Raw genomic sequence first — 57,671 nt, forward strand, 5'->3', positions numbered from 1 at the left:
TTCTTTGACATATTGTAACCAAGTCTTGTTTTTATAACAATCATTACGTACAAGTTGTGATTTGCTTTCAAATTTTTTCTTTGACATATTGTAACCAAGAATCTCAAACATGTCGTCTTACTGCAATCTGTTGTGATTTGCTTTCAAATTTTTTCTTTGACATATTGTAACCAAGGTAGGTAAAATTAACTCATTGATATCAAATGAGTTACGGGAATTTTAGAAACAAAAAATTCCCGATTTGTAATCTTTGTGTTTCTCCCTCTCTTAAATAAATAGAGAGGGAGAATTAAAACAATTCTAATTGATGAGGTTCCACGAAACCGCTTTCTTTCTTCTTACCGTAAAATATTTCCATCATACTAAATTGCTTGTCTGTAATTTTAAGTATTCCGACATGACCTTTTTCAGGCAATATGCGTTTTACTCTTTCAACATGAACATTCATGTTTTCCCTGCTTGAACAATGCCGAATATAAATAGAAAATTGAAACATTGTAAAGCCATCCTTCATTAATTCCTTTCTGAATTTTGCATATACCTTTTTCTCCTTAGCAGTTTCTGTGGGCAAATCGAAGAAAACTAATATCCACATAATTCTGTACTCACTAAATCTCATAATTCACAGCTTTATTTCTCTAATAAATTTTAGTAAAAAAATTATGGGAGTTCAGGATAAAGAATTTTTCTTGCTTCTCGTGTAAAACATTTTACTAAAGATGCAGAAGTTCTTTGAGTTGCAACCAATAACGGACTTCTCTTTCCTTCTAATATCACATCTACAGTTGAAATTTCTAATAACTGTTTTTTGATTGAGGTATTTAGTTCATAAAAATCTTCACCATTTGAAACATTTGAATAAACAATTTTATCAACAAAAGGTCTGTAAGGCTCCATTATATCATCCGCAAGACAATACGCATTATACTTATTAGAATGATGTATTCCAAGAACAGGTAATAGTCCCGACCCAACAAGCGACCTTGCTACAATCGCTCGTAAAATTGCATAACCATAGTTAAAAAGATTATTGGGAGGGTCGCCATATCTATCACGAATAAAATTCGGAATCATCGGGAAAAAGTTTTTCCAGTAATAAGCTGCAGATCTTCCTTCAAAATTATCTGGGTCGCCTGAACGAACTTTTCTTGCCCATAGAATCATATTATTAATATTAACTTTTCTATTCCTTAATAATGCTGCCTGGTTTCTAATTTTTGCAGAAACAGTCTGAGCCCACAAATACTTTCTCAAAGGTAATGATGATTCTAATTGTGCCTTTAATATTTGAGATTGTTCATTATTTGCTGTCAAAGGTAAAAACAAACCACAAGGCATATGTGATTTATTACATGTTATTACAGCTACATTATTTTCTAATAAAGAATCAATCAATCCATGTGTTAAAGTTATTTGGTGATTATCCAAAACAATTATCCCTATGTCTTCTATAGGAATAGAATTTAATGCTTCTTTGTAAATATTTTCTCTTTTTTCCAGCCAGTTATTATTGTTTTTTTCTTTTACTGGCAATTTGCTTTCATCATTTAATTTATTGTTTTCTTCATTAACATATTTGATTATTAATTGTTCGTTTTTCTTTGATAAATATGCCGGATTACTAAAATATAATGTTCTTTTAATCATAATTATTTAATATACTTTTTCGATGAATCCCAGACGATTGATTTTTATTTTAACACAATAATTTTTTATTGGATATTTTTTTTCAATATCATCAATACTGTATTCACTTTTGTTCTGACTCTCAAACTCACCAATTTTATTTTCTTGTTTATAAGGTAAAATTACATCTGCAATATTGTATTTCAGAAAATAACAAGATTTACCTGTAAAGCTTTTAACCTGATATATTCTTTCTAATTTTTCTTTTGATAAATTTTTTAATATTTCACGAAATATTATTCCTTTCTTTTTATGCGCTTCAATTTCATCTGCCGTCGGCATATAAACCAAATCTCCTGGAGAAAGAACAATTCTTTTATAGCCTTCTTTATTCGGGGCTATTTCATCTATTTTATTTCTTTTTTCTATGGCTTTTAACGCAGAAATTGATGGTGTGGGTTTTAAGAATTCTCTTTCTTTTGTTTCTAAATTTTCATACATAATGAAATAAACATTGGCTCCTTTATCAGTTTCATAAAATGCCCCTTTAAATAAATTTTCTTCTTTAACTTCTCCATCTAATCTTGATATAGATTTAATTGGTTTACCGATTTTTTCAATTGCTTTTTCATTAAGTTTATTTAAACCTTCAGCACTAAAAGCTTCTTTAGGGTTATTATTATATTCAAGAATATGTTCTAATAATATTCGATTAACAGGACTGTTCTTTTTATTATTATCTAACTCAAATCCATCTTCCAGCAGTTGATTTTCTATTTCAGGATATTTACTTATCAAATCTTTTTCAAGTACAAAGTAAGGGAAATCTTCTTTCATTTTTTGAAGATTTAGTCCATTAGTGTATTCTTTGTTTTCCAATGACATTCTTTTTGTTTTGTATAATGTAAATACTGCAACTGGTATTTCTTTGTAAGTGATTCCATCTAAAAGATAAACAGTACTTGTTTTTTTATTACCGTTGTCGTCTGTTCCTGTAATATTATTTTTTAGTGAAATGCTCTTTATCCATTTCCTGATTTCATTTTTCCTGCTATCAAAATTATCAGTAGTCAACCCAAGCTGTTCTACTACTGACTCAAGATATTTTCGAGCATAATCATCATAAATATAAGGGGTAGTCTTTTTACTCAATTTGTCATTTTTTACTTCATTCCATTTTACTTGAATTTTTAAGGCTTGTTCAATATTAACTTGTTTGACTTCTTTTAACCAAATTGTTCCTAATGGTTCTTTAAATAAATTTCTTCTAACGGCTAACCATCTGCCATTTCCATTTTTTTCTTGTTTCGTATATTCTTTTTTTATTTTATTATTTTCAATAATCCACTTTTTATATTTATTAAAAGGTTTAGTAATAACAGGTTTCGATTCTTTGTAAGATATGCTGCATGATAAAATTGATTCTTTTACCTCTTTAACAAAAGAGGGCCAGGGTAATTTGAAATCTCTTATTTTTTCTTTGCAAAGAGTTAATTTATAACGCCTTATATCTTCATCAGAATCTGCTGCTGAAAGAGTATTAAAAAATCGAATATGTTCTCTTGTGGTTGCTGCAACAATAATGGCATCTAATGCATGATGTCGATAGTCTAATCTTTTTAGTCCTTTTTTCTCTAAGTTTTCATTAATAGACAAATCAAAATGATACTTATTTGGTTCCTGTTTATCCTGATAAATAAATTTTTTGTTGATGATTTTTTCTAACCGCTCAAAGCGCGGTCTAAGTATATCTTTCCATACTTCATTTAAGCACCAATTATTCTTAAGTTCATTAGTAATAGAACCTATTGTAAAAATAATATTATTATGATTGGTTAATACTGGTCTAAGCAGTTCATTTAGTTTCCTTCCGATATAACGAGTATCATTAATTTGTCTTTCAACAAAATCATCTGGGACTTCCATAGATAAAAGATTTTTCCTTTTAGCACGATTATCGCGAAATACATCATCAACAAAAGATTTGTATTCATCATAAGAAAATAATTCAATCTTTTTCCCTTCATATTCACATATACCGTTACTCCTTTGAATAAAATTGGCAGCAAGTTCATTATCCTTAGCTTTATTTACTGCTCTTTCCACTACTACAAGATTATTCATTGAATCGTTTTTAAGTTTTGAACGAGGAATAATATGGTCAATTTCATATTCATTACCATCGAATAATCTGCTCAAAGGAATTATTTTACCAGTATATGGTGAACGACAATTTTGAGTCAACCATAGGATATATTTTTTTATTTGTACTTCTGTTGGAATAGTATTTTTATCAATTATCTTATTTATTTCTTTTTCTAATTCATACAATTCTTTATTGTATTTAACTTGATTTTTCCACAATCTAAATCTCTCAATATCTCTTTGATTTGCTGGATTAGGTTTAATAGTAAATCTCTCATTAATTGTGGTGATTATTTTATTATTGTTAGAATCGATATTTTCAATTGGCTGTTCAAAAACATCGTAGTTTAATAATTCATTCAATAACTTTTTAATTCTTTGTTTTTCTTTAAAATTATCATTTTGTTCATCACTTATTTTCTTTCTTTCTATTGCATTATGCTTTAGTTCTCTTGCTAATTCAATATGTATTTCATCTATATTTCCGAATTCTTTCCACACATCTTTTACTAATAAACAGGTTTCTCTCACTACAGACTCAACCACCGGATTTCTTAAACTGCCAGGCTTTAATAATTTTTGAATAATTTTTTGGTATTCTTCGGGTGAAGATGCCTTTTCTATTTCCTGCTCAGAATGCTTTCCATATAATAAATATGCTGCTTGATATGTATTTAACCCTTTGATAAATTCTTCCTGTCCTTTTCTATTTAGAAAACTTTTTAATATTTGCTGTGGAACTTCGTCATCAGAAATTTCATTTATTTTGTCTTGATTATAGTTTATTTCTTCTAATCTAATTCTTGTCGTTTCTGCTATATCCATAGCTTTTTGAAATGAATTAATAATTCGCTCTATTTCTCTTTTTGTTTTCTTTGTAACTCCATTCTTAATTTTTTCTTCATACTCTTTTATAATATCCTGAGGATGTTTCCAAAATTTTCCTGTCCGCATAAAAACTAATAATTTACGAATGGCAAGTGCAGAAAAAGACCCGTATTTTTTATTAAGAGGTTCCAATTTAGATATTGCTTCTGCAATTAATTTTGCGGTAGGAAATTCCAATTTGAAAAAATTCCATGTTTTTACATTTTTTTCTTTTTCTGATTTCCACCCAAGAGCACTTAGAATACCTTTCATAGTTTTTTCTTGATTTCCTGAATCATGGGAATAATCCGCATGCCATAGCCTGAACAACAATTCTGGATTTTCCAATATATAACTCCCATCAAAATTAATTTCTTTGAAAACTTTATAATATCTGTATTTAGTTTGATTACCCTCTAACTTTTCTCTATTTCTAAAAAGATTTATTCGATGTGAATTATCTTCATTTCTGGAGGAAATTTTAATTGGACTATTATCCCATTGCGAGTTTATTACCTGAAGAATTTCTTTTTCGCTTATATCTGCTTTATTATCAAAAAGTTCAAGTAACTTTTCTTTGACAGAATCATTTATATAAAGCTTAGTTTCATCTATGTCCAGATATTTTTTGCCATTTATTTCTGCTTCTTTTCTGATTAGTTTAATATTATGAATGTACTGCCATATTCTAAATTCTTGAAACAGCGGAGAAGAAATCGGGATACATTTCAATCCATAAATTTCACCATCTTTTCCTTTTCTTTTTTCATAACGGCATTCACCTATTAAACTTTTTTGTGATTTCAAATCTCTTTGATAATAAATAATATCGTTGAAGATTATATGAAATAAATCATTATTTAAAAATTCTTTCAGTTTTGGTCCATTAAACTTTGATTGTGTTGGATAAAATTTTTCTGCCAGTTTTTTTAGTAATTCTTTGTCGTTATTTATATTTCTTAATTCATTATTTAACTCACATTGTTTTTTCCATATAGCTTTTAACTCTTCTTTATAACGCGATCTATAAACTGCATATTGACGTATCTTAAAGTTTTTGTTTGATTTATAAGCTTTCACCAATTCATCAAAAAAATATTCACCAGGATATTTATCAGCCATTTTGTTATCCAATTCAACAGTGCTAAGCTGCCAGTCATCTTTATCCAGTTTTTGAGATGTGTTCTGTTTAAATCCTCCCTTATTAATTTTTTGTGTAACAAGAAGAGTAAATTCTTTTCCTTCCCAATCTGGTTTTTCTTTCCTTTCTTCGATATAAGGTTTTACTCGAATGTCTTCCAAAAATATTTTGAACTTCTTTTTTTCATTATTATTATCACCAATAATCTCTTTAATCTTTTTAACTTTTGTTATAGAAACAAATTTTGTTTCATAAGAATCATTAATCCCTTCCTTAACCTTAAATATAACATCGTCATCTGTTACCTGTATGTCAATCATTTTTCTAAACTCATCATATCTTACAACTTGAGTATTGTTTTCTTTTAAATCTTTTCTGCTGGATTCAAACCCTCTTCTCTGGTTAAATAAATACAAAACTCTGATAAGCTCCTTGTATGTTAATTTTTCTGAAAGTGCTTTTTTGCGCAAGTAATAAACAACCCAATCTTCCGGCAGCAGTTTAATTGCTTCGTTTTTCTTTTTACCTCCGCTATTTCTTCTGTATTTAATTTCTTCAATAATTTCATCTATAGAATTATCATCATATCCAAATTGTCTATAAAACTCTTTATAACTTTCATCAGAAATATCTATATAATCACTAATTCTAAAATTAAATTTCCCATTCATCGAGATAATCTCTTTGATTCTTTTGGGATTATCTAAGGGGAAATCATCGGGTAACCATTCTAAAATTTTAAAGAGTTGAATTAGCTTTGTCCTTCTTAATTTATATCTGTGTTTTAATCTTCTGCTAGCTCTTTTAATTCTTCTTGCTGCTGCCTTTGTTTCTGCTTTTTCACCCGACTCATATTTTTGAAGGTAATCTTCTTCAATTGGAACAATACGACTCGTACACCATATTATTTTTCCTACTTTTGAATAATCCGTAAAGTCTTTTGGTAATTCTAATAATGATGCCCCAATTGAGTTTGTTCCAATATCAAGGCCAAGAACTTTTTTTAGTTCCATTTAATTCCCTTTGAATATTGAGTTAAAAAAACTTTTTACTTATAATTGTATCGAAGCAAATCACAATAAGGATGATTCCGTAGTGAGGATTTGCCTCAACAAGTATGCCTCGCACTAAGCGGGGCTTTTTATTATATTTTTATTACTTTTAAATTTTCTTCGGCACCGACCTCAAAAATGTTCCAAACATCTTTTGTTCCTCTAACCGGCATGACCAAACAAGGTCATCATTCCAAACTGTTATATCAGGACATCCATCGCACATGCTTTGTCTTCCATCCTGCATAAAATCAACCGGCTGAATGAACATGATTGTTTGCATGTGTGCTTTCTTAAAAATTCTAAATGGATTCTTTAACATATTTGCTGCTGCTTTTCTTAATCCTTTATCAAAGGGCCACAAAAGCAGCATTGCAGCTCTTCCCATTTTTGTTGTCTTTGGTGATGCATAAGAAAGGTATGTCCCTTTGAAAAAGTGGTGTGCAATCATTACAAGTTCCAAAAATTTTGGACCTGCATAACCATAGATTTTTTTCTTAGTTCCGATTCTTTCTGTTAACAGCCACTTAAAAGAATCAACTTTTTCTGTTCCATTTAAATATGCACATGGGGTAAAATCTGGATAATATTCTCTCACAACTTTTAAAACATCAGTAGAAAGTATATCAACTTTTCTATCTGTATCCGAATGATAGGAAATACTCTGCCAGTCAATTTTTTGTCCGCCAGCATACCAATCAAATGGAAGCGAAGGAACAACATGACGAAAACAGATAAATACCATTGTGTGAACAATATCAATATTTTCAGCAGCCCATTTAATTAACTCTGGTGTATATTGTAATGTATCTTCATAAACTGTTGAATTGAAAGAGCAGGCAATTCCTCCAACATCAGCAAGCATCTTTGCATAATGATAACGAAGCTCATTTAATTCAACTTCATTTTTCCCTTTCCATTTTCCACCGCGTCCCTGCTTGCTGTCCACATGAAAAGTAAAACCAAAAACACCTGCTTTTTTTAAATCTTTTAATAAGTCTTTAGTTAATGCAGCGCCATTTGTGTTTACAATTGGTTTTAATCCTCTTTTTTTAATTTCTGCAACAATTTCAACAATTTGAGGATGTAAGAGCGGATCACCACCTGCAATTGAGATGCAATCAGAATTTCTTTTTTGTTGAAATACATCAAGTTCATGTTTAATTAAATCAAGCGGTTTGTGAGAATTTTTTTCATTTTCACGGTAACATCCGTCGCACGCAAGATTACACATTGAAGTTGGCTCAAGCCATGAAATTGCATTGTCAGGAAGTGTCCATGGTAATCGATATAATTGACGATGATTAAGAATTGAATCTGCCATAGTTCCCCTCAATTTATTTGAAAGATTGATTATTCCCCTTTGCGAAATCAATTCAATGATGGCAGAAACTAAACAATAATTTTTATCAATAAAAATGTAATAAAAAGATTAATTAATGAGAAAAATATTTCTGAAAAATTATTCATTAATACAAATGAATTAAAGACACAATGCAGCAATGCATTTATGTGTAAATTCAATTATATATTCTTTTTTTTAGAATTGAATTATTATTTGAGAAAATAAAAAAAGCCGCACGGTAAAGCGGCGGCTTGAAAAAGCAATATTATATTTATGAAGAATTACTTCATCAAAATAAATTTTTTAACCTGAGTAAAATTATTTGCTTCTAATCGATAAAAATAAACACCTGAAGAAATTCTCTTAGTTGCATTCGATAAATTTTCTGCTGAAAAGTTCACTGTATAAATACCTGCATTCTGATACTCATCAACAATTACTGCCACTTCGCTGCCAAGAATGTCGTAAACTTTTAATGTAACATGTGCATCTTCGGGAATTTCATACTTTATGGTTGTGGTTGGATTAAAAGGATTAGGATAATTTTGATACAAAGCATAATTAACAGGGATTAAATTCTTTTCTTCTTTTTTAACATCTGTTAAAGGTTGTCCAGGATATCTGCTTGATATTTTAATTGCATAACTTCCATAACCCAAATATTTCCATGCTTTTATATAATAAGTATTTGCAAGAGCATTTTTATAAGACATAATTTCCTTTGTTCCCCATTCGCCAGCTACAGAAATTTGCGTTCCATTTGCATCATATAATGCAAGATCAATTTCAAGTGTGGAATCAGAGTCGGTTCTAATATAAAGTGAATCCCAATTTGTTGACAAATTTAATTTGTAATAATCGCTTTCATCAGTTATTCCATTTGAATAATAACCAAGATGACCAGTGTAAACAATCTCTGGATTAATTAAAATTGCTTCTGCAAGATTATTATTTGGCTCATTATCATTTTCATATTTTGCTTTTATAAATTCTGCTGTAATTTTATAAGAACCATAACCGCTGTATTTCAGAGTTCGAACAAAATATTTACCTGGAGCTAAATTATTAAAATGAGTCTGTTCATTAATACCTGTGCTAATATCATAACTTGCTATTTGAGTTTTTCCATCAACATCATACAAAGATAAATCAATATCAAGAGTTTCGTTTGATAATGTTTTTACATTTAATGCTCCATCAGCTTTTACATCTACACTCCACCAATCGACTTCATCTGTATATTTATTTGAGTAATAACCCAAATGACCATAATTAAATGAATTTCCACTCAAAGGAAATACACCCAAATTCTGTGCTTTCTCATAAGAATCATTATCCTCAATATCGTTTGTGGTTATACCTTCGATGGATGTTTGAACATAAGTGCTGATAATTTTATAGCCCCCATGTTTGCTGTAGAGAGATGCTTTGATATAATATGTTCCCGGCATAAGATTATTAAAATGGGTTTCTTCAATTAAGCCTGTAGAAATATCATAAGATGCAATTGAGTTTATTCCATCAACATCGTAAATAGATAAATCAATATCAGCAGAATCTGATTCTGTTCTAATCTTTAAACTGCCATCATGTGGAATAACAACTTTCCACCAATCAACATTATCAACAACTAAAGCTTGGTAGTAACCAATATGACCTGTAGATTCTGAATTGAGATTTAAAAGCAGAGCATTTTCAAATGAATCATTTGGTTCCGAATCATTCAAATAGGGGGCTTGCGTAAATCGATTGAATATAGTATAGCTGCCGGAGCCTCTGTATCTTACAGCTTTTATAAAATATTTGCCAGCTTTTAATGCATTATGATGTGATGATTCTTTTTGTCCAACAGAAATATCATAAGAAGCTATTGATGTTGTGCCATCTATATCATAAATGTATAAATCAATATCCAAGTCATTTGTAGAATTTACTTCTACATAAAGACTTCCATCTTGAGGTAATACTACAAACCACCAATCTTCGTTGTCATAATTTTGTCCATCTGTGTAAAAAAGGTTGCCGTTATCACTTGAATTAAGCTGAAGTGGATTTGCCTGAAGATAACTATTGTTTGGTTCACCTTCTGCATTCAGCTTAATACTTAACAGCAGCAATGAGATAAAGAAAAATGTTTTTTTCATAACTTTCTCCCTGTTTTCTATTGATATATTTATTCATGTTAATAATTTTTATTTTGATACTTAACAAAGAGAAAGTTACTTGTGGATGCTGTTAAGTATTAAAAAACATTTTTAATTAACTCCATAACCAAGTTACTGAATAAAAAATAAATAAAAAATCCTAAGCTGGCATTTTGTGATATAGAATAAGAGTGATGATTCCATAACTTTCTGATTAAAAAAACCGTGGCTAGTAAAATTTTTATCCTAACTTTTTGTGGAATCTTTTCGAGCTCAAAAAGAGAATTGTTAATCCCATAAGAAAAAGAATAATCAATTCTTTCCACAATTCATAAAATCCATTGCCTTTAAGAATTACTCCTCTAATTATTATTAAAAAATATTTTAGCGGGATTATGTACGTAATAAATTGAATTATGCGAGGCATGTTTTCAATTGGGAAGACAAAGCCTGAGAAGTAAATCATTGGCAGCATTACACCAAAAACTGTTACCATCATTGCTTGTTGTTGAGTCTTAGATATTGTTGACACAAATAATCCCAAGCCAAGAGTTGTAAGTGTAAAAACTAAGGATGCCAAAAAGAATAAAAAAACATTCCCACGAATTGAAATGCCAAACCAAAAAACCATCACAGAATTTACAAGCAGAATGATTACGAAACTAATTATAATGAACGGCAATATTTTACCGAGTATCAACTGCCATGGTTTAACTGGTGTTACGATTAATTGTTCTAAGGTTCCAACTTCTTTTTCTTTAACAATTGCAAGTGAAGTTAAAAGCATTGTCATAATCATTAACAATAAAGCAGTTATAGCTGGGACCATAAATACTCTTGTTTTCAATTCTGGATTATACCAGATTCTAACTGCAGGCTGAATTGTTCTTGTAACAACAGCAATTCCTCTTTTGGCTGCAAAATCTTTAATTATGTTTTGTATAAATTCAGAAGTTATTGCTTGAACATACCCTGCGGAAATTGAGCCTTTAGTTCCATCAGAGCCATCGATTAACAATTGGATTTTTGATGTTAATCCACTGTAAATATTTTTTTCAAAATCAACAGGGATTACAATGCCGACTGTTGCTTTCCCGCTTAAAATATATTTCTCTATTTCTTTATAATCTTCTGTGTATTGTTTCAATGTAAAGTAACCGGATTGCACAAGTTTTTCTAAATATTTTTTACTCAATTGAGATTTATCCTGATTGAAAACAATCATATCAATAGTATTTACATCAAATGTTGCTGCATATCCCAAAAGCAAAGTTTGTAATACAGGAGCGATTAAAACAATTAAAAACATTTTTGGGTCGCGTTTCAACTGCTGAAGTTCTTTTTTGATAAAGTAAATCAAAGTTCTCATTATTAATCAGCTGATTTTTTTCAAATATGCTCTTGCTGCAATAGATACGCTTATAATAGAAAATAAAATCATATAAAGTAATTGCTGCCAGTAATTTTCTATTCCAGCACCTTTCAATAAAATTGCTCTAAGACATGCTATATAAAATTTTGTAGGAGTAATATTTGTAATTATTTGAATAACAACCGGCATACTTTCAATTGGGAAAATAAATCCAGACAATAATAATGATGGCAGCAACGAAATTAATGTGCCTATTTGAAAAGCAACCTGAAGTGAATCTGCAACTACGGATACAATTATACCCATTCCCAGAGATGCAGTAAGAAAAATAAGTGTGCATATCATCAACCAGAGGAAACTTCCTTTAACCACAATATCAAAAAATAAATAACCTGTCAGAAGCACTATTCCTGCATTTATAAATGCAATTATAATGTAAGGAATAATTTTCCCGAGAAGAAGTTCAATTACAGAAAGGGATGAAACATTCAGCTGTTCAATTGTTCCTTTTTCTTTTTCTCTGACAATTGAAAGAGAGATTGTAACTACTGCAACAAGAATCAATATCATTCCAATTAGACCAGGCAACAAAAATCGAGTTGAATTTAATTCGGGATTAAACCAGAATCTTGGTTCAAGCTGGATTGGAATAAATAACTTAGCTCCCATTCTTCCTAAAAACTCTGCTGTAATTTTTCTTGATAAATCTGCTGTTGCAATGTTAACATAATTCATTATTAAAGTTGCAGTGTTCCCCTGAACTCCATCAATCAAATATTGAATTTTTGCATTTCGATTAGAATTAATATCTCTCGAAAAACTTTCTGGTATAACTATTACACACTGTGCTAAATTTTCATTTAGTATTCTTTTAATCTGATTATCATTTTCAATATAGCCAACCAAGTCAAAATATTCGCTGCTTATTAGAGATTGGACATAAGATTTGCTTAGAGTTGATTTATCTAAATCATAAACTGCAATTTTTACATGACGAACATCGAAATTAATAGCATAACCAAAAACAATCAAAAGAAATATTGGAAACAAAAAAATAACACCAAGCATGCGAACATCGCGCATGAGCTGTTTGATTTCTTTTTTAGAAATTGCTTTTATTCTTAACAATCTTTCTTTAAGATGATGCTTTTTCATTTTCCTTTCTTTTTTCTAAAAGATGAATAAAAACATCTTCGAGTGTAGGAACAATCGATTTAATTCTTTTTGGTGCAATATTTTGTTTAATCAACAGTGAATTAATCTGACTTACATCTTCAAAATTATTATTTGTAATTACATGAAGATTATTTCCAAATATTGATACTTCACTTACAAAATTCTGCTTCTCAAGAATTTCAAGTGCTTCAATTGTATTGCTGCTTTCTATTTCAAAAATTGGGTTTTCGATGTAATTGGATTTAAGCTGCTTTGGATTTCCCTGTGCAATAATTTTTCCTGAATCAATTAAAATAATATCATTACAATATTCTGCTTCTTCAAGATAATGAGTTGTTACAAGAACTGTAGTTCCTTCATTAGAAAGTTCATTGATTAAATCCCAAAAGTTTCTTCTGTAAATTGGGTCAACTCCGCTTGTTGGTTCATCAAGAAAAACAATTTTAGGATTATGAATTACTGCTATTCCAAGTGCAAGTCGTTGTTTAATTCCTCCAGGCAGTGAACCTGTTAATAATTTTTCATTTCCTTTCAAGTAAGAAATCTTTAAGACCCAATTTTTCTTTTCTTTCAAAATTTTTCCGTGTAATCCGTAAATGCCTCCAAAAAATTCAATATTCTCTTCAACTGTTAAATCATTATAAAGAGAAAATCTTTGAGACATGTAACCAATATTCAATTTTACCTTATCTGGATTTTCAACAACACTAAATCCTCCCACAATTGCATCTCCGGATGTTGGCTCAAGAATTCCACACAACATTCTAATTGTTGTAGATTTTCCTGCACCATTTGCTCCAAGAAATCCAAAAATTTCTCCTTCTTTCACATTGAATGAAATATTATCAACAGCTGTAAAGGAATCAAATTTTTTGGTAAGATTTTTTACCTCGATGCTGTACATATTTTTACACTCAAAATACAATAATAAAATTAACACAATTATTTTATTTATTGAACTAATTGAAGAAAATATTGTTCTTTGTGTAAACAGGAGGGGTTATGAAAAAACTAATTACAACTACTGTTATTGCTCTATTTCTTTTTTCTATCTCTGTGACAATTTCAAGAAGTTTTCGAGTCGAAAAAATCCCAAACGGAAATAAATTTTCCTGTGCAAATTGTCATATCAGCCCTTCTGGCGGAGGACCACGCAATAGTTTTGGTAAAGCTGTAGAATCAAGAGTAACACCTGGCGGTTTTCAAGACTTCTGGGATTCAGATTTAGCTTCACTTGATTCTGATGGCGATGGATTTTCAAACGGTGTTGAACTTCAAGACCCAAATGGTACTTGGCGACCAGGACAACCAAATCCAGGTAATTCAAATCAGGTATCAAATCCTGGAGATCCAAATAGTAAACCTTCAATTACCTTAGTTGAAACAACTGATTATCCCTACCAATACAAATTATTTGATAACTATCCCAACCCCTTCAATCCAGAGACAATAATTCGTTATCAATTGCCTGTTGCAGGAAAAGTTATTCTAAAAGTTTATGATATTCTTGGAAATGAAATTGCATCACTCTTAAATGAATATAAAGAAGCCGGCAATTATGAAATAACTTTTTCTGCTGACAAATACAATCTTCAAAGCGGAGTTTATTTATACAGATTGCAATCGGGACATTTTTCAGAAACCAAAAAAATGTTATTAATAAAATAAATTTGATTATGAAACTAAGATTAATATTTATTATCTCTTTTGCATTCATTATTAATGTTGAATCACTGCCTCGTTTTGCAATCAGAATGGGAGATAAATGCAGCGATTGTCATGTTAATCCAACCGGCGGCATGATAAGAAATGAAAACGGATATTTTTTTGGAAAAGATGTTATAAGCTTAATTTCTCCTCACAATAAAAATTTTCCTACATCACAAAAAATTTCTGATAATGTTTCTTTTGGACTTGATTATCGCTCACAATTGCTTTATTCGGATGAAAAAAAGAGAGCTGATTTTCAGGATATGTCGGGTTCTGTTTATTTAAATGTAAGTGCATCTGAAAAAATTGATATTGCTGCTCGATATGATTTTCTTCAATCAATCTGGGAAGCTTTTGCAGTTGCAAAAATTTTCCCAAATAACAGCTACATAAAAGTTGGTTCTTTTATTCCATATTTTGGAATTAGAATTGACGACCATACAGCTTACACGCGCGGCGGAGATTTCGGACTTTTATTTTCAACTGGTGCTGTTCAGGGACTGATTTATAATCCATTCTACACAGAAACTGGAATTGAACTTGGAATTTATTTAAGTAATTTTTTATTTATCACATCAAGCATAGGAAAAAGTAATTTCAATTATTCTTTAACTTCCGACCCAGCATTTACCTCAAGAATTGAATTTACTCCTTCTTTTGAAAATTTCAATTTACTAATTGGAAGTTCTTTTGCTGCTGTTAAAACAAAAAACACCGGCATTACAATGAATACAAATCTTTACAGCATCTTTGGTGAAATAGGAACAAAATATTTTTCTTTAACAAGTGAATATGATATTGCAAAAAATTATTTGTCGAACAATTACAATTCTTCTGCTTTAATGATTGAAGCAGCACTTCAACTTATGGTTGGACTTGATGCAATAGTCCGTTATGATAATTTTAATCCCAATACTATTAAAAAAAATGACGAGCATTCCCGCATAATCTTAGGTGTAGAATTCTTTCCTTTCAGCTTTGTTGAGTTAAGACCACAATACAGAATTCAACTTGAAAATCCAGAGGCAAGAAATAATTCATTTGTGCTACAATTTCATTTCTGGTATTGATTAATCAAGCCATTCCTTAAAAATATCTTCAAAGTCTGTTAGGTCATTATATTCAAGACTGCTTGAAATAAATTGTGCAAAATTATCGAGTGCAACAATAGCATTAATGCTTGCATCTTTGTTTTCGAGGCTTGCTACTTTTTCAGAAAGTGTTCTGTTTATTTTCAAAATATCTTCATAAATCTTTTTCAGTTTCTTCATTTCCCAATCTGGTTCGCCTCCTCTTTGCATAATCATATACTGCACAAACAAATACATTCCAATTACTCTAAATTCAGTTTCTTCAATCGAAGCAAAAGGAAGATGAAATCTTGTAAGAGGTTTCAATTTTGCAAGAACAGGACAACCACTTGTTGGCATTATTATTCCAATTAAACTGCTTATTCCTTTTTGAACCGATGTTTCTTTGTAATATGTTCTTTCATCAACTTCAGCATAAATTTTTACTGTTTCATAAGAATTAATATCACTAAAAAATTTTATAATGTTATCAATATTAACTGCTATTGGACAATAATCTTTATGCAATGTGTTGCAAAATTCATTTGCACATTTGAATTGGTCTCTTCGTGCCCATTCAACAATTTCTTTTTGTTCGTTTGAAATTATATTTAATGTTCTTCTGTCAAGAAGTATTTCAAATTTCTTTTCTGTTCCATCATTAAATACAAATGTATATACATATTTTAAGATATTTTCTGAATGACTCATAATAAATCTCCATTTGATTTACTTATTAAAAACATTTTATGCAAGACTATCAGTTTTACTTCTTCAATATCATAAAATAATTTTAGATTTTCTATGATACATTTTTACTAATTTGATAAACGATGCCTTATTAATTAAATTGAGAATGTAAAAAAAAGGAAGTAATTATTGAGAGCAGTAATACCTGCAGCGGGATTTGGAACAAGATTAAAACCTCATACATATTCACTTCCAAAAGTTTTGTTGAATGTCGGAGGCAAACCGATTCTTGGTCATATTGTTGACAAAATTATTTCTGAAAATATTACTAAAGCTACTTTCATAATTGGTTACATGGGGGAAAAAATAATTGAATACATTAATAAAAATTACAAACAGTTAGATGCTAAATTTGTTGAGCAAGAAGAACTCCTGGGCCTTGGTCATGCAATTTATATTGCGGCTCCAACTTTTGATGATGAAGATATTTTAATAATTCTCGGTGATACAATTTTTGATGTTGATTTAAAAAATGTTCTTAAACAAAAAGTTACTTCACTCGGAGTTAAAATTGTTGACGACCCTTCAAGATTTGGTGTTGCTGTTTGTGAAAACAATCGAATTATAAAATTAATTGAGAAACCCCAGGTGCCTGTTTCTAACCTTGCACTTGTTGGACTTTATTACATCGCCAATTCAAAATTATTGAAAGATTGTTTGGACGAAATAATCAATAAAGATATAAGAACCCGCGGAGAATATCAGTTAACAGATGCATTGCAGTTAATGCTTGAACGTGGTGAAACAATTACTACATTTCCAGTAGATGGATGGTACGACTGCGGTAAACCGGAAACACTTTTGTCAACAAATCAATTTTTGCTTACAAAAAATCATTCTGCAAAAACATTTGATGATGTTGTAATCAATCAACCAGTGTTTATTTCTGATAGTGCATTAATAAAAAATTCTGTAATTGGTCCATATACAACAATATCGGAAGATTGCATTATAACCGATTCGATTATTAAAAATTCGATAATAAGTTCAGGGGCAAAAATTGATAAAGCCATGTTGGAAAATTCAATCATTGGAAGCAATGCAGTTATCAAAGGGAATTTCAAAAAATTAAATGCAGGTGATTCATCAGAAATAGAATTTTTTTAATAAATAGTTGAGGTATAAATGCCATACTTATTCACATCAGAATCAGTATCGGAAGGACATCCAGATAAAATTTGTGATGCAATTTCAGATGCAGTTTTAGATGCAGTATTAAAGCAGGACCCCGAAGGAAGAGTAGCCTGCGAAACCTTTGTAACAACTGGTTTGGTTGTAGTAGGCGGGGAAATTTCTACAAATGCTTATCTTGATATTGAACAAATTGTAAGAACCACCATTAGAAATATTGGTTACACAAAAGCAGAATATAAATTTGATGCCGAGTCCTGCGGTGTAATAAATTCAATTCATGCTCAGTCACCTGATATTGCAATGGGAGTTGATAAAGGCGGCGCAGGCGACCAGGGATTAATGTTCGGCTATGCTTGCGACCAGACTCCAGAATATATGCCAATGCCAATTATATTTGCTCATAAACTTGTCAAAAGACTTGCTGATATCAGAAAAAATTCACCCGAGGAGATGCCTTATCTCAGACCTGATGCAAAATCTCAGGTTACAATTGAATTTGATGACAACAATAATCCAATTCGTGTTGATTCAATTGTGGTTTCAACACAGCATGACCCAAATGTTACTCAAAAAAGAATTAAAGAAGATGTTATAGAAAATGTAATTAAAAAAGTAATACCCGAAAATTTTCTTGATAAGAAAACAAAATTTTTTGTAAATCCAACCGGAAGATTTGAAATTGGTGGTCCGCATGGTGACAGCGGTTTGACAGGAAGAAAAATCATAGTTGATACATATGGCGGCTGGGCTCCACACGGCGGCGGTGCATTTTCCGGAAAAGACCCTTCGAAAGTTGATAGAAGCGCAACTTATGCTGCACGTCATATTGCAAAAAATATTGTTGCTGCAGGTCTGGCTAAAGAATGTCTCGTTCAGCTTGCTTATGCAATTGGAGTTGCTCAACCAGTCTCAGTTTTCATTAATACAAAAGGAACCGGAGTTATTCCTGATATTGAACTTGCTAAAATTATCAGAAAAGAAATTGATTTAACACCACGCGGAATAATTGAAAGATTAAAACTGCGCAGACCAATTTATCATAAAACATCTGCTTATGGTCACTTCGGAAGAAATGACAAAGATTTTACATGGGAAAAATTAGACCTCGTTTCAACTTTCAAAAAAATAATTCGTTAAAGGAGTATTACTATTATGGATTTCAAAGAAGGTAAATACAAAGTTAGAGATTTAAAATTAGCAGCAGAAGGAAGAAAGAAAATTCAATGGGCAGAATCCCGCATGCCTGTTCTGATGGCTTTAAGAGAAAAATATTCTAAAACAAAACCATTAAAAGGATATAAAATTGCTGGTTGTCTTCATGTAACAAAAGAAACTGCTGTTTTAATTGAAACACTAAAGGCTGCTGGTGCACAAGTCAGCTGGAGCGGATGCAATCCACTTTCAACTCAGGATGAAATTGCTGCTGCTCTAGCAAAAAATGGAATTGAAATTTATGCATGGCACGGTCAAAATGTTAAAGAATTCTACTGGTCAATTGAACAAACTCTTAAAATGAAACCAAACTTAACTTTGGATGATGGTGCCGATTTAATTTTTACAGTTCACAATAAATATCCTGAACTTGCAAAAAATATAATTGGCGGAACAGAAGAAACTACAACTGGTGTTCATCGACTTCGAGCAATGGCAGCAGCAAAAAAATTATTATATCCAGTCATTGCAGTAAATGATGCAGAAACCAAATGGGATTTTGATAATGTTTATGGCACCGGTCAATCATCAATTGACGGCATTTTAAGAGCTACTTCTGTTCTACTTGCAGGCAAAAATTTTGTTGTAGCCGGCTATGGTCATTGCGGCCGTGGTGTGGCAATGCGCGCTGCAGGAATGGGCGCAAATGTGATTGTAACAGAAGTAAAACCAACAGCCGCTCTCAAAGCTGCTCTCGATGGCCATCGTGTTATGCCTATGGATGAAGCAGCTAAGATTGGTGACATTTTTATTACTGCAACAGGAGTTAAAGATGTTATTACATCAAGACATTTTAAGGTTATGAAAGATGGTGCAATTGTCTGCAATACAGGTCATTATGATTGCGAAATAAATATTCCTCATCTTGAACAACTTAGTAAATCAAAAAGAACTGTAAGACCAAACAATGAAGAATACATCTTAAAAGATGGAAGAAGAATTTATTTGCTTGCACAGGGAAGACTTGTAAATCTTGCAGCTGCTGAAGGTCATCCATCAGAAGTGATGGATATGTCTTTTGCAAATCAATTTATGTCTCAATTAAGATTAGTTCAATACCAACAAAAAGGAATTAAATTAGAACCAGAAGTTCTTGAAATTCCAGAAGAACAGGATCAGGAAATTGCAGAGATTAAATTGAAAACAATGGGATACAAAATAGATAAGCTTACTAAAGAACAAATTAAATATATCAACGATTATAGCGCAGGAACATAATTTTTATCTGGGAGACCAATATTTAGTTAATTTGGTCTCCCAAAAAATTTTTTTAAGCCTCCGAAAATGAAATATTTCCTAATTCTTTATTTGTAAAGGATTCATCCTTTTTATTTAATAATTTAAAAAGTGTATCGAGTAAAATTCTAATATCAGTAGGTTTACTCAGATACATATCGCAGCCTGATTCAAGCGCATTAATTCTATCTTGATGATATGCATATCCAGTGTAGCAAAGAATTGGAATATGAGCATAATCTTTATGGCTTTTTAATTCTTTTGCCAATTCCAATCCATTTTTTCTTCCGCGCAAAGCAATTTCTAAAATTATTAAATCAAATTTCTCTTTTTGTAAATGTGAATAAACCGATTCAGCAGAATCACATGCTACAACTAGAAAAAATTTGCCCAAAAATTTTTTCAAAAATTTTCGATTGTCTTCATCCCCTTCTGATATCAAAATTTTTGGTTTTTCATTTTCTAAGATTTCCATCTTAATCCCTCCTTAAAAGTAATTGTAAAAACCGAACCTCTGTTGGGCTCGCTTTTTACTTTTATTTCTGCTTTATTTATATCGAGAAAATGTTTGACTAATGCAAGACCCAGACCCGTTCCCTCATATAGTCTTGTGTATGACATGTTAGCCTGTGTAAAAGGTGTAAATAATTTTTCTAAGTAATCCTCCGAAATTCCAATTCCTGTATCAGAAACTTCTATAATTAAATTGCCATCTTTTCTATCCAGCATAACCTCAACTTTACCATATTCTGTGTATTTGATTGCATTGTCCACAAGATTTATTAATGCCTGTGTTATTGAATAATGGTCTGCGGTAATTATTGCATCATCAACTTTGCTTGTAATAATAAATTTTAATTTCTTTTCTTCAGCATGACTTTCAAACTCATTCTGAATTGTTTTTAACACAGCATTTAAGTCAACTTTTTCAAATCGTGGTTGATATTGATGAGTTTGAACCTGTGACATATTTATCAACAAATCAAAAGTGCGGTATAATCTTTTACTGTTATTTATCATAGCGAGATAGGCATGTTTTTTTTCATCATCAATATCTTTATCATTAGAAAATAAATCTGCATAACCAATAATAACATTAAGCGGCGAACGGATTTCGTGCGATATTTGAGAAAGAAAATATTCTTTTAGCCTGCGGGATTCATCAGCTTTTTCAAGAGCAATTTTTAATTCATGTTCAGTTTTCTTAAGCTCACTAATATCTCTTCCATAAACCTGGCAAACATTTAATCTGGAAATCCCAGCAATTAAAAATTGATATTGATTGCCTGCAATTGAAGATGTACAGGTAATAGTCTTATCATTTTTAATAATGTCTTCAATATTATAGTCTTTCATAAAAGTAAGAACGGTATCAATCCGTTCGCCGAGAAGCATTCTATGAGGAATAATTTGATGAGCAGAATTATTAGCCAGAACAATTTTGCCTTTATCATCAAAACGAATAATCGGGTCGGGTGCAAGTTCAGCAAACAAAGCCATAAGTTCTGTCTGCTGAAGTTTCAATCTCTCCTGTTCCTCGATATGTCTCTTATGCATAGGCACAATAACATAGCGCAAAAAGACATAGGAGACCGAAAGGACTACAACTATCAATATTAGAGAAAGTAAAACCGGATTATCCACGCTTAAGAGCGATACGGGTTTTATCTTCTCTAAAGATTGAAAAGAAGAGTCCAAAGGCGATTTGAAAGATACTTGTAATAATAAAAAATGCCGTGGCATCAGAGAAACCTAAAAGTACATTTAACATTTTAAAAACTATTGTGAATTCGTATAAAATTAGCAATGTATAAAATAAACTAAAGTAATAATTATTTACTAACCCAACAATAAATTCTTTTAAGAAATATAAAATAATTATCCAATGAAATATGATATACAAAAAATAATGTATACTGAAATTAATAAAAGAACCAAATAAAACTATTAAAGCAATTACACCTAGTATATAATATCTGTACTTTATTAAAGATTCTTTTTGTGCAATTGACAACAATAACAACAAAAAAATTATTGTATAATATGTGGGTATATAGTTATTAAGTTTTAATGATTGCAAAAACAAAGAAAGCGGATCACTCATAGCTAATATCAAAAAATAAAAAAATAACTTATTCTTTTTTTGCCTTAACGGAGGCAATAACCAAACAAAAACACTAACAAAAAACAAATATTTTGATAAAAGTATAAACATATTAGAGACATATTGGGGGACATATTAAAGAAGCTTCTAATGTATAAATACCATCACTAACCGAAAATACAGTATTCGCTCCATATGCAGCAGATGTAACTTTTTGATTTGCTTCTGCAGATGATATTCCGCGAATTTCAAAATATATAACAGGGCTTTTGCTGCTGCTTAAGAACTCTTCTACAACTTCTTTGCTGAATACAAAAGCTCGTTCCCCGTTATTTAATGCAAAATTATCGCCCAGCAAAGAAATTCTCCTAGTATCTAAAATTAATGGCAATTTGCCTTTAATTGTCAGAAGAACATATTTATCAGCTTTTGCAATTGCGGCTTTAAGCAAATCTTTTCTTATTGGAATTGAAATAACTGGATTACCGAATAATTGATTTGCTTCTTCTTTTGCAAATATTTTACCAATTTTTAAATGCTTATCTTGTGCTTCTGCTGTTGATGTAAAAATCAACGCAATCAGTAAAACTAAAAGGCAGGAACCAATTACTTTTTTCATACATACCCCCGTTTTATTATGTTTTTATTTAATCAACAAAAGAGAGGAAAAGTTTTTGTTAATATATTTATAATCACGAAAAAATACACTAAAATTTTTGCCCTTCTGTGAATTTTTTTATTGCTAGTATTACTCAAATCTTCCTTCAATCACATTGCCGCAATAAATGCATTTACCCTCTTTAATTTTATATTTCAATATTGAATGCCAATCGCGAACAATTAATTCTTTCTTGCAATTTGGACAATAAGTTGTCTGTCCATCAATATCATGAATATTTCCTGTGTAACAATACTTTATTCCTTCGTTCAAAGCTATATTTCTTGCCATTCTCAATGTTGAAGGCGGAGTTCTTTCTTTATCTCTCATTTTAAAATCTGGATGAAATGCTGTAAAATGTAAAGGAACACTATCGCCAAGATTTTTCAATATCCATTCACACATACTTTTGATTTCATCCGGGGAATCATTTTCCTGAGGAATAAGAAGAGTAGTTATTTCAAACCAAACATCAGTTTCGTGCTTAAGCCATTTTAATGTATCAAGCACAGGTTCAAGATGCGAAAAAGTTAATTTATGATAAAATGTTTCTGAAAATGCTTTGAGGTCAACATTTGCAGCATCGATGTATTGATAAACTTCTTTTCGTGCTTCTTTATCGATATATCCTGCAGTTACCATAACAGTTTTAATTCCTTCTTCTCTTGCAAGTTTAGATATATCAATTACATATTCACCAAAAATTACGGGGTCGTTGTAAGTAAATGCAATTGAAGGGACATGATATTTTTTTGCGAGAGCCACAACATCTTCGGGCGTAGCTTCGAGTGAATTTATATTATCCAATCTTGCTTTACTGATTGACCAGTTCTGGCAGAACTTGCAGCCAAGATTGCATCCCGCAGTTCCAAAACTTAAAATTTGTGTGCCCGGATAAAAATGGTTGAGAGGTTTTTTCTCAATCGGGTCAATTGCAAATCCTGTTGGTCTGCCATATCCAATTGAATATAATTTACCTCCGATATTTTGTCGTATGAAACAAAATCCTGCTTGACCTTCTCCAATAGTGCAGTAGCGGGGACACAAAGTGCAAAGGATTTTATTATTCTTAGCTGGCTGCCACCATTTTGCTAATTTTAGATTTTCAGTTTGTGCAATCATAATCAAATCCTAAACAAATTAAATCATTCATATTAACATCTAAGAACATAATTAGAAATTTATAAAGAACTCAAATTTTCATTATTCCATTATTTTTTCAAACAACTATAAATCTCATCCAAGTTCTTCTACCTTTATCTTTCATTGGTTCGCCTGCAGTAAAAATAATTACATCTCCATCTTTAATCAAATTTTTTTCTTTTAACAATCTTTTTGAATTTGCTATTGCAGCTTCTTCATTATAAATCTGGTCAAGGAAAAATGGTTTAATTCCCCAGTGAAGATTTAAGGTATTGAGAGTCTCAAACTTATCAGAGATTGCAAACAAAGATGCTTCGGGTCTAAATTTTGAAACAATACTTGCTTTAATTCCAAGATGTGTAAAGATTACAATTGCCGAAGCTTTCACTTGTTCGGCAGCTCTTACAACTGCAGCTCCGCTTGCATCGATCATGTTTTCAAAAATATTTTCTGGAATATGATAATTTATATTTTTTCTGTTTCCAGCTTCGGCTTCGGTTGTAAGCAATATTTGGTTCATTACTTTTACTGCTTCAACTGGGAAATTACCCACAGATGTTTCGCCGCTTAACATAACAACATCAGTTCCATCCCAAACAGCATTTGCGATGTCAGAAACTTCGGCTCTTGTTGGAACTGGATTGTTAATCATAGATTCGAGCATTTGTGTTGCGGTAATTACAAGTTTCCCAACTTCATTACATCTTCTAATAATTTTTTTCTGAATAACAGGAACCTGCTGAACTCCAATTTCTACACCTAAATCTCCGCGTGCAATCATAATTCCATCAGAAACTTCAAGAATTTTTTCGAAGTTATTCACTGCTTCTTCTTTTTCAATTTTTGCAATTAATGGAATTTTAAAACTTCTCTCTTCAAGCCATGTTCTTAAATTAACAATGTCTTCTGGTTTTCTCACAAAGGATAATGCAATAAAATCGACACGATGTTTAAGAGCAAATTCCAGATTCTCAAAATCTTTTTCTGTTACTGAGGGAGTGCTTAATTTCATTCCTGGCAGATTCATTCCTTTTTTTGGTTTTAGAATTCCGCCTTCAATTATTCTGCAAATTATTGAATCATTTTTCTTTTCTTCTATTATAAGTTTTATTAAGCCGTCATCAATTAAAATTGTTTCGCCAATTTGAGAATCATTAATCAATTGCGAATAACTTGTAGAAATTTTTTCTTTTGTTCCTTTAATGTTTTGAGTGGTGATTTCAAGTATATCACCAGATTTAATTTCAATTTCTGGCTGTATTAATTCACCTATTCTAATTTTGGGTCCCTGAAGGTCAACTAAGATTGGAATCGGCAAAGATTTTTCGACACAAATTTCATTTATAAGATTAAATACTTTCTCAAAATATTCATAATTCCCGTGTGAAAAATTCAGACGAAAGCCGTCTGCCCCAGCATCGATTAATGCTTCTAATTTTTCTTTTGTATCTGATGCAGGACCGATTGTAATCAGAATTTTTGTTTTTGCAAATTGATTATTCACTTTTTCTTCTTTCCTTCACTTGATTTAGAATTACTTTCTTTCTGGTTTGAATTTGTTTTCTTCGAAGGTTCTGGTTTCAATCTTTTTTTCATTGCGATTAATTCTTTTTCAACAAGACCAAAAACAGTGTTTGGTTCATGTTTGCCGTTCTTCAAAACTTTTCCAGCTTTAATGCCAGTTAAGATTTCGATAGCCTCATCAACAGTAGATACTGGATAGATATGAAATTTTCCTTCTTTAACTGCATTAATAACTTCATCTTTGAGCATAAGGTCTTTTACATTCTGAATTGGAATTACCACTCCATGTTTACCATTTAATCCTTTCTTTTTGCATACATCAAAAAAGCCTTCGATTTTTTCATTAACGCCGCCTATAGGTTGAATTTCTCCTTTTTGATTAACCGAGCCAGTAATTGCAATTGATTGTTTGATTGGAATCCCGGATAAAGCAGAAAGGAGAGCACAAATTTCCGTAATTGAAGCGCTATCGCCGTCAATAAATCCATAACCTTGTTCAAATACAAGATTGGCATTAAACGAAAGAGGAATTCTTTTTCCAAATTTTTCTCTGAAGTAACCTGAAATAATTAAAACGCCTTTGTTGTGAGTGCTACCGCTCAATCCAGCTTCGCGCTCAACATTTATAATGTTTCCGCTTCCGAGTGAAACAGCTGCAGTTATTCTTGATGGTCTGCCAAATGAGTAAGTTCCGCTTTGATAAACAACGAGAGCATTAATTGTTCCTACACGTTCTCCTTCTGTGTCAATTAAAATTGTTCCTTCATGAATCATTTGAGAAAGTTTTGATTCATAAAGACCATGTCTTTCTTTTGAAGCTTCGTAAGCTTGAGTGACATGATAATCTGTAACCATTTTATCTCCATTATCACGCGCCCAAAAGCTGGATTCACGTACTAAATCTGCAATGTAAGCAAATCTTGTAGTTAATTTATTTTTTTCTCCTGCATATCTTGCACCATACTCAATAATTTTAGCAATTGCAGATTTATCGAACTCAAGAAGTTTTTCTGTTTGAATTAATTTTTTTATTACTCTTGCATATTCAGTCAATGCTTTATCGGTTCGAACCATTTCATAATCAAAATCAGCTTTTATTTTGAAAATCTTATTAAAGTCGTCTTCGTATGCCGATAGGATTGAATAAATATAATTATTTCCAATCAGAATAACTTTTGTGTCAATTTGAATTGGTTCTGGTTTTAAAATGCTTGGAGCAATTTGATAAAGATTTGCAAGGTCTTGAATTTCCAATTTACCATAAAGAAGGACGCGTTTTAGTGATTTCCATACCCCGGGTTCACTGAATGCATCAAGAGCATTAATTACAAGGAATCCGCCGTTTGCTCTTAAGAGAGAACCGGCTTTTATTCTTGTAAAATCTGCATACCAGCCGCCGTGTCCATCACTAATTCTTTCTATTGTTCCAAAAAGATTTGTATAAGTTGGGCTTGTTTCAATTACGACTGGACATTCCTTAGTGTGAGAATTATCCAGAATGATATTTACTTCATATTCTTTTAAGTAATCAACAATAATTCCGCTTTCTGTTTCTTCTCGAACAGGTTTTTGTCCTTTGAATATGTCGAGATTCAAAATTATATTTTCACTTACCTGGTCAAGATAGTATCTGACTTTCTTGAATTTATATTTTTTCTTTAAATCATCAATTGTAACCTGAACTATAACTCTTACAGCTTCAGTTTCAAGTTGAATAATTTTTTCCTGAAAATCTTGAGTAAGCTTTAAGCTGTCCTTAAAGACTTGTTGAAGTTCTTCCTGATAAGAAGTGTATTTATTAAAAATTTCCTGTGCCTGATCTTGAGATAATTTATTTTCATTAATTAAATCCTGAAGCTGAGTTATAAAAAAAGGTTGATTATCAATTACAGCAAGAATTTCTGGGCGAACCATTTCCCCCATTTTAACTTCGCCAAGCGTGAAATTATCTTTCCTCAGTTTGTCTTCAAAGTTTAACATTATTGCTCTTTGCTGTTTTGTGTAATCAGATAAAATTTGTTTTTTCTTGCTGACAAATGGTTCTGTTGATAAAACTTGAGGAATTCTTTCCTGTAAAAATTTAATTGCTCTGTTTAAATCTCTCTTAAATTTTTTTGCCATTCCTGCAGGAAATTGAAGCAATAAAGGTCTGTCTTCATCTTTGAAATTATTCACATAGGCATAATCATAAAGTTGATTTTCACAATTTGGGGCAATTGATTCAAGCATCTTTTTGATTGAAGTTAATTTGCCTGTGCCTGATAATCCTGTAACAAAAATATTATATCCTTGACTTTTCAGTTCAACACCAATCTTTAATGCTTTTAATGCACGTTCCTGACCAACTATTCCTTCAATTGGTTCTAATTTTTCTGTGCTTTCAAATTCAAAAATCTTTGGGTCGCATGTCCATTTCAGTTCATCTTCAGTTAACTCACGATGTTTTGCCGCTTTTTTTAGAGACATAATTAAATTCCTTTTTGAAGTCATTCTTAATTCAAAAATAAAAATTAAAGTGATGTTTATCTAATCTAAAATTTAGATTCCATAATTGAACAAAATCAGTTGAATTTAGTTTGTTATATCATCAATGTTATCGAATCATACTTTTGGTTTATTACTCTATGATTACTAAATTTGCTTGTAATAAGTTAATTCAAATTGAGGATAAGATTGATTTACTGGGATGTAAATCCCGAAATTTTAAAACTTGGACCATTTACAATAAGATGGTATGGTTTACTATTTGCACTTGGCTTTCTTATTGGTTATCAAATCATGTTATTTATTTTCAAAAGAGAAAAAAAGAAGGAAGCTGATTTGAATGATTTACTCTGGTACATAATTTTAGGAACCGTTATAGGTGCAAGATTAGGACATTGCTTGTTTTATAATCCAGTTTATTATTTATCCCATCCATTAGAAATTATTCAGATATGGAAAGGTGGATTGGCAAGTCACGGCGGAGCAATTGGAATTCTTATTGCAATTTATTATTTCGTCAAAAAGAAAAATCAATATTCATATTTGTGGCTGCTTGATAGAATTGCAATTCCAACTGCACTTGGCGGCTCTTTCATTCGACTTGGTAATCTCTTCAATTCCGAAATTATTGGAAAACCTACAAATGCTTCGTGGGGATTTATTTTTGCTGCTGTTGATAACGTTCCGCGATATCCCGCACAACTTTACGAATCAATCGCATATCTATTAATATTTATTTTTTTATTTGCTTATTACTTCCGTTCAAATGCAAAATTTAAAAATGGTTTTTTGCTTGGATTATTTCTTGTTCTTGTTTTCACTTTCAGGTTTTTTGTTGAATTCATAAAAGAAGACCAGACTTACTTCGAACAATATCTACCTCTTAATATGGGACAAATTTTAAGCATTCCTTTCATCATTGCTGGCATTTATCTTTTATTTCGTGAAGATAAAAAAACCATCATCATCAAATAACAAAACAGAAAGAAATTTCATGAACAATAAATTATTTTTTGCAGCAATTCTAATCGTTGTTATTTTTTCATTTGATTCTGTTTTTCAAAAATCCGAAAACATTCAGAAATATGACCCTGCAAAAGATTCTCTAAGATTTGAAGGAGAAAAACATTTAAGAAATATTCGTCAACTTACATTTGGCGGAAATAATGCCGAAGCTTACTGGAGTTTTGACAACAGAAAATTAATATTTCAAAGTGATTGGGAAAAAATTAATCCTCATGGATGCGACCAAATTTTTATAATGAATGCCGATGGAAGCCTATTAGAAAATCAAAATAAATATAAATTAGTTTCTACAGGAAAAGGAAGAACAACATGCAGTTATTTTTTACCTGATGGAAGAATAATTTATTCATCCACTCATGCTGCAGATGAAAGATGTCCGGAATCAAAAATGTTTTCAAATGGAAGATATGTTTGGCCACTTTACAAAACTTATGATATCTATATTGCAAATTCAGATGGCTCAGAACCAAAAGTATTAATCGGCGGCGATGGTTACGATGCAGAAGCTACAGTTTCTCCCGATGGAAAATATATTGTATTTACATCAACAAGGTCGGGCGACCTTGAATTATGGAGATATGAAATTGCAACTGGTAAATTATTGCAGCTTACAAATACATTAGGTTATGACGGCGGTGCATTTTTTTCACGCGATTCAAAACATATTGTCTGGCGAGCAAGCCGTCCAAAAGGTGAAGATGCAGAAATCTATAAAAAACTACTTGAAGAAGGATATGTTGAACCAAAAGAATTAAATATTTTCATTGCCGATATTGACGGCAAAAATGTTCGTCAGGTAACAAATTTACCCGGTGCTAATTGGGCTCCTTTCTTTCATCCTGATGGAAAGAAAATTTTATTTTGTTCCAATCATCATTCATTAAAAGAAGGAGGAAGACGTTTCGACATTTTTATGATTAATCTTGATGGAAGCGGCTTAGAACAAATTACCAACTCCGGAAATTTTGATGCTTTCCCAATGTTCTCTTATGACGGCAAAAAATTAGTTTTTTGTTCCAATCGAAATAAAGAAAGAAAATTTACAAGAGATACAAATGTATTTGTTGCAGATTGGATTGAATATCCTGAAGATGTTGACAACAATTTTAAATCGATAAAATAATTTTTAGCAAAAACTGTTTCTCTTCATTTTTAAAATAAAAAACCCCCGTCAATGCGGGGGTTCAAAGTTAATGGTCTATTACTTTATTACTTTAACTTCAGAGGCTTGCAAACCTTTCTGACCTTTTGTAATTGTAAATTCAACTTTATCATTTTCGGATAATGACCTGTATCCATCTCCAATGATTGATTGAAAATGTACAAACACATCTTCTCCGTTTGCCTGTTGAATAAATCCATAACCTTTTGAACTGTTAAACCATTTAACAGATCCTTGTCTTCGCTCTGCCATGACAGATGCTCCTTTTTAATTGATTTGTAAATTGACAGGGCTTTAAAAATTGTGGGAAGGTTTACTTCTACATCTACTTCTAAAACTGCTGCCTTTCTAAAACAAACATAGGCATAATTAATTTAATATCCTAATTTTTTGTAAAAATAATTTTAGAAATAGAAATCATTGAATGATATCAAAAAAGTATCTTAGAAATTCACAAAAAGAAATTTTATTTTACACTAAATATTATTCAGGAGATGTTATGAAAAAAACTGCATTATTAATTTTTCTTTTTTCAATTATACTTTCTGCACAAATTAAAATACCATACGAAAGATATGTATTACCAAATGGTCTTAATGTAATTTTGCACGAAGACCACACAACTCCAACAGTATCTGTAAACACATGGTATCATGTTGGTTCGAGTTACGAAAAGCCAGGCAGAACAGGTTTTGCACATCTTTTTGAGCACTTGATGTTTGAAGGTTCAAAACATGTTCCTGAAGGTGATTTTGACAAATTACTCGAAGCAGCAGGAGGGGAAAATAACGGCTCAACTACAGAAGACCGAACAAATTACTTTGAAGATGTTCCTTCAAATGCTCTGGAACTTGCTTTATATCTTGATTCAGATAGAATGGGATTTCTGCTTGATGCAATGACTCCAGAAAAAGTTGATGGTCAACGCGAAGTAGTAAAAAATGAAAGACGCCAGAGTTACGAAAATCGTCCATATGGATTAGCATGGGAAACTATTTATAAAAATTTATATCCAGCAGGTCATCCTTACAGCTGGCCTGTAATTGGTTCAATGGAAGATTTAAATTCTGCAAGCTATGAAGATGTAGTTGAATTTTATAAAACTTATTATGTGCCAAATAATGCATCACTTGTAATTGCAGGAGATATTAATCCAAAAGAAACAATTAAACTTGTTGAAAAGTGGTATGGAAATATACCAGCAGGAAAACCTGTTCCACCACAAAATCCTGCAGCAGCAAATTTACATGAAGAAAAAATTGTTGTTCTTGAAGATAAAGTTCAGCTGCCAAGAATTTATATGACATGGATAACTCCGCCTAAATTCGCACCCGGCGATGCTGAAATGGATATTCTTGCTAATATTTTAAGTGGAGGAAAAAATTCAAGACTTTATCAAAGATTAGTTTATGAACTTCAAATTGCACAGGATGTAAATGCTTTTCAAAATTCAAGTAAACTTTCTTCTCAATTTTTTATAATAGCTACTGCGCGTGCCGGACATAATTTAACCGAAATAAAAAATGTTATTCAGGAAGAAATAGACAAATTAAAAAAAGAGCCTCCAAAAGAAAGAGAACTTCAAAGAGCAGTAAATCAAATTGAAGCTTCATTTCTTGATGCACTTGAGAAAGTTGGCGGATTCAACGGAAAAGCAGATTTATTAAATTCATATTTCTATTATGCAAAAAATCCCGATTATGCCAATGAAGATTTAGCACGATACAAAGCAATAAGTACAGATGATATTCGTTCAGCTGCACAAACATATTTATCTGATAATGCAAGAGTAATTTTAAGCATTGTTCCAAAAGGAAAAACCGATTTAGCTGTAAAACCAAATGCGGAGGAAAAATAAAATGAAAAATTTTCGTAAACTTTTTTTGTTAATATCTTTCACTCTTACATTCGTTGTAAATGCACAGGAAGTTGACAGAACAAAACCGCCGGCATTACCTCCGCCAAAATCATTGACACTTCCTCAGCTTGAAAGATTTGAACTTTCAAACGGTTTAAAAGTAATTTTAATGGAAAAACATAATGTCCCATTAATTCAATTAAATGTAATTATAAAAGCTGGAACAATTGATGACCCGCAGCAAAAAGAGGGTCTGGCTAATCTCACATTTGATATGCTTGATGAAGGAAATGCAGGAAAAACTACTCTTGAAATTGCAGATGCAATTGATTTCCTCGGAGCAAAAATTTCTACAAGAGCTGGTCAACATTTTTCTGGAATTTATCTTCACACCCCTGTTTCAAAATTTGATGAAGCATTAAAAATAATGGGGGATATAATTCTTAAACCTGATTTTCCAGAAAATGAACTTAAAAGAAAAAAGAAAGAATATTTAACCACAATTTCTCAATGGCACGACCAGCCAACATCAATTGCCGGCATTGCATTCAACAAATTATTGTTTGGAGAAAATCATCCCTATGGAAAGCCATCTATTGGAAATGAAAATTCAATCAAAAATTTTTCAACTGATGATTTGAAAAAATTCTATTCGAAATATTTTAAAGCCAACAATGCTTTTGTTGTTGCAGTTGGTGATATCAACAAAAACGAATTAAAGAACAAACTCGAAAAAATTTTTGGAAGATGGAAAAAAGGAGAAATTAAAGAAACAAAAATATCCGAACCCAAACAGGTCGAAAAAAGAATTGTTTATTTAATTGACAAACCAAATTCTGCACAATCCGTAATTTATATTGGAAGAGTTGGACCAAAAAGATTAACCGAAGATTATAATTCAATAATTGTTATGAATACAATTTTAGGCGGTTCTTTTACATCAAGATTAAATAATAATTTGAGAGAAGAGCATGGCTATACTTATGGTGCAGGCTCAAGATTTATTTTCAGACCTGTTGCCGGAAGTTTTGTTGCTTATTCATCAGTTCAAACAGAAGTTACTGACAAAGCACTCATTGAATTTTTCAAAGAATTAAATGGAATTAGAGAACCTATTCCTGATGATGAATTAAACAGAGCAAAAAATCTTGTAGCTTTAAGTTATCCACAAAATTTTCAGTCGGTTGAAGAAATTGCATCTCAAATTGAAGAACTAATAGAATATAATCTTCCAGAAAATTTCTTTAATGATTATGTAAAAAATATGCTTACAGTAAAAAGTGAAGAAGTTAATGCAGCAGCAAAAAAATATATTCAGCCTGATGAAATGATTGTTATTATAGTTGGTGATAAATCTAAAATTGAAAATGGGATTAAAGAACTAAACCTTGGCGAATTAAAAAGTCTAAGTGTTGAAGATATTCTTGGAAAAGTGCCTGCTATAGAAAACTGATTTATAAAAAATAGAGACGTCGATGTGGCGTCTCTATTTTTCTTTTTCAAGTGCCTCAAAATATTTTCTTATCAAATCTTCATAATCTTTTTTATAACCTTGATTCATTGCTTTCTGTAATTCATCACGAATTTTATTTTTTCTTTCTTCATTGGATAAAATCAAATCAGGAGGTGAATTTCTGTTTACATTTTTTCCCGTTGTCGATTTTCTTTCTTTCTCATAATCTCTTTCATTTATTGAACGCTGTGCATCGAGCAGACGTGATAAAATTCTTTCCTGCTGTTTCACCAATTCATCATCTAATTTCTCTGTTTCTAAATTGGTTACTACTTCTTTCATTTCATCAAGAATTTTTTGAAGATTTGCTGCAAGACTTTTGGATTTTCCTGCTTCCTGTGCTTCTTTGTTTAATTGTTCCAATGATTTTCTGATTGTTTCCTGTTCAGCTGCAAGTCTTTGCAATTGTGCCATCATTTCTTGAGTGAGCTTTCCTTGATTTAGCATTTGTGTTAATTGATTAAGATTCATTTGCTGTTGAGTTATTTGCTGCAGCTGCTGAAACAAAGACATCATTCCTCCACCTTGACCTCCATTCATCATCTGTTCCATTCCCCCTTTTAATAAACTTGCAGCTTCATTCAAAAATTCCATCGCTCTGCTTTGATATTGAGATGCAACAGCACCATTTCGATTTTGAAGTGCTCCAATTGATTTTTGCATTTCCGAAAATGATTTTCCAAGTGCTTTTCCCATTTCTGGTGTAATTGCAAAAGTTTTTTGTGAAAGCTCTGTCATCTTGTTGAGAATTTTATTCAAATTATTTTGAAGTTCGTTTTGCTTTCTTGAATTTTTTGTAAACTCTGATGAATTATAATTCAGCTTTGATGTTTCATTCCTTAATTTTTCCTGCATATCAGACAATGTCAACAAATCATCCAGTATCTTCATCATTTCATAATAAGTTTTTAATTGATTCATTTGCTGCATAGCAGATTGTAAAGCTTTGAATTCATTATTCATGATTGACATATTCGAAGAAAGCTGCTTTTGATTTTCAAGTGCATTCATCTTTTGCATGTTTTGCAGCTCTTTCATTGCTTCTTTCGACAATTCCTGATTATTCTGTTCATCAAATTTTTCCATTGCCTTTTGTAATTGCTCAAGGGGCAAATCTTTGAGGTCTTCCATTTTTTCTTTCAGCTTTTTCATTTCTTCTTCAAGATTATTTAATTCATCAGTTATGCTTTCCTGTCGTTTGGATAATTCCTCTCTTGTTGCGTTATTCGATAGATTGCTTTGTTCTGTTCTGTTTTTTAATTCATCAATTTTCTTTGTTAATTCTTCGGTACGTTTTAAGAGCTCGTCAATTTTTTGTTCTACTTGAATTCTTTTCAATAAGTTAATTGTTCTCTCAATACTCTTTTTAAAATATTCTTCATTTGCTTTCAGTTCTTCAAGAGACATTTGAACATTATCCCTCATCAAGCTCTGCAAAGTTTCCTGAAGTTTCTTAAATGCTTCTTTCAATTCGTCGCTTGTCATTTCATCAAGAATTTTTTGAAGCTCATTATACTTTTGCAAAGTTTCTTCTGAAAGCAAGTTGTTCTGCAAAAGATTACTCTGCATCTCTGCAAGTTTTTGAGATATTTCTTCTGCTTTCTGCATCAAGTTTTTAAATTTTTCTGCAGCTTTTTCTACTCTTTCCTTTTCTTCCCATGTTATATCTTTTCTGTTTTGCTTTAAATCGCTACTAAGCTTTTGCATTTCTTCTTTTAATTCTTCGGCTTCTTTAAGTGTTTTATTTAAATCATCTACTGCACTTTGTTGAGATTGTTCTGCTTCTGCAAATAATTCATCAATTGAAGGAACTTGAATTGATAATACTTTTGTTCGTGCAGATTTTGGTCCGCTTACATTATCATTATCAAAAATTTCAAGATAGTAAGAAACTACATCTCCTTCAGTTAAAACAAGAGAAGATAAATCCCATGTGTAATAAACTTCGTCTTCCTTTTTATCTTTATTAATTGGAATTGTAGCTGAAGAGAAATTTTCATCAGCTTTTCTGTATTTTGAAAAAGTAATTCTGTAGTTAAGATTCAATTTTGTAAAGCCAAAATCATCTTTAATACTTGACACAAGAGAAATTTTATCATTGTTTGTTTTGATATTATCTGCAGGAGAAATCATTTCAATTGACGGCGGTTCATCATTCATTACTTTTATAGAATAAACAATTGGATTATCATTTGAAACAGACTTTTCATCATAAATCATGATTTTATATTGTGAATCTTTCCAGATATTAAATTCAAGAAATGCATTGTTTTCTTTTATCGACATCTGCTTTACTGTTGAATCATCAAACACAATTTCAGCTTTCGATAAATTTTGTGATGAACTCACTGCTAATTTAATCTTGCTTCCTTTTAATGCATTTATATTGCCATTATCTTTTTGCACAATCTGAGAGATTTTTGAATATGAAGGCGGGATTACGGTTATTTCAATACTTTTAATCTGCGGTCTATTGACTGCAGTAATTTTGAATACATCACTTTTTATTTTACCCGAGAATGCATAGTATTCATAAGAATTTTTTACAACTGGAATTTCATAGCTGCTGTTGTGTGTTGAATCAGGAATTAATTTTTTACTAACAAATTCAGTTTCATCTTCTGATTTCAATGCCAGATAAATTTCTTTTGGATGTTTGCCAATGGTTTTAATGTTAATTGTAAGACTTTCCCCTTTTGTAACTTCTTTGTTTCCAGGTGATATTTCAAAATAAAATTCTAAGGGTGGCGAAAAATTTTTATTGTAGTTAATCAGCCGATTTAAAGCTAAGTTTAATTGAGGAATCAAAGATGAAGCAAGCAATACAACAGCAATAATTGTTAATGCTGACTTTAATAATTTCTTAGTAGAAGAAAAATCAACAATAGAATTAAAATTAAGTTCTTTTGTTTTTCTATAAACATTGTCAAATGCTGCATCAATTAATTGTTGTGAGTAGTTATTATTTTTTTCTTCTAAGAGCTGAATTGCATTTGTAAGTTCGTCTTTAATATTCTCAAAATAATTACCAATTCTTCCAGCAACTTCAGCATAATTTATTCTTTTGATTGACAGAAGACTTTTTACAAAAGCAATTATAAAAATCAAAAATGAAATCAAAACTGTTGCAATGAATAAATAAAATAAAATTGTTCTTACAGAAGAATTAAAATTACCCGCAGCTTCAATTAAAACAATTAACAAAAAAAGAATAGAGAGAAAAGAAATCAGTGAAAGGAACAGATTTAATCCTTCTTTTCTTTTTTCGAGTAATAAAAAATTTTTCAGTTTCTCTTTTATTTCGTCTCTGCTCGATTTCATCTTAATAAAATTTTAATTCATTAATGCCCATACAACAATATTAGTTCCAAACTTTAATGCTTCAAGACGTTTTTCCTGCGGGTCTTTATGAACTTCGGGATCTGCCCATCCATCACTTGGATTACTTTCATAAGTATAATAAACACATAATCTTCCATTTACAAAAATTCCAAATCCTTGAGGAGGTTTATTGTCATGTTCATGTATTTTTGGTGGACCATAATTGAAATCATAGACACAATGATAAATTCCATAATTGAATGGAATTTCAACCAAATCTTTATCGGGAAAAACTTTTTTTATTTCTCTTCTGAATGCTTTATCCAGACCATAATCATCATCAACATAAAGAAAGCCGCCGTTTTCAAGATAGGTTCTAAGTTTTTTTGCCTCTGAATCTGAAAAAACAATATTGCCGTGCCCCGTCATAAACAAAAATGGATAAGCAAAAATATTTCCGCTTGTTAAATCAACAAATTCATAAACTGGATTTGTCTTGATGTTAGTATTCTCTGCAATAAATTTCAGAAGATTTACTTCTGCCGAAGGGTCGTTATACCAGTCGCTGCCACCGTTATATTTTAATCTGGCTATCTTAAATCCAATTTGGTTTTGTGCAAATAATGTGCTTACAAAAATTAGAATAAGAATTATAATTCGTTTCATATTGAATTTTTATTTTCAAATGCTAAGATAATTATTTTGTTGACTCGAATCATGAGAATTATTTTTCAATTCATTGAGTTGAAGGAAAAAATTGGATTGTATTCAAAATTATACTTCAGAAATTATTTGAAATAATTAAACAATAACAATTTCTTGAGTTCGCAAAGCTCTTGGGAATTGACTTTTCAATCCTTCGCCGGATGAAACAGCAGTGCCAAGAATATGATTATTGTATTTCACAATTTTTTGTCCTTCCTTACCAAAATTTTTCTTAATTGTTCCTCCTTTCAAATACAATTCGAGCTCTTTTTTATCCTCAAGTTCAACAATATTTTTATTAAAATGATTTCCAAGTATCTGTGCAGCAACTGTGTGAACCTGCACAATTTTGTTTTTATCTATCGAACCAAACTTTGAACCAATTCGATTAAACATTCCCGTATTAATTGATTCCCAATCTTCATTGACAAAATATAAATCTTTGCTCCTTACAATGTAATGATAATTTTCAAGAACACCTTTTTCAATTCCATAATAATCAGAAACTCTAAGTAAAAAGTCTTTTACTTTTTTGTCTGAAAAATTGCAAAGTTCTATTTTATCTCTTGAATGAATCTTTTCAGAATTTTCTTTTAGTTCATCTGTTTTAATTAATTTAGCAACAAAAAATCCTTCCGAATTAACTTCCCAAGGAAGAATTCTTCTTGCCTTTGATATTGAATGAATAAGTTCTTCATTTTCATATCTTGTAAATGCAGGTTTACTTTTTATCGATAGATTCATTTCTTTTAATTCCACAGGATACTTTTTTAAAATCTTATTCAACACAAGTTCATTTTCTTCAAGAGTTAATGTGCATGTTGAATATACAAGAGTTCCGCCGGTTTTTAACATTTTAATTGCACTTAAAAGCAATTTGTATTGAACTTCTGCAATGCTTCCAATTTTATTAATGTTCCACCAGTTGCTTACTTCCCCTCTTTTCTGAACAATTCCAAGTGCACTGCATGGTGCATCAACAAGAATTTTATCAAAATAATTTTCAAAAGATTTACTTAAAAGTTCTCCTTTCTTATTCAGGACTCCAGCATTTACAATGTTCATTTTATCCAAATTAAACATTAATACTTTCAATCTGTCAAGTGAAATATCATTTGCTATCAAAGTTCCTTTGTTATTCATCAAATCTGAAAGTTGAGTTGTCTTGGACCCTGGAGCTGCACACAAATCAAGAACTTTATCAGTTTCTTCGGGATTTAACACTTCTGCTGGAATCATTGAAGAGAGACTTTGAATGTAATAATGCCCAAGTATGTAATAAATTGTTTTGCCAATTAATTCTTCTCCTTCAATAACTTGATATGAATTTTTTATTGATTCTATTTTCTTTAATTCAATTCCGTATTCCTTCAAGTTTTTGATGAGCAATTCTGAATTAACTTTTCTGGAAAATCTTATGCAGCTTTTATAATTGCTGTCATAAAATTCTTTATACTTTTGAAAGTATTCTTCGCCAAAATTTTTTTTAATGTAATTAGAAATATTTTCACTGAGTAAAATCATTTTAGAGTCTTACCAGATTTAATGAATTAAATATTTGAGTTGATATCAGAGGAAAATTTTTTGACTGAGGGAAATTTTCCTTAAAATCTTTTTCAATGCTTCTTAAAAGATTATCCAGATAATTTTCATATGATTCAACTGCTAATTTTATATCATTTTCGTTTATTGGCAGAAAAATTTTTTTCGGCTTATTTCTATTTGAGTATATAATATATTTTGCTTCATAAAAATTATTTACATGATAAATGATATTCCCATCACTATCTACAATTTCATAACTGTCAAAAAGCGGTGGTGTAAGAAGAAGATTCTTGCCTGGCAGTTCGAAAGTTTTATTTTCTGATGATGACTTAAAATCATCCGGGAAATTTTTTAGTTCCTGTTTAATTTTTTCAATCCACTTAATTGTAAACTCTTTTTCAGTCATATATTAATTCCTTTTATAAACTTTTCAGAACATCAAAGTCACTCAAAAGAATTACATTTATTTTGACATTTTAGCTTTCATCAAAGCAATTGACAAAGCATATCTAAATCTAAATAGAGAATATGTTGCACCAGTTACAGCATCAACTTTCATATAATTTTGTTTTTCAAGAAGTTGTTTTTCATAAGATGGATAAGCAATGGAAGGAGAAGTTCCAGTAATAATCATTTCGTTATTATATTCAATATCTTTCTCTTTCCCCTTTCCATCTCTTTTTATTTCATCATAATCAATCTTAATAATTTTTTCATTTTTGATTTCAATTTTTACTACATGTTTATAATCATAAGCATCGTATGGAGATTCACCAACGTAAATTCCATCTTTGCAACCTTTTGCATCTGTAGGAATGTTATTCATTTTAATCCACTGTTCAAATAGTGAATTCAGTTCTTCGGGTGAGCGTGTCTCAATTAAAAAATGCATGTTTTTTACTGTAGCTTTGAAATATTTGTCTGATGCATTATAATCTTTAATTTCATCAAGTGAATCTTTTTCAATTCCAGTGCATTTGGCTATCAAAAGAATTAATAACAAAATTTGTTTGAAATTAATTTTCATAATTTCTGCTGATTACATTTTATGAAGCAATTAATCTTTTCTAATTTCATTCAATATGTTTATGAAAGATTCTGGCAAAGGAGATTTTATTTTTACTTTTTTCTTATCTTGAACAAAAAAATTAATTTCTTCTGCATGAAGCATTAAACGAGAAAAATTTTTCTGTAATTTTTTTTCTCCATACTTCAAATCTCCAACAATAGGATGACCAATGCTGTAAAGATGAACTCTCAATTGATGACGTCTTCCTGTCTCAGGTGTTAATTCTAACAAAGTATATGAATTAAATCTTTCAATCACATTAAACTTGGTTCTGCTTTCCTTGCCTTGAACTTCATCAATACCCATTCTTCCAGAGCCAAATTGACGAATTTTTTTATTTATTAATCCTGAATCTTCCATTAAAACTCCATGCACAAGCGCAACATAATTTTTTTCTATAAGATGATTTTCAAACTGCTGATTTAAGAATTTATGCATTGAAGAATTTTTTGCAAATATTAAAACTCCGCTTACATCTTTATCAAGACGATGAACAATAAATAATTTCTCTTCGTATTTTTTCTGTAAAATTGAATGTACAGTTTCAATTGATTTATCACTTTCTTTAATTGATGAAATTCCTTCCGGCTTATCTACTGCAACAACATTATTATCTTCATACAAAATTTTTATTTCCATGTTCAGCTCAGTTCAAGTAAAAAAGCTTCCTGAGAATTAAAGACGGTTTTTTCAAATCCCATTTTTCTTAAGTATTTGTTATGAGTTTTATTGCCTGGATAAGTGAAAATTTTTCTGATATTATTTTCTCTGAAAAATTTCCTGTAAACATATCTTCCGATTTTAAAATCTCGATAGCCGGGAATAACATAATCAAGATTTACCAAAACTGTATTGCTGTCAATATTCTTTGCACATACAAGTCCAGCTGGAACAGAATTTCTAAGCACAAAAATTACTCTGTTGTTATTGTTGGAATCGAATGAAAAATTTGGTACATATTTTTTTATTTCATTTTGATGAAATGAAAGAAAATATTTCAAATACTGGGAATCAGGTTCAACTTCAAGAATATCAAAGTATTCTTTTGCAGATAAAATTTCGATGAGATAATAAACATTAACAATTGCAATAAATCCATTCACAAGAGCTACTGGATATGCAGTAATAATAATTCCATAAAATGTAAAAATTAATGAACCAATTAAATTGATTATTCTTAACTTTACAATTGAACTCATCATAAGAGAAATAGCAACAAGAACAGAAGCTAAGTAACCAATTACTTCGACTAAATTAATGTTGTACATGTTTATTTCCCGATAGCTTTTGTAATAAAATTCTATAAAATTTTTTTACTTGTTTTAATTTACAAAAATGATTAACCACTTCCTGAATAAAATCTTATTTTAGTAATATAAAAAATGAAATTTCAGATGAACAATTATAACAACTATCCTATAATCAGTCTGGATGAAATTATTAGGCCAACTCAATTAGTAATCGATTTAAAAGTATTAAAAGAAAATTTCAAAAAAATAAAACAACATGTAAGTCCTGCCCGCATGATGCCAATCTTAAAAGCAAATGCATATGGGCATGGACTTGTGCGAATTGCTCAACTAATGCAGGAACTTAATGCCGATTACATCGGTGTTGCAGTTCTTGAAGAGGGAATTCTTTTAAGAGAGACAGGCATTACACTTCCAATACTTGTGCTTGGAGGAATATGGGGCAATCAAATTCCAATTTTCTTAAAACATAATTTAACTATGACAGCTTCTTCAATTGAAAAGCTAAACCAGATTGATGAAATCGCAGGTGAGATGAAAGTTAAAGCCAAAGTTCATTTAAAAATTGATACTGGAATGGAAAGAATTGGTGTGCATTATTACAATGCAAAAAATTTTCTTGATGCTGCAGTTAAAACAAAAAATGTAATCATAGAAGGAATTTACTCTCATTTTGCAAATTCAGAAAAAAGTGATTTAAGCTATACTAAACTTCAGCTGGAAAGATTTCAAGAAGTAATCTCGTACGCAGAAAAGATATTTCTTAAAAAACCAATTTTTCACATCTCAAATTCAGGAGCAATACTTCAGATGCCTGAGGCAAACCTTGATATGGTTCGTCCTGGAATTATGCTGTATGGAGTTTATCCATCAAATGAAGTCAAAAAAACTGTAGAAGTAAATCCCGCTTTAACATGGAAATCAATTGTGGTCTATTTCAAAGTGATAAAACCAAATCATCCAGTTGGTTATGGCTCTACCTGGCAAACTAATCATGATATTCGTGCTGTAACAGTTCCAGTTGGTTATGGTGATGGTTATATGAGAAGCATGAGCAACAAAGCAGAAGTTATAATTCGAGGAAAGAGATATCCAGTTATTGGTACAATTTCAATGGACCAGATTGTTGTTAATATTGAAAATGACAGTGCTTATAATGGCGACGAAGTTATTTTAATTGGTTCTGATGGACAAAGTAAAATAACTGTAGAAGAACTTGCAGAATGGGCAGGCACAATTCCATACGAGATTTTAACCAATATAAATACACGCGTTCCAAGAGTCTATATTGAATAAATCCTAAGCAGCTAAATATCTCATCAATTTTCTTTTTGCAATAGGCAGAACAGTTTCATTAAATGGAAAATCAATATCTGTTTCAAGATTATAAGTTGCTGGATTTGGCAGCTCGGGATATTTCTTTATCAAATCAAGTTTAATTGTTTCAGGAGGAATTACTGTAGTTTCTTCTTTAATAAATTCAAGCAAATGTGTTTTTAATGATTTAAAAGGCACATTTGATGTAACAATATTGGACAGTAAAAATTTATAAATATAAGTTGCTTTCTCAGCATGTGAAGGTACAAAGAAATAACCTTCGTCTTTGTAGAGAGGTAAAATTCCAATTTCTTTTATATCCATGTTGGATTCAACAAAATCATAAATTGCTGTGCCTTCTTCAATTACTTCTTTAATCTTAGGAAGAGCCCATTCAATAAAGTCAAAAATTTTTGAAAGTTTATCTTCGCTTATTTCTCCTGTATTATATTCATAAATTAAAGATTGATTTTCCAAATCTATCCCAACAATTTTTTTTGAGAGCAAGCCTCTATAATTTTCTCTTTGATGTAATAGATTATTGAGTTCATTGCTCAAATCAATCAGCTCGCCAAAGACTGGATACAATTTATTTTTATGTAAATGTTCTCTATAATTTTTCAATGCTGCAAGAACTTTATATTGAGATAATTCAGCATCTTCAGCCGAGGAGATGAAAACATCAATAGTTAAGTTTTCCATAATACCTCCATATGAAGATTTAATATTCTGTTCTAATTAATAATCGACATATAAATAAAAAAGTTGATATAGAAATTCACAAGTGTAAAAATTTTTCTATTGGAACATGATTTTATAAATAATCATTTAAAAGAAAAAATTGATAAGCAACATTGAAATAAAAATGCAGTGATTAAAATATTTTACTAATTAAAATGAAAGCAGTATAAAATTTTACTGATGCAGACTGGTTTATAATTTATTATATTTGTTGCAGTTGAAAAAATATGTATAATAAATGGAAGTAGAAGAACAGTTGATGAATCATGTTGGGCAGTTGCTCTCTGAAGATAAAATTTCAGGGGGAGGAAAGTCCGAACACCGCAGAACAAGGTGCCGGGTAACGCCCGGGGGCTTGAAGACGAAAGTCTCAAGCTACGGAAAGTGCCACAGAAAAAATACCGCCCTGCTGCAGGCGGGGTAAGGGTGAAAAGGCGAGGTAAGAGCTCACCGCTCCGATAGTAATATCGGAGGTCTCGTGATGAACGAGATCCTGCAGAAATGCAGGACACGGCAAACCCCACCTGGTGCAAGGTCAAGCAGAAGGACTCCCGCTACGGCGGGAAAAGGTTGTTCGCCTTTCAGTGCCTTCGGGTAGACCGCTAGACCACGATAGTAATATCGTGGCTAGATAAATAACTGCCGCCCGCCTCCGGCGGGTTACAGAATTCGGCTTATAGACATGATTCATCACTGTTCTTCTAAAAATTAAATTATGCAGAACAAAAAATGGAAACTAAAAGATTCTCCAGATGAAAAATTAATTCTATCTTTAGCTGATAGCCTGAATATATCAAATTCTCTTGCTTTGCTTCTTATTCAAAGAGGTATTACTAATTTTCAGGAAGCAAAACTTTACTTCCGCCCAACTTTAGATTCTCTTTACGACCCATTCCTTATGGATGGAATGCAGGCTGCTTCCAACAGAGTTATTAAAGCCATAACTAACAATCAAAAAATCTGTGTTTACGGAGATTATGATGTTGATGGCACATGCTCGGCTTCATTAATGTATCTTTTTCTAAAAGAACTTGGAGCAGATGTTTTTACTTATATCCCAAACAGATTATCTGAAGGCTACGGCATCTCAATTCAAAGTATTGATTACTTAAAAGAACAAGGTGTAAACCTCATAATTAGTGTCGATTGTGGAATTACTGCAGTTGATGAAGTTGATTATGCAAAATCTCTAAACATTGATACAATTATATGCGACCATCATCAGCCAAAAGATAAACTTCCAGATGCTTATGCAATTTTAGACCCATTAAAACCTGGCGACCCATATCCATTCAAACATCTTTCGGGTGCTGGTGTTGCATTTAAACTTGCAACAGCCATTGGCCATAAAATTGGAAATAAAGATATGGCTTTAAAATATCTGGACCTTGTTGCACTGGCAGGAGCTGCAGATATTGTTCCCCTTGTAGATGAAAACAGAATTCTTGTTAAAGAAGGTTTACAAATTATAAATAATAATCCTCGTCCAGGTATTGCTGCGTTAATAAAATGTTCAAGAATTGAACCGGGCAATTTAACTGCAGGTCAAATTGTATTTACAATTGCACCGCGTGTCAATGCAGTTGGAAGATTGGGCGATGCTAATAGAGCTGTTGAATTATTTACAACAGACGACCCAATTAAAGCAATGGAACTTGCACAAATTCTTGAAGACGAAAATCAAAAACGCCGTTCAATTGACGAAGCAACTTTTTCTCATGCCGTCAATCTTGTTGAATCTTCTATCGACCTGAATAATGAATATGGAATAGTATTGCATGACAACGACTGGCACCCAGGAGTAATTGGAATTGTTGCATCTCGTCTTGTCGAAAAGTTTCATCGTCCAACTATTATGCTTACAACTGTAGATGGAATAGCTAAAGGTTCTGCAAGAAGCATCCCGGGCTTCAATATTTATGAAGCTCTTCAAAGTTGTGAAGATTTATTGCTGCAATTCGGAGGTCACGAAGCTGCCGCTGGTCTTGCAGTTGAAATTGATAAAATCGATATGTTCAGAAAAAGATTTAATGAAATTTTAAGACAATGCATTAATGAAGAAGACATCTCACCTGAAATTCTTATTGATGCTAAAATTTCTTTTTCTGAAATTTCTCCTAAGTTTATAAGAATACTCGACCAATTTGCACCTTTTGGACCTGGAAACATGAGACCAATTTTCTTGAGCGAAAAAGTTTCTTTAACCAATCCTCCAAGAATTGTTGGCAATAATCATTTTGTTACAACTTTCAAACAAAACGGGAACGATAAAGTTTTTGATGCTATTGGATTTAATCTTGGCTATTATGCTGAACATATTGATAAAGATAAAGATTTGGTAGATATTGTATACACAATTGAAACAATTAATAAAGATGGGAAAATTTTTCCTCAATTAAGAATTAAAGATATTCGAGTAAATAATCATTATTAAATAAAAAGAAAATGTAAAAGATATAAAGGAGATATTTTTATGTCGGGACATTCAAAATGGGCAACAATTAAAAGAAAAAAAGCAGCACTTGATGCAAAAAAAGGGAAATTATTCACAAAGTTAATTAAAGAAATTACAATTGCTGCTCGTCAGGGTGGAGGCGACCCAGAAGGCAATCCAAGACTTCGACTTGCAATTGATAACGCCAAAGCTGCTAACATGCCGGCTGAAAATATCGAAAGAGCTATTAAAAAAGCTACAGGTGAACTCGAAGGTGCAACTTACTACGAAGTTATTTATGAAGGCTATGGACCAGGTGGTGTTGCATTAATGGTCGAAGCCGCTACCGACAACAAAAACAGAACCGTAGCAGAAATTCGTCATATCTTTTCAAGAAATGGAGGAAGTCTTGGTGAATCTAATTCGGTTGCATGGATGTTTGAACGAAAGGGCATAATTACTGTTAAACGAGAAGGCAAATCTGAAGATGAAATGCTTGAAATTATTCTCGATGCCGGAGCAGATGATTTACAAACTGAAGAAGAATTTTTCGAAGTAACTACTTCACTTGAATCATTCGACAAAGTAAGAAAAGCTCTTGCCGAAAAAAAATTGAACATCGAAAATGCATCTTTACAATGGGTTGCTAAAAATCATATTTCCGTTAACGGCGAAGATGCAGAAAAATTAATGAAACTCATTGAATCTCTTGAAGACTGTGATGATGTCCAAAATGTTTATTCAAATGCAGATTTTGTTGATATGTAAAAATTTTTTCTAAGTCACATTCATCAAATACTTAAAAAAATTTCATAATGAGAATATTAGGCGTAGATCCCGGAACAATAACAACTGGTTATGGAATAATTGATTTCGACAAAAACGAAATTAGTTACATTGCTTCCGGGACTATCCAGATTCCTACAACAAAAGACTTTGGTCCCCGTCTTGAAAAAATTTATGATGAACTTTATAAAATTATAAAAAAGTATAAACCTACAGAATTTGCACTCGAGACAGCATTTTACGGAAAAAATGTTCAATCAGCATTAAAGATTGGATATGCACGCGGAGTTTCACTTCTTGCTGCGGTTCATAATAAACTTCAAATAAAAGAATACTCGCCGAGAGAAATAAAAAAGTCGATTGTTGGAAAAGGCTCTTCTTCAAAAGAGCAAGTTCAATATATGATTAAAAAAATCTGTTCAATAAAAAAATCTAAAATGAAATTCGATGAAAGTGATGCAATAGCTGTTGCAGTGTGTCATGCTTTCAAAATAAAATCAAACTATAATCATAAAAGAAGCAAAAACTGGAAAGAGTTTATTGAATCAAATCCTGAAAGAGTAATTCAATATTAATTATTATGATTGGTTACATTAGAGGAAAAATAATTTCAAAAAAACCCACCAAAATAATTTTAGATGTAAACGGTGTGGGCTACTTAATCAACATTTCAGTAAATACTTTTGAAAAAATTGTAGATAAAGAAGAAACATCGCTTTACACATTTTTAAGTGTTAAAGAAGATTCACTTGATTTGTATGGATTTTATTCTTTAGCCGAAAAAGAAATGTTTGAGTTATTAATCAGCGTAAGTGGAATTGGTCCCAAAACTGCACAAAGCATTTTATCAGGAATTCAAATTGAAGATTTGAAAGATGCAATTAAATTTGGAAACATCGGTCGATTAACTTCTGCTCCAGGAATTGGAAGAAAAACTGCAGAAAGAATGATTGTCGAATTAAAAGATAAAATTGAAGTTGTTTCTGAAGTCGGCACTGAAATTTCAAAAAGTGTTTCTTCAATTAAGAATGATGCAGTTGCTGCACTTGTAAATCTTGGTTATAATCAAAAGACAGCTGAACGAGCAGTTCGAGCTGTAACAGAAAAATATCCAAACATTTCAATTGAAGATTTAATACGTGAATCTCTTTCAGTATTAAATAACTAAAAATTTATAATCAGTTCAAATCAACTTTGTGGCGGGTTTGTCCATTTCCAATTACGATAAATTTTTTTGTTGTTAATGCTTCAAGACCCATTGGACCATAAGCATGAAGTTTTGAAGTTGAAATTCCAATTTCCGCTCCTAATCCCATTTCGCCTCCATCAGCAAATCGTGATGATGCATTAACCATAACAGATGAGGAATCGACATCCCGCAAAAATCTTTGAGCTGTTTGCAAATTGTTAGTTACAATTACTTCAGTATGATTTGAACCATATTTTTCAATGTGTTCAACTGCTTCTTCATAACTTTCTACAACTTTAACAGAAATAATTAATGCAAGATATTCAGCATAAAAATCTTCTTCGGTTGCAGCTTTAGAATCTGGAAGAATTTTACATGTTAATGGACATCCTCGAATTTCAACTTTCTTTTTCTTAAGAACTTCTTCTGCCAATGGCAAGAAATTTTCTGCAATATCTTTATGAACAAGCATTGTTTCAAGTGCATTGCATACTGCAGGTCGAGAAGTTTTTCCATCTATTAATAATCTAATTGCCATATCAAAATCTGCATCTTTATCAACATAAAGATGGCATACACCTTTGTAATGTTTAATCACAGGAATACGGCTGTTCTCTGCAACAAATCTAATTAATCCTTCGCCGCCGCGAGGAATAATCAAATCAATATATTCATCCAATTTTAGTAATTCTAAAATTGCTTCTCTATCTGTTGTGGGGACAAAAGTTACAATTGAAGAATCGACGCCGCATTTTTCAATTCCTTTATGAAGTGCCTCAACAATTGCAACATTGGAATTAAATGCTTCTGAACCGCCTCTTAGAATTACAGCATTTCCACTTTTAATGCATAATGCTGCTGCGTCTGAAGTTACATTTGGTCTTGCTTCATAAATTATTCCTATTACTCCAAGAGGAATTCTCATCATTCCAACTTGAATTCCATTTGGACGAATTCTAATATTTGATATTTCTCCAACAGGGTCAGGCAATTGAATTATTTCTTTAATTGCATTTGCCATTGAAGTTAATCTCTCAGGTGTTAAAAGAAGACGGTCTAACATTGCATCTGATAATCCTTTCTCCCTGCCATATTGAATATCTTTGCTGTTTGCTTGAAGTATAAAATCTTGATTGGCAATTAATTCATCTGCCATTGATTGAAGAACTTGATTCTTCTGATTTGTATTTAATAGCGAAAGTTTATATGCAGCTGATTTACTTCTTTTTGCTAATTCAATTAAATTATTTTCCATGTTGCACCTCAAATAATTATTCTGATTCGATTAGAACCAATTCATCACGATGAATAATTTCTTCTGTAGTTAAATATCCAAGTATATTTTTTATTTGATTGCTCTTTTTGCCTTGAATTTTTTTCAGGTCATTTGAATTATATTGACTAATTCCTTTTGCAATTAATTTAAAATCATTTCCTTCTTTAAGATAAATTTCAACTGCATCGCCTTGTTTAAATTCACCTTCGATACCAACAATTCCGGAAGGCAGCAACGATGCACCTTTTTTCTGAATGGCTTTTGCAGCACCTGAGTCAACAAAAATTTTTCCACTTGCAGGTAGAGCATAAAGCATCCATAATTTCTTTGCAGCAATTGGATTTGGATTTTTCTTAAAAATTGTCCCTTTAAGTTTTCCATTTAATAAATAGTCAAACACTTCGCTTTTTGTTGCATTGATTATAATTGTATCAATTCCAAGAACTGTAGCTTTTTGTGCTGCTTCAAGTTTAGTTTTCATTCCACCTGTAGAAATATTACTTTTTGAACCTTCTGCAAGTTGATAGATTGAAGAATCAATTTTTTCTACTACTGGAATTAATTTAGCATTTTTATTTTTCTTTGGGTCAGAATCATATAAGCCGTCAATATCAGTGCATATAATAAGCAAATCTGCTTCTGCTAGCATTGCTACATAAGCTGCAAGGTTATCATTGTCGCCAACTTTTAATTCTTCTGTAGCAACGGTATCATTTTCATTAACAATCGGAAGAGTTCCAAGTTCAAGCAACTTTTTTAATGTATTTTTTGCATTAACAAATCTTTTTCTGTTATGGATATCGTCGTATGTCAACAAAATTTGAGAGCATGGGAAATCGAAGAATCGGCTCCAACTTTGCATAAGAAGAGTTTGACCAATTGCAGCAAGAGCCTGTTTTTCAGGGATTGAGCGATTGTTCTTTTTCAATAATTGCGGTTGAGTTGATAATCCAGCGGCAACAGCACCAGAAGAAACAAGAATTATTTCTTTTCCTTGATTAATACATTTTGTAATAAAAGCTGCAATTGGCAAAGTATATTTTGAACTGCACTTAACTCCACCTGGTGCAATTAATCCACTTCCAACTTTGATTACCGCTCGTTTCCAATTAGATAAAGTTATGTATTCCATCTTTGAAAAAAGTTTATAAAGTTTTTTAAAGATAATTAATTTGAAGAGTTAAAAAAATTTTCGAATCCGACAAAATTAAAAATTTCTATAACTGAGCCACCATTCATCTCTATACATAGGTTTTCTGCTTTTCTTCTTAAAAATATGAACAGCAATCGCACCAAAAATAAATCCGCCTATATGAGCCCACCATGCAACTCCGCCTGTTGCACTGCTTTCAATTGATAGTGCAAGTGTTCCCTGAAACAATTGCATAATAAACCAGAAACCAAGCACAAATAATGCTGGCAGCTGAATTATATCGAAGAATATAAAAATTGGGAAAAGAACAACAACTTTTGCATTAGGATACAAAAACATATATGCACCAAGCACTCCAGCTATTGCGCCACTTGCCCCAATTGTTGGAATAGAAGACTCTGGATTCATCACAATATGAGAAAAACTTGCTGCAAGTCCACAAAGTATGTAAAAAATGAAATATCTAAAGTGTCCCATTCTATCTTCAACATTATCACCAAAAATCCAGAGATAGAGCATATTTCCAAAAAGATGAAGCCAGCCGCCATGCAAAAACATTGATGTAAACAATGGCAGTATTCGATTATAATCAGAAAAATAAATTACCTCGCCAGTATATAATTGCATTCCTTGATAAAAATATTTTACTGGAATAACACCAAACTGCTCAATAAATCCTTGCAAATCTGAACCCAGCATAAGTTCAAAAATGAATGCAATGATATTAATAACTATCAAAGTTATATTGACGATTGGAAAAGATTTAGATGGAACATCATCTTTTAATGGAATCAAATTTTTTCCTCACACATTTTATTTTCTTTTTTAAGATAAAAAAACTAAATGATAAATGTGATTATAAAAATTTTGTTTCATAACTTGCAGATGAAAATGATAATTCAACAACACTTTTTTTATTGAACTAATTTAGTTGACATTAAGTTTATAAAGAAAAAAATATGAACAGATTAGCAAAAGAAAATTCACCTTATCTGCTGCAGCATGCAAATAATCCTGTTGATTGGTTTCCCTGGTGCGAAGAAGCATTTGAAAAAGCAAAAAGAGAAGACAAACCAATTTTTCTTTCAATTGGATATTCTACTTGTCACTGGTGTCATGTAATGGCTCACGAATCTTTTGAAGATGAAAGAGTTGCAGAAATTTTAAATAAAAATTTTGTTTCAATAAAAGTTGACAGAGAAGAAAGACCTGATATAGATAACATATATATGCTTGTATGTCAAATTATAACAGGAAGAGGAGGCTGGCCTCTTTCAATTTTTATGACTGCCGACAAAAAACCATTTTATGCAGGAACTTATTTCCCAAAATATTCTTATGCAGGTAGAATTGGTTTTATTGATTTATTAAATCACATCATCGAACTCTGGAAAACAAGAAAAGATGAACTGCTAAGAAGCACTGATGAAATTACAAGATATTTAGAATTACAATTCAAATCATCAGAGGAAGAAAATTTACATCCTGATATTTTGAAAAGAACTTTTACTTCACTTAAAAATAATTTTGATGAAATTAATGGTGGATTTGGAACAGCACCAAAATTCCCTTCGCCACACAATTTAATTTTTCTGTTTAATTATTATCAAAATTACAATGATGAAGATGCCTTAAAAATGGCATTAAAAACACTCGAACAAATGCGTATAGGCGGAATTTTTGACCAGCTCGGTTATGGATTTCATAGATATTCAACAGATGAAAAGTGGCTTCTTCCTCATTTCGAAAAAATGCTTTACGACCAATCATTATTACTCGAAACTTATTCGATTGCATATAAAATTACACAGGATGAATTTTACAAAAATGTTGCTTATGAAATTTATTCTTACTTGAACAATGAAATGCTTTCATCAGAAGGTGCTTTCTTTTCTGCTCAGGATGCAGATAGCGAAGGCGAAGAAGGAAAGTTTTATTTATGGACTACAAATGAGATAAAAGAAATTTTGCCACATAAACTTGAAATCATAAAACAAATATTTAATCTTTCAGATGAGGGAAATTTTCTTAATGAAGCAACAAGAAAATTAACAGGCAAAAATATTCTGCATCTTTCAGACAGATTAAACAACGTTCTCAAAAAATTAAACATTGATTTTGAAGAATATGAAAAAATAAGAAGAATGCTTCTAAATCACAGAAGCAAAAGGATTCCTCCATTAAAAGATGACAAAATACTAACTGATTGGAATAGTCTTTTAATCTCATCACTCATAAAATCATATATCATATTTAATGACGAAACTTTTTTAGAATCTGCAATCAAGTGTTATGAATTTATAATAAATAATTTATTTGATGGGGAAAAATTATCCCATGCATACAAAAATGGAAATAAACTTGCAGAAGGTTTTCTTGATGACTATGCATTTTTAATTAGAGCTTCGTTAGACCTTTATAAAGCAACACTTAATGAAAAATATTTAATTAATTCGCTTAAGCTTAATTCTATTCTTGATGAAGAATTCTTTGACAAAGAAAATGGCGGGTACTTTTTTACCTCTTCAAATAATGATAATATTATCCGCACAAAAATACTTTATGATGGAGCTATTCCATCTGGAAATTCTGTTCAGCTTTCAAATTTAATCAGATTATTTCATTTAACCGGTGATGCTCATTTTTCAGAATTAATAAACAAACAATTAAAAGCATTTTCACATCAAGTAAATAATGCATCATTTGGTTATACATATTTTTTGAATTCATATTTGCTACTTCATCAAGAAAGCAAAGAACTTTTAGTTATAACTCAAAAAAGTCTGGATAAAGAATATATTCACAAATTAGCTGAATATGAAAATTTATATACAATTCTTATTACTCCAGAAAATAAAGAGGCATTAAATAAAATCGCATCATGGATAAAAAACTACGAAGCAGTAAATAACAAAACAACTTTTTATTTATGTAAAAACTACTCATGCAATCTTCCTGTAAATAATATTGATGATGTATTAAAAAACATTTAATAATAATTATGCATTTTTATTCATAATTATAAAAAATTTCTTTGGGCTATTGAATCTATTAAATATGATTCTTATAATCACAAGTGAATTTTCGGTTTTTAACAAATTGAGCAGATTAGAAAGAAAATATTATCATTTACCCTCGATCATTAAAACTCTGTTTAACACAGAGCTTTCCATTACAACGTATACGTTAACGACGACGCGTTAATACGAACGCGCTTCCCTTAAATATCTTTTCCTTAAATAAAAATTAAAAAGGTGTAAAGCACAAATGAGAATATTAAAATTTGGTGGTTCAAGTGTAGGAAATGCAGAAAGAATTAATAATGTTATTGAAATTCTTCAAAAATATTATATTTCAAAAAAAATAAAATTTTCTGTAGTCTTTTCTGCATTTCAAGGAGTAACAGATAAACTTATTGAAATTGGAAATCTTGCTCATAATAGAAATTCTGAATATTCAACTGAATTAAATGCATTAATTGAGCATCATAATAAAATTGCTGCTCAACTAAATCAAAAAGAAAACACTAAACAATTAATTAAAAAATTAGAAAAACTTTTCAATGAATTAAAAGAAGTTGTTGATGGTGTTTATCTTGTAAAAGAATTAACACAAAGAACACTCGATTATATCGTAAGCTTTGGCGAAAAACTTTCCTGCACAATTATTGGCGAGACAATGATTAACCGCGGAATAGATTGTGAAATTTTATTTGCAGATAAACTAATTAAAACAGATGATAATTTTGGTTCTGCCCGTGTAGATTTCAAAACAACAAATAAAAATATTGTCAACTATTTTAGAAATCACAAAAAACTTCAGATTATTACTGGATTTATTTCTTCAACATCAAAGAATGAAATTACAACATTGGGACGAGGCGGTTCTGACTACACAGCATCGATTTTTGGTGCTGCATTAAATGCAGAGTTAATCGAAATATGGACAGATGTAGATGGCATTTTAACAGCAGACCCTCGCAAAGTTAAAAATGCATTCCCCCTCGAATCAGTTACTTATGAAGAAGCAATGGAATTATCTCACTTTGGAGCTAAAGTGATTTATCCTCCGACAATGCTTCCTGCACTTCATAAAAAAATTAAAATAGTTATCAAAAACACATTTAATCCAGAATTTCCTGGAACAATGATTGTCGAAAAAGAAAAATCTCCAAAATTTACTATCAAAGGAATCTCTTCAATTGATGAGATTGCTCTTGTTCAGGTTCAGGGCGGTGGAATGATTGGTGTAAGCGGTATCGCTGCAAGATTATTTGGTGCTCTTGCAAGACATAATATAAATATCATTCTTATATCTCAAGCATCATCGGAACACAGCATCTGTTTTGCAGTTTTGCCAAAACATGGAGACATTGCAAAAAAAATTATTGAAGAAGAATTCCGAATTGAAATTATGGATGGCAAAATTGGCAAAGTTGAAGTAGAAAAAAATTTATCGATAATTGCTGTTGTTGGTGAAAATATGCGTCACACTCCAGGTATTGCAGGTAAAGTATTTGGTTCACTCGGGAATAATAAAATCAATATTATTGCAATTGCCCAAGGTTCATCAGAATTAAATATTTCTCTTGTCATAAGCAAAAATAATTTAACAGATGCATTAAATATTTTACACAAAGCTTTATTGAAATAAAGAGGTAAATTATATGAATACACAAAAAATACCAGTTGGAATTTTAGGAGCTACTGGAAGTGTTGGACAAAGATTTCTCGAACTGCTTTCAAATCATCCATGGTTCGAAGTTGTTGAACTTGCAGCTTCAGATAAATCTGCAGGAAAAAAATATTCAGAAGCAACAAACTGGATTATGCAATCTCCTCTTCCAGAAAAATTTGCAAACATGATAGTAAAAAAATGTGAACCAAATTTTGATGCAAAAATTATTTTTTCGGGACTCGATGCATCTGTAGCTGGTGAAATTGAAACTGCATTTGCAGAAGCCGGTTATTATGTAATTTCAAATGCAAGAAATCACAGATTTGATGATGATGTTCCTTTGATGATTCCAGAAGTAAATCCAGATCATCTTGAATTACTAAAATCACAAAAATATAAAGGTGGAATTATAACTAATCCAAACTGCTCAACAATTGGCTTGGCATTAGCATTAAAACCGCTTCATGACAATTTTGGAATTGAAGTTGTAAATGTAGTTACTATGCAGGCTGTCTCCGGTGCTGGTTATCCTGGACTTCCGAGCATGGACATTATTGATAATGTAATTCCATTTATAAGCGGCGAAGAAAAGAAAATGGAAACAGAACCACTCAAAATTCTGGGAAAGTTCAACTCAAATAAAATTGAATTTGCTGATTTTAAAATTAGTGCACAATGCAATCGTGTTGCAGTAATTGATGGGCACACAGAATGTGTTCAGGTAAAATTGAAAACTAAGACTACAGTTGAAGAAATCATTAAAGTATGGAAGGAATTTAAATCTGTTCCACAAGAACTTGGTTTGCCTTCAGCACCAGAAAATCCAATTGTATATTTTTACGAAGAAAAGTATCCTCAACCAAAAATTCACAGAAATGTTGAAAAAGGAATGGCAACTTCTATTGGCAGACTAAGAGAATGTCCAATATTCGATTTTAAATTTGTGATATTATCTCACAATACAATACGCGGTGCAGCAGGCGGCACAATTTTAATTGCAGAATTAATGAAAGCAAAAGGATATATCCAATGAGTTCAAAAAGCATAAGAGTATTTGCACCTGCATCTGTTTCCAATGTCGGTCCCGGCTTCGATATGATGGGCTTTGCTCTTCATGAACCCGGCGACGAAATCATTATCAAAAAAAATAATTCAAAAGAATTAAGAATCATCAACATTGAAGGAGATAATGGAAATCTTCCTGTTGATGTAGATAAAAATACAACAACAGTTGCAATAAAATCTCTTCTTGAAAAATATGATTTAAATGTAGGACTTGATGTTTCAATCCATAAAAAAATGGGAATTGGAAGCGGGCTTGGTTCAAGTGCAGCAAGTGCAGTTGCCGGTGTCTTTGCTGTTAATGAACTTCTTGATTTAAAACTTCCTAAGCTCGATTTGCTTGTTCATGCAATGGCTGGCGAATTTGTTGCAAGCGGAAGTATTCATGCAGATAATGTTGCACCATGTTTATTCGGTGGATTTGTTTTAATAAGAAGTTACAACCCTCTCGACATTATTCAAATTGATTATCCAAAAAATTTATACTGCAGCATTGTTTACCCAGATATTGTAATTAAAACAAAAGAAGCAAGAAAAATTCTAAGTAAAACTGTAAAATTAAAAACAGCAATTGCTCAAGCTGGAAATGCTTCCGGTTTAATTATTGGATTAATGACCAAAAATTTTGATTTAATTAGTCGTTCAATTATTGATTTAATTGCAGAACCAAAACGAGCAAAATTAATTCCCTGTTACAACAGAGTCAGAAAAGCAGCTCTTGATAACGGAGCATTAAATTGCAACATAACCGGCTCTGGTCCATCGATGTTTGCTTTTTCAACTTCTGCTAAAGATGCAGAAAGAATTGCCAATGCAATGTTAAAAGCAGTTAACCAAACCGGATTAAAAGGAAAAAAATATGTTTCAAAAATTAATGGGAAAGGACCAATAGTTTTAGAATGAAATACTACAGCACAAACAACAAAAATCTCATTGTAAATTTTGAAACTGCTGTAATGCAGGGACTTGCAGAAGACGGCGGTTTATTCATGCCAGCAGAATTTCCTCAAATGGAAAAAGATTTTATTGATTCACTCGAAAAATATTCTTTTCAGGAAATTGCATTTCGTATTGCAAAAAAATTTATTGAAGATGAAATTCCAGAGAGCAGTCTGCACGATATCATATCAAACTCAATTACATTTCCGGCTCCATTAGTTTCAATCGGAAAAAATCTTTATGTGTTGGAACTATTTCATGGACCAACACTTGCATTCAAAGATTTTGGGGCAAGATTTATGGCAAAGACTATGGGCTATTTTGTTGCAAAGAGAAATACAAATCTAAATATACTTGTAGCTACATCTGGCGACACAGGAAGTGCAGTTGCTCATGGCTTTTATGACACATCAGGCATTAATGTTTTTATTTTATATCCGAAAGGAAAAGTAAGTTTAATTCAAGAAAAACAATTAACAACACTCGATAAAAATATTACAGCATTGGAAATAGATGGAACATTTGATGATTGTCAAAGATTAGTCAAAACAGCATTTGTTGATAAAGAACTGAATAAAAAATTGAATCTGACTTCGGCAAATTCAATAAATATTGCACGATTACTACCACAAGCATTTTATTATTTCGAAGCTTACAAACAAATTTTAGATAAAAAAATTCATTCAATATTTTCTGTACCTTCAGGAAATCTTGGAAATTTAACTGCCGGTTTAATTGCAAAAAAAATTGGTTTG

At 31.2% G+C, this 57,671-nt stretch carries 46 protein-coding genes and 1 other RNA gene (1 of these 47 running past the window's edge); 20 read left to right on the forward strand and 27 right to left on the reverse strand.

Annotation, left to right across the window (positions count from 1 at the left end; all coding sequences use genetic code 11):
* Positions 1 to 289 precede the first annotated feature (289 nt).
* From cas2 to AC27L2_RS06425, 8 genes are all read right to left on the reverse strand, one after another.
* Positions 290 to 619, reverse strand: coding sequence for a CRISPR-associated endonuclease Cas2 (gene cas2, locus AC27L2_RS06390; RefSeq protein WP_487210879.1), 330 nt, complete (start codon positions 617 to 619; stop codon positions 290 to 292).
* A gap of 41 nt (positions 620 to 660) precedes the next feature.
* Positions 661 to 1,647 (reverse strand): type II CRISPR-associated endonuclease Cas1, encoded by a 987-nt coding sequence (gene cas1, locus AC27L2_RS06395; RefSeq protein WP_487210880.1) that lies wholly within the window; start codon positions 1,645 to 1,647, stop codon positions 661 to 663.
* 6 nt (positions 1,648 to 1,653) lie between these two features.
* Positions 1,654 to 6,792 carry a type II CRISPR RNA-guided endonuclease Cas9 gene (gene cas9, locus AC27L2_RS06400; RefSeq protein WP_487210881.1) on the reverse strand — a complete coding sequence of 1,713 codons (5,139 nt, stop codon included), beginning with the start codon at positions 6,790 to 6,792 and terminating at the stop codon, positions 1,654 to 1,656.
* A 148-nt stretch (positions 6,793 to 6,940) separates the two neighbouring features.
* On the reverse strand, positions 6,941 to 8,155 hold the full coding sequence (locus tag AC27L2_RS06405; RefSeq protein WP_487210882.1) for a radical SAM protein: 1,215 nt from the start codon (positions 8,153 to 8,155) through the stop codon (positions 6,941 to 6,943).
* Positions 8,156 to 8,457: 302 nt separating this feature from the next.
* Positions 8,458 to 10,320 carry a pre-peptidase C-terminal domain-containing protein gene (locus AC27L2_RS06410; protein ID WP_487210883.1) on the reverse strand — a complete coding sequence of 621 codons (1,863 nt, stop codon included), beginning with the start codon at positions 10,318 to 10,320 and terminating at the stop codon, positions 8,458 to 8,460.
* Between the two features lie 241 nt (positions 10,321 to 10,561).
* Entirely contained in the window at positions 10,562 to 11,689 is a 1,128-nt protein-coding gene (locus AC27L2_RS06415) for an ABC transporter permease (RefSeq protein ID WP_487210884.1), read from the reverse strand.
* 6 nt (positions 11,690 to 11,695) lie between these two features.
* On the reverse strand, positions 11,696 to 12,847 hold the full coding sequence (locus AC27L2_RS06420; RefSeq protein ID WP_487210885.1) for an ABC transporter permease: 1,152 nt from the start codon (positions 12,845 to 12,847) through the stop codon (positions 11,696 to 11,698).
* The gene (locus AC27L2_RS06425) at positions 12,828 to 13,772 is read right to left on the reverse strand and encodes an ABC transporter ATP-binding protein (protein WP_487210886.1); all 945 of its coding nucleotides are present in this window, start codon (positions 13,770 to 13,772) and stop codon (positions 12,828 to 12,830) included. The genes AC27L2_RS06420 and AC27L2_RS06425 overlap by 20 nt, the downstream gene beginning before the upstream one ends.
* Positions 13,773 to 13,870: 98 nt before the next feature.
* Between AC27L2_RS06425 and AC27L2_RS06430 the strand changes: the two genes are divergently transcribed.
* On the forward strand, positions 13,871 to 14,536 hold the full coding sequence (locus AC27L2_RS06430; RefSeq protein WP_487210887.1) for a thrombospondin type 3 repeat-containing protein: 666 nt from the start codon (positions 13,871 to 13,873) through the stop codon (positions 14,534 to 14,536).
* A gap of 8 nt (positions 14,537 to 14,544) precedes the next feature.
* Positions 14,545 to 15,648 carry a hypothetical protein gene (locus tag AC27L2_RS06435; protein WP_487210889.1) on the forward strand — a complete coding sequence of 368 codons (1,104 nt, stop codon included), beginning with the start codon at positions 14,545 to 14,547 and terminating at the stop codon, positions 15,646 to 15,648.
* On the opposite strand, the gene AC27L2_RS06440 is transcribed toward AC27L2_RS06435, so the two are convergent.
* Positions 15,649 to 16,359: a DUF6901 family protein gene (locus AC27L2_RS06440; RefSeq protein WP_487210890.1), complete on the reverse strand. Its 711-nt coding sequence runs from the start codon at positions 16,357 to 16,359 to the stop codon at positions 15,649 to 15,651.
* 168 nt (positions 16,360 to 16,527) lie between these two features.
* Here AC27L2_RS06440 and AC27L2_RS06445 point away from each other — a divergent pair, with 168 nt between their 5' ends.
* Genes AC27L2_RS06445 through AC27L2_RS06455 form a run of 3 tightly spaced genes read left to right on the forward strand, consistent with a single transcriptional unit; the run spans position 16,528 to position 19,962 of the window.
* Positions 16,528 to 17,505: a sugar phosphate nucleotidyltransferase gene (locus AC27L2_RS06445; RefSeq protein WP_487210891.1), complete on the forward strand. Its 978-nt coding sequence runs from the start codon at positions 16,528 to 16,530 to the stop codon at positions 17,503 to 17,505.
* Between the two features lie 18 nt (positions 17,506 to 17,523).
* Positions 17,524 to 18,669, forward strand: coding sequence for a methionine adenosyltransferase (metK, locus tag AC27L2_RS06450; protein WP_487210892.1), 1,146 nt, complete (start codon positions 17,524 to 17,526; stop codon positions 18,667 to 18,669).
* A 15-nt stretch (positions 18,670 to 18,684) separates the two neighbouring features.
* Entirely contained in the window at positions 18,685 to 19,962 is a 1,278-nt protein-coding gene (locus AC27L2_RS06455; protein ID WP_487210893.1) for an adenosylhomocysteinase, read from the forward strand.
* Between the two features lie 52 nt (positions 19,963 to 20,014).
* Here the strand turns inward: AC27L2_RS06455 and AC27L2_RS06460 are convergent, their stop codons facing one another.
* The 6 genes from AC27L2_RS06460 to AC27L2_RS06485 all read right to left on the reverse strand — a co-directional run bounded on the left by AC27L2_RS06460 (position 20,015) and on the right by AC27L2_RS06485 (position 27,875).
* Positions 20,015 to 20,455: a response regulator gene (locus tag AC27L2_RS06460; RefSeq protein ID WP_487210894.1), complete on the reverse strand. Its 441-nt coding sequence runs from the start codon at positions 20,453 to 20,455 to the stop codon at positions 20,015 to 20,017.
* Positions 20,443 to 21,504: a sensor histidine kinase gene (locus AC27L2_RS06465; RefSeq protein WP_487210895.1), complete on the reverse strand. Its 1,062-nt coding sequence runs from the start codon at positions 21,502 to 21,504 to the stop codon at positions 20,443 to 20,445. Before AC27L2_RS06465 ends, AC27L2_RS06460 begins: the two co-directional genes overlap by 13 nt.
* A 692-nt stretch (positions 21,505 to 22,196) precedes the next feature.
* On the reverse strand, positions 22,197 to 22,703 hold the full coding sequence (locus AC27L2_RS06470; protein ID WP_487210896.1) for a hypothetical protein: 507 nt from the start codon (positions 22,701 to 22,703) through the stop codon (positions 22,197 to 22,199).
* 129 nt (positions 22,704 to 22,832) lie between these two features.
* On the reverse strand, positions 22,833 to 23,864 hold the full coding sequence (gene amrS, locus AC27L2_RS06475) for an AmmeMemoRadiSam system radical SAM enzyme (RefSeq protein ID WP_487210897.1): 1,032 nt from the start codon (positions 23,862 to 23,864) through the stop codon (positions 22,833 to 22,835).
* Between the two features lie 97 nt (positions 23,865 to 23,961).
* The gene (gene pyk / locus AC27L2_RS06480) at positions 23,962 to 25,389 is read right to left on the reverse strand and encodes a pyruvate kinase (protein ID WP_487210898.1); all 1,428 of its coding nucleotides are present in this window, start codon (positions 25,387 to 25,389) and stop codon (positions 23,962 to 23,964) included.
* On the reverse strand, positions 25,386 to 27,875 hold the full coding sequence (locus AC27L2_RS06485; protein WP_487210899.1) for a Lon protease family protein: 2,490 nt from the start codon (positions 27,873 to 27,875) through the stop codon (positions 25,386 to 25,388). The genes pyk and AC27L2_RS06485 overlap by 4 nt, the downstream gene beginning before the upstream one ends.
* A gap of 207 nt (positions 27,876 to 28,082) precedes the next feature.
* On the opposite strand from AC27L2_RS06485, the gene lgt reads away from it, so the two are divergent.
* Positions 28,083 to 28,868 carry a prolipoprotein diacylglyceryl transferase gene (gene lgt, locus AC27L2_RS06490; protein WP_487210900.1) on the forward strand — a complete coding sequence of 262 codons (786 nt, stop codon included), beginning with the start codon at positions 28,083 to 28,085 and terminating at the stop codon, positions 28,866 to 28,868.
* Between the two features lie 19 nt (positions 28,869 to 28,887).
* Complete coding sequence (locus tag AC27L2_RS06495; RefSeq protein WP_487210901.1) at positions 28,888 to 30,042, forward strand: TolB family protein; 1,155 nt, start codon at positions 28,888 to 28,890, stop codon at positions 30,040 to 30,042.
* A gap of 78 nt (positions 30,043 to 30,120) precedes the next feature.
* Here the strand turns inward: AC27L2_RS06495 and AC27L2_RS06500 are convergent, their stop codons facing one another.
* Positions 30,121 to 30,333 carry a cold-shock protein gene (locus AC27L2_RS06500; RefSeq protein WP_353676925.1) on the reverse strand — a complete coding sequence of 71 codons (213 nt, stop codon included), beginning with the start codon at positions 30,331 to 30,333 and terminating at the stop codon, positions 30,121 to 30,123.
* A gap of 247 nt (positions 30,334 to 30,580) precedes the next feature.
* On the opposite strand from AC27L2_RS06500, the gene AC27L2_RS06505 reads away from it, so the two are divergent.
* Entirely contained in the window at positions 30,581 to 31,939 is a 1,359-nt protein-coding gene (locus AC27L2_RS06505; protein ID WP_487210902.1) for a M16 family metallopeptidase, read from the forward strand.
* 1 nt (position 31,940) lies between these two features.
* Positions 31,941 to 33,392: a M16 family metallopeptidase gene (locus AC27L2_RS06510; protein ID WP_487210903.1), complete on the forward strand. Its 1,452-nt coding sequence runs from the start codon at positions 31,941 to 31,943 to the stop codon at positions 33,390 to 33,392.
* A gap of 33 nt (positions 33,393 to 33,425) precedes the next feature.
* Here the strand turns inward: AC27L2_RS06510 and AC27L2_RS06515 are convergent, their stop codons facing one another.
* The 7 genes from AC27L2_RS06515 to AC27L2_RS06545 form a co-directional block, all read right to left on the reverse strand.
* Positions 33,426 to 36,773 (reverse strand): hypothetical protein, encoded by a 3,348-nt coding sequence (locus tag AC27L2_RS06515; protein ID WP_487210904.1) that lies wholly within the window; start codon positions 36,771 to 36,773, stop codon positions 33,426 to 33,428.
* Between the two features lie 12 nt (positions 36,774 to 36,785).
* The gene (locus AC27L2_RS06520) at positions 36,786 to 37,439 is read right to left on the reverse strand and encodes a DUF4159 domain-containing protein (RefSeq protein ID WP_487210905.1); all 654 of its coding nucleotides are present in this window, start codon (positions 37,437 to 37,439) and stop codon (positions 36,786 to 36,788) included.
* A gap of 135 nt (positions 37,440 to 37,574) precedes the next feature.
* Positions 37,575 to 39,002 (reverse strand): NOL1/NOP2/sun family putative RNA methylase, encoded by a 1,428-nt coding sequence (locus tag AC27L2_RS06525; RefSeq protein ID WP_487210906.1) that lies wholly within the window; start codon positions 39,000 to 39,002, stop codon positions 37,575 to 37,577.
* Between the two features lies 1 nt (position 39,003).
* Positions 39,004 to 39,429, reverse strand: a complete 426-nt coding sequence (locus AC27L2_RS06530; protein ID WP_487210907.1) for a hypothetical protein — start codon at positions 39,427 to 39,429, stop codon at positions 39,004 to 39,006.
* A 57-nt stretch (positions 39,430 to 39,486) separates the two neighbouring features.
* A complete protein-coding gene (locus tag AC27L2_RS06535; RefSeq protein WP_487210908.1) occupies positions 39,487 to 40,050 on the reverse strand; it encodes a hypothetical protein in 564 nt (187 codons plus the stop codon).
* Positions 40,051 to 40,080: 30 nt separating this feature from the next.
* Positions 40,081 to 40,731 (reverse strand): RluA family pseudouridine synthase, encoded by a 651-nt coding sequence (locus AC27L2_RS06540; RefSeq protein WP_487210909.1) that lies wholly within the window; start codon positions 40,729 to 40,731, stop codon positions 40,081 to 40,083.
* 2 nt (positions 40,732 to 40,733) lie between these two features.
* The gene (locus tag AC27L2_RS06545; protein ID WP_487210910.1) at positions 40,734 to 41,360 is read right to left on the reverse strand and encodes a hypothetical protein; all 627 of its coding nucleotides are present in this window, start codon (positions 41,358 to 41,360) and stop codon (positions 40,734 to 40,736) included.
* A gap of 126 nt (positions 41,361 to 41,486) precedes the next feature.
* On the opposite strand from AC27L2_RS06545, the gene alr reads away from it, so the two are divergent.
* Positions 41,487 to 42,638 (forward strand): alanine racemase, encoded by a 1,152-nt coding sequence (gene alr / locus AC27L2_RS06550; RefSeq protein WP_487210912.1) that lies wholly within the window; start codon positions 41,487 to 41,489, stop codon positions 42,636 to 42,638.
* Between the two features lie 3 nt (positions 42,639 to 42,641).
* On the opposite strand, the gene AC27L2_RS06555 is transcribed toward alr, so the two are convergent.
* Positions 42,642 to 43,361, reverse strand: a complete 720-nt coding sequence (locus AC27L2_RS06555) for a hypothetical protein (RefSeq protein WP_487210913.1) — start codon at positions 43,359 to 43,361, stop codon at positions 42,642 to 42,644.
* 300 nt (positions 43,362 to 43,661) lie between these two features.
* Here AC27L2_RS06555 and rnpB point away from each other — a divergent pair.
* The 5 genes from rnpB (at position 43,662) to ruvA (ending at position 47,788) form a co-directional block, all read left to right on the forward strand.
* Positions 43,662 to 44,093, forward strand: an RNA gene (gene rnpB, locus AC27L2_RS06560) — RNase P RNA component class A.
* Between the two features lie 22 nt (positions 44,094 to 44,115).
* Entirely contained in the window at positions 44,116 to 45,834 is a 1,719-nt protein-coding gene (gene recJ / locus AC27L2_RS06565; protein ID WP_487210914.1) for a single-stranded-DNA-specific exonuclease RecJ, read from the forward strand.
* 39 nt (positions 45,835 to 45,873) lie between these two features.
* Positions 45,874 to 46,602: a YebC/PmpR family DNA-binding transcriptional regulator gene (locus AC27L2_RS06570; protein WP_487210915.1), complete on the forward strand. Its 729-nt coding sequence runs from the start codon at positions 45,874 to 45,876 to the stop codon at positions 46,600 to 46,602.
* A gap of 47 nt (positions 46,603 to 46,649) precedes the next feature.
* The gene (ruvC, locus tag AC27L2_RS06575; protein ID WP_487210916.1) at positions 46,650 to 47,195 is read left to right on the forward strand and encodes a crossover junction endodeoxyribonuclease RuvC; all 546 of its coding nucleotides are present in this window, start codon (positions 46,650 to 46,652) and stop codon (positions 47,193 to 47,195) included.
* A gap of 5 nt (positions 47,196 to 47,200) precedes the next feature.
* Complete coding sequence (ruvA, locus tag AC27L2_RS06580) at positions 47,201 to 47,788, forward strand: Holliday junction branch migration protein RuvA (protein ID WP_487210917.1); 588 nt, start codon at positions 47,201 to 47,203, stop codon at positions 47,786 to 47,788.
* A 10-nt stretch (positions 47,789 to 47,798) separates the two neighbouring features.
* Here the strand turns inward: ruvA and AC27L2_RS06585 are convergent, their stop codons facing one another.
* From AC27L2_RS06585 to AC27L2_RS06595, 3 genes are all read right to left on the reverse strand, one after another.
* Entirely contained in the window at positions 47,799 to 49,064 is a 1,266-nt protein-coding gene (locus tag AC27L2_RS06585; RefSeq protein WP_487210918.1) for a glutamate-5-semialdehyde dehydrogenase, read from the reverse strand.
* A gap of 16 nt (positions 49,065 to 49,080) precedes the next feature.
* Positions 49,081 to 50,217: a glutamate 5-kinase gene (gene proB / locus AC27L2_RS06590; protein WP_487210919.1), complete on the reverse strand. Its 1,137-nt coding sequence runs from the start codon at positions 50,215 to 50,217 to the stop codon at positions 49,081 to 49,083.
* Between the two features lie 75 nt (positions 50,218 to 50,292).
* Positions 50,293 to 51,033 (reverse strand): rhomboid family intramembrane serine protease, encoded by a 741-nt coding sequence (locus AC27L2_RS06595; RefSeq protein WP_487210920.1) that lies wholly within the window; start codon positions 51,031 to 51,033, stop codon positions 50,293 to 50,295.
* A 164-nt stretch (positions 51,034 to 51,197) separates the two neighbouring features.
* Here AC27L2_RS06595 and AC27L2_RS06600 point away from each other — a divergent pair, with 164 nt between their 5' ends.
* From AC27L2_RS06600 to thrC, 5 genes are all read left to right on the forward strand, one after another.
* Positions 51,198 to 53,231, forward strand: a complete 2,034-nt coding sequence (locus AC27L2_RS06600) for a thioredoxin domain-containing protein (protein ID WP_487210921.1) — start codon at positions 51,198 to 51,200, stop codon at positions 53,229 to 53,231.
* 274 nt (positions 53,232 to 53,505) lie between these two features.
* Positions 53,506 to 54,891, forward strand: a complete 1,386-nt coding sequence (locus AC27L2_RS06605; RefSeq protein WP_487210922.1) for an aspartate kinase — start codon at positions 53,506 to 53,508, stop codon at positions 54,889 to 54,891.
* 13 nt (positions 54,892 to 54,904) lie between these two features.
* Positions 54,905 to 55,948, forward strand: a complete 1,044-nt coding sequence (gene asd / locus AC27L2_RS06610) for an aspartate-semialdehyde dehydrogenase (RefSeq protein WP_487210923.1) — start codon at positions 54,905 to 54,907, stop codon at positions 55,946 to 55,948.
* Positions 55,945 to 56,880: a homoserine kinase gene (locus AC27L2_RS06615; protein ID WP_487210924.1), complete on the forward strand. Its 936-nt coding sequence runs from the start codon at positions 55,945 to 55,947 to the stop codon at positions 56,878 to 56,880. Before asd ends, AC27L2_RS06615 begins: the two co-directional genes overlap by 4 nt.
* Positions 56,877 to 57,671 carry the 5' portion of a threonine synthase gene (gene thrC, locus AC27L2_RS06620; protein WP_487210925.1) on the forward strand. Its footprint extends 507 nt past the window's final position, so the window shows 795 of its 1,302 coding nt (coding positions 1–795); its start codon is at positions 56,877 to 56,879; the stop codon falls past the right edge of the window. Before AC27L2_RS06615 ends, thrC begins: the two co-directional genes overlap by 4 nt.

This window comes from Rosettibacter sp. KY25 (assembly GCF_057554405.1).

Excerpts from the sequence above, each read along its gene's own strand:
- AC27L2_RS06500 (WP_353676925.1), bottom strand. The coding sequence starts at position 30,333 with ATGGCAGAGCGAAGACAAGGATCTGTTAAATGGTTTAACAGTTCAAAA.
- alr (WP_487210912.1), top strand. The coding sequence starts at position 41,487 with ATGAACAATTATAACAACTATCCTATAATCAGTCTGGATGAAATTATT.
- AC27L2_RS06470 (WP_487210896.1), bottom strand. The coding sequence starts at position 22,703 with ATGAAAAAAGTAATTGGTTCCTGCCTTTTAGTTTTACTGATTGCGTTG.
- AC27L2_RS06485 (WP_487210899.1), bottom strand. The coding sequence starts at position 27,875 with ATGTCTCTAAAAAAAGCGGCAAAACATCGTGAGTTAACTGAAGATGAA.
- AC27L2_RS06510 (WP_487210903.1), top strand. The coding sequence starts at position 31,941 with ATGAAAAATTTTCGTAAACTTTTTTTGTTAATATCTTTCACTCTTACA.
- AC27L2_RS06600 (WP_487210921.1), top strand. The coding sequence starts at position 51,198 with ATGAACAGATTAGCAAAAGAAAATTCACCTTATCTGCTGCAGCATGCA.
- AC27L2_RS06585 (WP_487210918.1), bottom strand. The coding sequence starts at position 49,064 with ATGGAAAATAATTTAATTGAATTAGCAAAAAGAAGTAAATCAGCTGCA.
- AC27L2_RS06525 (WP_487210906.1), bottom strand. The coding sequence starts at position 39,002 with ATGATTTTACTCAGTGAAAATATTTCTAATTACATTAAAAAAAATTTT.
- AC27L2_RS06460 (WP_487210894.1), bottom strand. The coding sequence starts at position 20,455 with ATGGAAATCTTAGAAAATGAAAAACCAAAAATTTTGATATCAGAAGGG.
- asd (WP_487210923.1), top strand. The coding sequence starts at position 54,905 with ATGAATACACAAAAAATACCAGTTGGAATTTTAGGAGCTACTGGAAGT.
- ruvC (WP_487210916.1), top strand. The coding sequence starts at position 46,650 with ATGAGAATATTAGGCGTAGATCCCGGAACAATAACAACTGGTTATGGA.
- AC27L2_RS06520 (WP_487210905.1), bottom strand. The coding sequence starts at position 37,439 with ATGAAACGAATTATAATTCTTATTCTAATTTTTGTAAGCACATTATTT.
- AC27L2_RS06570 (WP_487210915.1), top strand. The coding sequence starts at position 45,874 with ATGTCGGGACATTCAAAATGGGCAACAATTAAAAGAAAAAAAGCAGCA.
- AC27L2_RS06505 (WP_487210902.1), top strand. The coding sequence starts at position 30,581 with ATGAAAAAAACTGCATTATTAATTTTTCTTTTTTCAATTATACTTTCT.
- metK (WP_487210892.1), top strand. The coding sequence starts at position 17,524 with ATGCCATACTTATTCACATCAGAATCAGTATCGGAAGGACATCCAGAT.
- recJ (WP_487210914.1), top strand. The coding sequence starts at position 44,116 with ATGCAGAACAAAAAATGGAAACTAAAAGATTCTCCAGATGAAAAATTA.
- AC27L2_RS06555 (WP_487210913.1), bottom strand. The coding sequence starts at position 43,361 with ATGGAAAACTTAACTATTGATGTTTTCATCTCCTCGGCTGAAGATGCT.
- AC27L2_RS06405 (WP_487210882.1), bottom strand. The coding sequence starts at position 8,155 with ATGGCAGATTCAATTCTTAATCATCGTCAATTATATCGATTACCATGG.
- cas2 (WP_487210879.1), bottom strand. The coding sequence starts at position 619 with ATGAGATTTAGTGAGTACAGAATTATGTGGATATTAGTTTTCTTCGAT.
- proB (WP_487210919.1), bottom strand. The coding sequence starts at position 50,217 with ATGGAATACATAACTTTATCTAATTGGAAACGAGCGGTAATCAAAGTT.
- AC27L2_RS06615 (WP_487210924.1), top strand. The coding sequence starts at position 55,945 with ATGAGTTCAAAAAGCATAAGAGTATTTGCACCTGCATCTGTTTCCAAT.
- AC27L2_RS06530 (WP_487210907.1), bottom strand. The coding sequence starts at position 39,429 with ATGACTGAAAAAGAGTTTACAATTAAGTGGATTGAAAAAATTAAACAG.
- AC27L2_RS06495 (WP_487210901.1), top strand. The coding sequence starts at position 28,888 with ATGAACAATAAATTATTTTTTGCAGCAATTCTAATCGTTGTTATTTTT.
- AC27L2_RS06440 (WP_487210890.1), bottom strand. The coding sequence starts at position 16,359 with ATGAGTCATTCAGAAAATATCTTAAAATATGTATATACATTTGTATTT.
- AC27L2_RS06415 (WP_487210884.1), bottom strand. The coding sequence starts at position 11,689 with ATGAGAACTTTGATTTACTTTATCAAAAAAGAACTTCAGCAGTTGAAA.
- AC27L2_RS06420 (WP_487210885.1), bottom strand. The coding sequence starts at position 12,847 with ATGAAAAAGCATCATCTTAAAGAAAGATTGTTAAGAATAAAAGCAATT.
- cas9 (WP_487210881.1), bottom strand. The coding sequence starts at position 6,792 with ATGGAACTAAAAAAAGTTCTTGGCCTTGATATTGGAACAAACTCAATT.
- AC27L2_RS06535 (WP_487210908.1), bottom strand. The coding sequence starts at position 40,050 with ATGAAAATTAATTTCAAACAAATTTTGTTATTAATTCTTTTGATAGCC.
- AC27L2_RS06605 (WP_487210922.1), top strand. The coding sequence starts at position 53,506 with ATGAGAATATTAAAATTTGGTGGTTCAAGTGTAGGAAATGCAGAAAGA.
- AC27L2_RS06435 (WP_487210889.1), top strand. The coding sequence starts at position 14,545 with ATGAAACTAAGATTAATATTTATTATCTCTTTTGCATTCATTATTAAT.
- AC27L2_RS06455 (WP_487210893.1), top strand. The coding sequence starts at position 18,685 with ATGGATTTCAAAGAAGGTAAATACAAAGTTAGAGATTTAAAATTAGCA.
- ruvA (WP_487210917.1), top strand. The coding sequence starts at position 47,201 with ATGATTGGTTACATTAGAGGAAAAATAATTTCAAAAAAACCCACCAAA.
- cas1 (WP_487210880.1), bottom strand. The coding sequence starts at position 1,647 with ATGATTAAAAGAACATTATATTTTAGTAATCCGGCATATTTATCAAAG.
- AC27L2_RS06515 (WP_487210904.1), bottom strand. The coding sequence starts at position 36,773 with ATGAAATCGAGCAGAGACGAAATAAAAGAGAAACTGAAAAATTTTTTA.
- AC27L2_RS06425 (WP_487210886.1), bottom strand. The coding sequence starts at position 13,772 with ATGTACAGCATCGAGGTAAAAAATCTTACCAAAAAATTTGATTCCTTT.
- AC27L2_RS06540 (WP_487210909.1), bottom strand. The coding sequence starts at position 40,731 with ATGGAAATAAAAATTTTGTATGAAGATAATAATGTTGTTGCAGTAGAT.
- AC27L2_RS06430 (WP_487210887.1), top strand. The coding sequence starts at position 13,871 with ATGAAAAAACTAATTACAACTACTGTTATTGCTCTATTTCTTTTTTCT.
- amrS (WP_487210897.1), bottom strand. The coding sequence starts at position 23,864 with ATGATTGCACAAACTGAAAATCTAAAATTAGCAAAATGGTGGCAGCCA.
- AC27L2_RS06410 (WP_487210883.1), bottom strand. The coding sequence starts at position 10,320 with ATGAAAAAAACATTTTTCTTTATCTCATTGCTGCTGTTAAGTATTAAG.
- AC27L2_RS06545 (WP_487210910.1), bottom strand. The coding sequence starts at position 41,360 with ATGTACAACATTAATTTAGTCGAAGTAATTGGTTACTTAGCTTCTGTT.